General features: G+C 39.3%; 56 protein-coding genes and 1 pseudogene (2 of these 57 cut by a window edge). 3 read left to right on the top strand and 54 right to left on the bottom strand.

Annotated features, from left to right (window positions below):
- The 22 genes from hslU to smc form a co-directional block, all read right to left on the bottom strand.
- Positions 1 to 673 carry the 5' portion of an ATP-dependent protease ATPase subunit HslU gene (gene hslU / locus SAZ04_RS02025; protein ID WP_332690256.1) on the bottom strand. 719 nt of this gene lie to the left of the window's left edge, so only the first 673 of its 1,392 coding nucleotides appear in the window; it begins with the start codon at positions 671 to 673; its stop codon lies off the left edge, out of view.
- A 30-nt stretch (positions 674 to 703) separates the two neighbouring features.
- Positions 704 to 1,249 (bottom strand): ATP-dependent protease subunit HslV, encoded by a 546-nt coding sequence (gene hslV / locus SAZ04_RS02020; protein WP_332690253.1) that lies wholly within the window; start codon positions 1,247 to 1,249, stop codon positions 704 to 706.
- 23 nt (positions 1,250 to 1,272) lie between these two features.
- Positions 1,273 to 2,172 carry a tyrosine recombinase XerC gene (gene xerC, locus SAZ04_RS02015; RefSeq protein ID WP_332690250.1) on the bottom strand — a complete coding sequence of 300 codons (900 nt, stop codon included), beginning with the start codon at positions 2,170 to 2,172 and terminating at the stop codon, positions 1,273 to 1,275.
- 69 nt (positions 2,173 to 2,241) lie between these two features.
- Positions 2,242 to 3,549: an FADH(2)-oxidizing methylenetetrahydrofolate--tRNA-(uracil(54)-C(5))-methyltransferase TrmFO gene (trmFO, locus tag SAZ04_RS02010; RefSeq protein WP_332690247.1), complete on the bottom strand. Its 1,308-nt coding sequence runs from the start codon at positions 3,547 to 3,549 to the stop codon at positions 2,242 to 2,244.
- A gap of 204 nt (positions 3,550 to 3,753) precedes the next feature.
- Positions 3,754 to 5,829: a type I DNA topoisomerase gene (gene topA / locus SAZ04_RS02005; protein WP_332690244.1), complete on the bottom strand. Its 2,076-nt coding sequence runs from the start codon at positions 5,827 to 5,829 to the stop codon at positions 3,754 to 3,756.
- A gap of 145 nt (positions 5,830 to 5,974) precedes the next feature.
- Positions 5,975 to 6,847, bottom strand: coding sequence for a DNA-processing protein DprA (gene dprA, locus SAZ04_RS02000; protein ID WP_332690241.1), 873 nt, complete (start codon positions 6,845 to 6,847; stop codon positions 5,975 to 5,977).
- Positions 6,848 to 6,915: 68 nt separating this feature from the next.
- Entirely contained in the window at positions 6,916 to 7,830 is a 915-nt protein-coding gene (gene sucD, locus SAZ04_RS01995; protein ID WP_332690238.1) for a succinate--CoA ligase subunit alpha, read from the bottom strand.
- 18 nt (positions 7,831 to 7,848) lie between these two features.
- Entirely contained in the window at positions 7,849 to 9,009 is a 1,161-nt protein-coding gene (sucC, locus tag SAZ04_RS01990) for an ADP-forming succinate--CoA ligase subunit beta (RefSeq protein ID WP_332690235.1), read from the bottom strand.
- A gap of 259 nt (positions 9,010 to 9,268) precedes the next feature.
- A complete protein-coding gene (locus SAZ04_RS01985; RefSeq protein WP_332690232.1) occupies positions 9,269 to 9,463 on the bottom strand; it encodes a hypothetical protein in 195 nt (64 codons plus the stop codon).
- A gap of 90 nt (positions 9,464 to 9,553) precedes the next feature.
- On the bottom strand, positions 9,554 to 10,324 hold the full coding sequence (gene rnhB / locus SAZ04_RS01980) for a ribonuclease HII (protein WP_332690637.1): 771 nt from the start codon (positions 10,322 to 10,324) through the stop codon (positions 9,554 to 9,556).
- A 102-nt stretch (positions 10,325 to 10,426) separates the two neighbouring features.
- Positions 10,427 to 11,275, bottom strand: coding sequence for a ribosome biogenesis GTPase YlqF (gene ylqF / locus SAZ04_RS01975; RefSeq protein WP_332690229.1), 849 nt, complete (start codon positions 11,273 to 11,275; stop codon positions 10,427 to 10,429).
- A 15-nt stretch (positions 11,276 to 11,290) separates the two neighbouring features.
- On the bottom strand, positions 11,291 to 11,824 hold the full coding sequence (gene lepB / locus SAZ04_RS01970; RefSeq protein ID WP_332690226.1) for a signal peptidase I: 534 nt from the start codon (positions 11,822 to 11,824) through the stop codon (positions 11,291 to 11,293).
- Positions 11,825 to 12,031: 207 nt separating this feature from the next.
- Positions 12,032 to 12,376, bottom strand: a complete 345-nt coding sequence (gene rplS / locus SAZ04_RS01965) for a 50S ribosomal protein L19 (RefSeq protein ID WP_034629686.1) — start codon at positions 12,374 to 12,376, stop codon at positions 12,032 to 12,034.
- Positions 12,377 to 12,499: 123 nt separating this feature from the next.
- Positions 12,500 to 13,234: a tRNA (guanosine(37)-N1)-methyltransferase TrmD gene (trmD, locus tag SAZ04_RS01960; RefSeq protein WP_332690223.1), complete on the bottom strand. Its 735-nt coding sequence runs from the start codon at positions 13,232 to 13,234 to the stop codon at positions 12,500 to 12,502.
- Positions 13,231 to 13,752, bottom strand: a complete 522-nt coding sequence (rimM, locus tag SAZ04_RS01955) for a ribosome maturation factor RimM (protein WP_332690220.1) — start codon at positions 13,750 to 13,752, stop codon at positions 13,231 to 13,233. The genes trmD and rimM overlap by 4 nt, the downstream gene beginning before the upstream one ends.
- Positions 13,745 to 14,161 carry a YlqD family protein gene (locus tag SAZ04_RS01950; protein WP_332690217.1) on the bottom strand — a complete coding sequence of 139 codons (417 nt, stop codon included), beginning with the start codon at positions 14,159 to 14,161 and terminating at the stop codon, positions 13,745 to 13,747. Before SAZ04_RS01950 ends, rimM begins: the two co-directional genes overlap by 8 nt.
- A 182-nt stretch (positions 14,162 to 14,343) precedes the next feature.
- On the bottom strand, positions 14,344 to 14,568 hold the full coding sequence (locus SAZ04_RS01945) for a KH domain-containing protein (RefSeq protein ID WP_332690214.1): 225 nt from the start codon (positions 14,566 to 14,568) through the stop codon (positions 14,344 to 14,346).
- 235 nt (positions 14,569 to 14,803) lie between these two features.
- Positions 14,804 to 15,076 (bottom strand): 30S ribosomal protein S16, encoded by a 273-nt coding sequence (rpsP, locus tag SAZ04_RS01940; protein ID WP_332690211.1) that lies wholly within the window; start codon positions 15,074 to 15,076, stop codon positions 14,804 to 14,806.
- An 89-nt stretch (positions 15,077 to 15,165) separates the two neighbouring features.
- Positions 15,166 to 16,524: a signal recognition particle protein gene (gene ffh, locus SAZ04_RS01935; RefSeq protein ID WP_332690208.1), complete on the bottom strand. Its 1,359-nt coding sequence runs from the start codon at positions 16,522 to 16,524 to the stop codon at positions 15,166 to 15,168.
- A gap of 11 nt (positions 16,525 to 16,535) precedes the next feature.
- A complete protein-coding gene (locus SAZ04_RS01930) occupies positions 16,536 to 16,844 on the bottom strand; it encodes a putative DNA-binding protein (protein WP_431308944.1) in 309 nt (102 codons plus the stop codon).
- 142 nt (positions 16,845 to 16,986) lie between these two features.
- Positions 16,987 to 17,979 (bottom strand): signal recognition particle-docking protein FtsY, encoded by a 993-nt coding sequence (ftsY, locus tag SAZ04_RS01925; RefSeq protein WP_332690202.1) that lies wholly within the window; start codon positions 17,977 to 17,979, stop codon positions 16,987 to 16,989.
- A gap of 9 nt (positions 17,980 to 17,988) precedes the next feature.
- Entirely contained in the window at positions 17,989 to 21,555 is a 3,567-nt protein-coding gene (smc, locus tag SAZ04_RS01920; RefSeq protein ID WP_332690199.1) for a chromosome segregation protein SMC, read from the bottom strand.
- A 131-nt stretch (positions 21,556 to 21,686) separates the two neighbouring features.
- Between smc and SAZ04_RS01915 the strand changes: the two genes are divergently transcribed.
- The gene (locus SAZ04_RS01915) at positions 21,687 to 21,908 is read left to right on the top strand and encodes a DUF1128 domain-containing protein (protein WP_332690196.1); all 222 of its coding nucleotides are present in this window, start codon (positions 21,687 to 21,689) and stop codon (positions 21,906 to 21,908) included.
- 46 nt (positions 21,909 to 21,954) lie between these two features.
- Here SAZ04_RS01915 and rnc read toward each other — a convergent pair whose 3' ends face one another.
- The 11 genes and pseudogenes from rnc to SAZ04_RS01860 all read right to left on the bottom strand — a co-directional run bounded on the left by rnc (position 21,955) and on the right by SAZ04_RS01860 (position 32,095).
- Complete coding sequence (gene rnc / locus SAZ04_RS01910; RefSeq protein WP_332690193.1) at positions 21,955 to 22,752, bottom strand: ribonuclease III; 798 nt, start codon at positions 22,750 to 22,752, stop codon at positions 21,955 to 21,957.
- A 112-nt stretch (positions 22,753 to 22,864) separates the two neighbouring features.
- Positions 22,865 to 23,098: an acyl carrier protein gene (gene acpP, locus SAZ04_RS01905; protein WP_332690190.1), complete on the bottom strand. Its 234-nt coding sequence runs from the start codon at positions 23,096 to 23,098 to the stop codon at positions 22,865 to 22,867.
- 161 nt (positions 23,099 to 23,259) lie between these two features.
- Positions 23,260 to 24,000 (bottom strand): 3-oxoacyl-[acyl-carrier-protein] reductase, encoded by a 741-nt coding sequence (gene fabG, locus SAZ04_RS01900; protein WP_332690187.1) that lies wholly within the window; start codon positions 23,998 to 24,000, stop codon positions 23,260 to 23,262.
- A complete protein-coding gene (gene fabD, locus SAZ04_RS01895; protein WP_332690634.1) occupies positions 24,000 to 24,950 on the bottom strand; it encodes an ACP S-malonyltransferase in 951 nt (316 codons plus the stop codon). Before fabD ends, fabG begins: the two co-directional genes overlap by 1 nt.
- 12 nt (positions 24,951 to 24,962) lie before the next feature.
- A complete protein-coding gene (gene plsX, locus SAZ04_RS01890; RefSeq protein ID WP_332690183.1) occupies positions 24,963 to 25,958 on the bottom strand; it encodes a phosphate acyltransferase PlsX in 996 nt (331 codons plus the stop codon).
- Positions 25,955 to 26,536: a transcription factor FapR gene (gene fapR / locus SAZ04_RS01885; protein ID WP_332690180.1), complete on the bottom strand. Its 582-nt coding sequence runs from the start codon at positions 26,534 to 26,536 to the stop codon at positions 25,955 to 25,957. Before fapR ends, plsX begins: the two co-directional genes overlap by 4 nt.
- Positions 26,537 to 26,653: 117 nt before the next feature.
- The gene (gene recG / locus SAZ04_RS01880; RefSeq protein ID WP_332690177.1) at positions 26,654 to 28,702 is read right to left on the bottom strand and encodes an ATP-dependent DNA helicase RecG; all 2,049 of its coding nucleotides are present in this window, start codon (positions 28,700 to 28,702) and stop codon (positions 26,654 to 26,656) included.
- Positions 28,699 to 28,830 (bottom strand): annotated as a pseudogene (locus SAZ04_RS01875) (L-serine ammonia-lyase, iron-sulfur-dependent, subunit alpha); the annotation flags it as partial. The pseudogene SAZ04_RS01875 and the gene recG, both read right to left, overlap by 4 nt.
- 311 nt (positions 28,831 to 29,141) lie before the next feature.
- Positions 29,142 to 29,996: a DegV family protein gene (locus tag SAZ04_RS01870; RefSeq protein WP_332690174.1), complete on the bottom strand. Its 855-nt coding sequence runs from the start codon at positions 29,994 to 29,996 to the stop codon at positions 29,142 to 29,144.
- A gap of 23 nt (positions 29,997 to 30,019) precedes the next feature.
- Complete coding sequence (locus tag SAZ04_RS01865; protein WP_332690631.1) at positions 30,020 to 31,675, bottom strand: DAK2 domain-containing protein; 1,656 nt, start codon at positions 31,673 to 31,675, stop codon at positions 30,020 to 30,022.
- Positions 31,676 to 31,735: 60 nt separating this feature from the next.
- Positions 31,736 to 32,095 (bottom strand): Asp23/Gls24 family envelope stress response protein, encoded by a 360-nt coding sequence (locus tag SAZ04_RS01860; protein ID WP_332690171.1) that lies wholly within the window; start codon positions 32,093 to 32,095, stop codon positions 31,736 to 31,738.
- Between the two features lie 219 nt (positions 32,096 to 32,314).
- Here SAZ04_RS01860 and rpmB point away from each other — a divergent pair, with 219 nt between their 5' ends.
- Positions 32,315 to 32,503 carry a 50S ribosomal protein L28 gene (gene rpmB, locus SAZ04_RS01855; RefSeq protein WP_250095351.1) on the top strand — a complete coding sequence of 63 codons (189 nt, stop codon included), beginning with the start codon at positions 32,315 to 32,317 and terminating at the stop codon, positions 32,501 to 32,503.
- Positions 32,504 to 32,566: 63 nt separating this feature from the next.
- Here rpmB and spoVM read toward each other — a convergent pair whose 3' ends face one another.
- From spoVM to SAZ04_RS01780, 15 genes are all read right to left on the bottom strand, one after another.
- Complete coding sequence (gene spoVM, locus SAZ04_RS01850) at positions 32,567 to 32,647, bottom strand: stage V sporulation protein SpoVM (RefSeq protein ID WP_332690628.1); 81 nt, start codon at positions 32,645 to 32,647, stop codon at positions 32,567 to 32,569.
- A gap of 488 nt (positions 32,648 to 33,135) precedes the next feature.
- A complete protein-coding gene (gene rpe / locus SAZ04_RS01845) occupies positions 33,136 to 33,792 on the bottom strand; it encodes a ribulose-phosphate 3-epimerase (protein WP_332690166.1) in 657 nt (218 codons plus the stop codon).
- Complete coding sequence (gene rsgA, locus SAZ04_RS01840; RefSeq protein WP_332690163.1) at positions 33,789 to 34,676, bottom strand: ribosome small subunit-dependent GTPase A; 888 nt, start codon at positions 34,674 to 34,676, stop codon at positions 33,789 to 33,791. Before rsgA ends, rpe begins: the two co-directional genes overlap by 4 nt.
- Positions 34,677 to 34,745: 69 nt before the next feature.
- Positions 34,746 to 36,755 carry a Stk1 family PASTA domain-containing Ser/Thr kinase gene (gene pknB, locus SAZ04_RS01835; protein ID WP_332690160.1) on the bottom strand — a complete coding sequence of 670 codons (2,010 nt, stop codon included), beginning with the start codon at positions 36,753 to 36,755 and terminating at the stop codon, positions 34,746 to 34,748.
- On the bottom strand, positions 36,752 to 37,507 hold the full coding sequence (locus SAZ04_RS01830) for a Stp1/IreP family PP2C-type Ser/Thr phosphatase (RefSeq protein ID WP_332690157.1): 756 nt from the start codon (positions 37,505 to 37,507) through the stop codon (positions 36,752 to 36,754). The genes pknB and SAZ04_RS01830 overlap by 4 nt, the downstream gene beginning before the upstream one ends.
- 9 nt (positions 37,508 to 37,516) lie before the next feature.
- Positions 37,517 to 38,605: a dual-specificity RNA methyltransferase RlmN gene (rlmN, locus tag SAZ04_RS01825; RefSeq protein WP_332690625.1), complete on the bottom strand. Its 1,089-nt coding sequence runs from the start codon at positions 38,603 to 38,605 to the stop codon at positions 37,517 to 37,519.
- 22 nt (positions 38,606 to 38,627) lie between these two features.
- Entirely contained in the window at positions 38,628 to 39,965 is a 1,338-nt protein-coding gene (rsmB, locus tag SAZ04_RS01820; RefSeq protein ID WP_332690154.1) for a 16S rRNA (cytosine(967)-C(5))-methyltransferase RsmB, read from the bottom strand.
- Position 39,966: 1 nt separating this feature from the next.
- Positions 39,967 to 40,908: a methionyl-tRNA formyltransferase gene (fmt, locus tag SAZ04_RS01815; RefSeq protein WP_332690151.1), complete on the bottom strand. Its 942-nt coding sequence runs from the start codon at positions 40,906 to 40,908 to the stop codon at positions 39,967 to 39,969.
- Positions 40,909 to 41,115: 207 nt separating this feature from the next.
- Positions 41,116 to 43,512, bottom strand: coding sequence for a primosomal protein N' (priA, locus tag SAZ04_RS01810; protein ID WP_332690149.1), 2,397 nt, complete (start codon positions 43,510 to 43,512; stop codon positions 41,116 to 41,118).
- Entirely contained in the window at positions 43,509 to 44,723 is a 1,215-nt protein-coding gene (gene coaBC, locus SAZ04_RS01805; RefSeq protein ID WP_332690147.1) for a bifunctional phosphopantothenoylcysteine decarboxylase/phosphopantothenate--cysteine ligase CoaBC, read from the bottom strand. The genes priA and coaBC overlap by 4 nt, the downstream gene beginning before the upstream one ends.
- Positions 44,724 to 44,952: 229 nt before the next feature.
- On the bottom strand, positions 44,953 to 45,174 hold the full coding sequence (gene rpoZ / locus SAZ04_RS01800) for a DNA-directed RNA polymerase subunit omega (protein ID WP_332690144.1): 222 nt from the start codon (positions 45,172 to 45,174) through the stop codon (positions 44,953 to 44,955).
- Positions 45,174 to 45,788, bottom strand: coding sequence for a guanylate kinase (gene gmk / locus SAZ04_RS01795; RefSeq protein ID WP_332690141.1), 615 nt, complete (start codon positions 45,786 to 45,788; stop codon positions 45,174 to 45,176). Before gmk ends, rpoZ begins: the two co-directional genes overlap by 1 nt.
- Before the next feature lie 55 nt (positions 45,789 to 45,843).
- Positions 45,844 to 46,104 carry an extracellular matrix/biofilm regulator RemA gene (gene remA, locus SAZ04_RS01790; RefSeq protein WP_332690138.1) on the bottom strand — a complete coding sequence of 87 codons (261 nt, stop codon included), beginning with the start codon at positions 46,102 to 46,104 and terminating at the stop codon, positions 45,844 to 45,846.
- Positions 46,105 to 46,199: 95 nt separating this feature from the next.
- On the bottom strand, positions 46,200 to 47,084 hold the full coding sequence (locus SAZ04_RS01785; RefSeq protein ID WP_332690135.1) for a YicC/YloC family endoribonuclease: 885 nt from the start codon (positions 47,082 to 47,084) through the stop codon (positions 46,200 to 46,202).
- A 146-nt stretch (positions 47,085 to 47,230) separates the two neighbouring features.
- On the bottom strand, positions 47,231 to 49,936 hold the full coding sequence (locus tag SAZ04_RS01780) for a calcium-translocating P-type ATPase, SERCA-type (RefSeq protein WP_332690132.1): 2,706 nt from the start codon (positions 49,934 to 49,936) through the stop codon (positions 47,231 to 47,233).
- 223 nt (positions 49,937 to 50,159) lie between these two features.
- Between SAZ04_RS01780 and SAZ04_RS01775 the strand changes: the two genes are divergently transcribed.
- Positions 50,160 to 51,869, top strand: a complete 1,710-nt coding sequence (locus SAZ04_RS01775) for an Rqc2 family fibronectin-binding protein (protein WP_332690129.1) — start codon at positions 50,160 to 50,162, stop codon at positions 51,867 to 51,869.
- A gap of 232 nt (positions 51,870 to 52,101) precedes the next feature.
- On the opposite strand, the gene SAZ04_RS01770 is transcribed toward SAZ04_RS01775, so the two are convergent.
- The 6 genes in view from SAZ04_RS01770 to carB are tightly spaced (at most 41 nt apart) and all read right to left on the bottom strand, a layout consistent with a single transcriptional unit that may run on beyond the window.
- Complete coding sequence (locus SAZ04_RS01770; RefSeq protein ID WP_332690126.1) at positions 52,102 to 52,752, bottom strand: class I SAM-dependent methyltransferase; 651 nt, start codon at positions 52,750 to 52,752, stop codon at positions 52,102 to 52,104.
- 41 nt (positions 52,753 to 52,793) lie between these two features.
- Positions 52,794 to 53,426: an orotate phosphoribosyltransferase gene (pyrE, locus tag SAZ04_RS01765; RefSeq protein WP_332690123.1), complete on the bottom strand. Its 633-nt coding sequence runs from the start codon at positions 53,424 to 53,426 to the stop codon at positions 52,794 to 52,796.
- Between the two features lie 2 nt (positions 53,427 to 53,428).
- On the bottom strand, positions 53,429 to 54,136 hold the full coding sequence (gene pyrF / locus SAZ04_RS01760; RefSeq protein ID WP_332690120.1) for an orotidine-5'-phosphate decarboxylase: 708 nt from the start codon (positions 54,134 to 54,136) through the stop codon (positions 53,429 to 53,431).
- On the bottom strand, positions 54,118 to 55,047 hold the full coding sequence (locus SAZ04_RS01755; RefSeq protein ID WP_332690117.1) for a dihydroorotate dehydrogenase: 930 nt from the start codon (positions 55,045 to 55,047) through the stop codon (positions 54,118 to 54,120). The genes pyrF and SAZ04_RS01755 overlap by 19 nt, the downstream gene beginning before the upstream one ends.
- Positions 55,044 to 55,823, bottom strand: coding sequence for a dihydroorotate dehydrogenase electron transfer subunit (locus tag SAZ04_RS01750; protein WP_332690112.1), 780 nt, complete (start codon positions 55,821 to 55,823; stop codon positions 55,044 to 55,046). Before SAZ04_RS01750 ends, SAZ04_RS01755 begins: the two co-directional genes overlap by 4 nt.
- An 18-nt stretch (positions 55,824 to 55,841) precedes the next feature.
- A protein-coding gene (carB, locus tag SAZ04_RS01745; RefSeq protein ID WP_332690109.1) for a carbamoyl-phosphate synthase large subunit crosses the window boundary here: on the bottom strand, positions 55,842 to 57,671 show its 3' portion. 1,362 nt of this gene lie beyond the right edge of the window; only the last 1,830 of its 3,192 coding nucleotides appear in the window; its start codon lies off the right edge, out of view; its stop codon occupies positions 55,842 to 55,844.

Below are 57,671 nucleotides of genomic sequence, written 5' to 3'. Positions count from 1 at the left end.
CGAGCATTTCTTGCATGTTCATTCCCATTTGCTCCATGCCCTGCCCTTGAAACATATCCATAAAGCTTTGTGATTGTTCATCGACTTCTATTGTAACTAAGTGTTCCTCAAGTTCTCCTAAAGCAAGTTTATGCGCCATTTGTCTACGTTTTTGAGCTATGTTTGTTTCTTCACTTGGCTCAGGCTCTACTTCTTGTGAAGCTTGCCCACCAAAAATCATCTCAAAGGGATTTTTATAAGATGATTGCTTTTTGGCTTGTGGTACGAGTAAATCAACGAGGCGACCATTCGCATTTTCCTCCGCTTGTGCACGAACTTGCTGCATTTTCTCTTCCTTGACAATTCTTACACTGGTTTCAACAAGATCTCTAATCATTGATTCAACATCACGACCAACATAACCAACCTCAGTAAATTTTGTTGCTTCTACTTTAACAAAAGGAGCTCCTACTAATTTTGCAAGCCTACGAGCAATCTCCGTTTTCCCAACGCCTGTAGGACCAATCATTAAAATATTTTTAGGGGTGATTTCGTCTTTCATTTTGTCATCAAGCAAAGACCGACGGTAACGGTTACGTAGAGCAATAGCTACGGATTTCTTTGCATCTTCTTGCCCTACAATAAATTGATTCAATTGTTCAACAATTTCACGAGGAGTTAAATTTGTTTTCACAGTGTCACTCTCCAATCTAGAATCGGTCAACTATTTAAGTTCTTCAACTACAATATTCAAATTAGTATACACACAAATTTCGCCAGCCGTTTCTAATGAAGCTTGGGCAATGTCTCTTGCCGTAAGTTCAGGCGCATGTTTCTTTAATGCACGCCCTGCTGATAGCGCATAGTTCCCACCAGAACCAATCGCCAAAATCCCATCATCAGGTTCTATCACTTCACCTGTACCAGACACAAGTAATAAATGCTCTTTATTCATTACGATCAACATCGCCTCAAGCCTTCTAAGAACCTTATCGCTTCTCCACTCTTTTGCAAGTTCAACTGCTGCACGTTGAAGATTGCCGTTATATTCTTCTAGCCTCGCCTCGAACTTTTCAAATAGCGTAAAAGCATCGGCTACAGATCCAGCAAAACCAGCAATGACTTTCCCTTGATAAATTGTACGAACTTTTTTTGCTGTATGTTTCATTACAACGGCATTCCCAAACGTTACTTGACCATCACCTGCCATGGCACATTCACCTTTATGTTGAACAGCAAAAATCGTTGTTGCATGAAAAGATTGATCCATATATATCCTCCTTACATCCTGTTTTATGCCCTAGGATGAGAATGTTTGTATACGTCGCGTAATCGATCTTTTGTTACATGTGTGTATATTTGAGTTGTTGAGAGATGCTCATGACCTAGAAGCTCTTGAACTACACGCAAATCCGCTCCATTATTTAACATATGTGTTGCAAAAGAATGTCTAATATCGTGGGGCCGTAAACGCTTATTATAAGAAACTTTTTCCATTCTTTTTTGCACAATCGTTCTAATACTGCGATCGGACAGTGTGCCTCCCCGGTAATTTAAGAACAATGAGGAGTTCGGCTGCTTTGCTTTGCCCATAAGTAAGTTTCTTCCCTCTTCACAATACTTCTGCAAAGCATCACTTGCAAATGCGCCGATAGGACTGTAGCGTTCTTTTCGACCTTTCCCAACAATTAATACGGTTCCAATTGAAAAATCAAGATCTTTTATATCAAGTTGGCTACATTCAGCTACACGCATACCAGTTGCGTATAACAGTTCCAAAATAGCACGGTCTCGCTGATCTAGTGGTCTAGAGCCCATTAATGAATCAAAAAGCTCTTTCATTTCCTCTTCATATAAAAAAGTTGGCAACCTCTCCCCACTTTTTGGGACGACAACTGTTGCAAACACATTTTCAACTACCCTTTGTTCTCTCATATGAAACATATAAAAACTTCGCAGCGCAGAAATTTTACGCGAGACCGTCTTTCTCGCATATTGCTTTTCAAACAGCAATGATAAATATTCTCGTACATGTTGAGTCGTAACATCAGAAAAACAAACAATACCGTTATTTTTCATAAACAACTCAAAACTTGCAATGTCACGAGCATAATTCGTTGTCGTATGTATAGAACTATTTTTTTCTAATCGCAAATATGTAAGAAATAAATCTAACCAGGACTGTTTCCCCATACCAAACACCCCTCATCACTCACAGAGCTACTAAATTCTATCATGATTTAGTAGCTCTGACAACGTTATTTACATTTTTTTCACAAAATTCTGAATTGTGCTTAGTGCACGATTAGCTAAGGTCTCATACCGTTCTTTTTTGTCACGGATTCGCTCTTCTAATGGCGGTAGCAATCCAAAGTTTGCATTCATCGGTTGAAAATTCTTAGAATTTGCTGTTGTAATGTAGGAAGACATACTTCCAATGACTGTCGTATCCGGGAATGTAATAAGCTCTTTTCCTTGTACATAGTTTGCTGCATTAATTCCCGCTACAAGACCTGCCGCAGCTGATTCAACATAGCCTTCTACACCTGTAATTTGACCTGCAAAGAACAAATTATCACGCTCTTTATATTGATACGTTGATTTAAGTAGGTTTGGTGAGTTGATAAATGTATTTCGATGCATAACACCATACCGAACGATTTCAGCATTTTCAAGGCCAGGGATTAATTGTAGTACTTCTTTTTGTGGTCCCCACTTTAAATGAGTTTGAAATCCAACAATATTGTAAAGTGTACCAGATGTATTGTCCTGTCTTAGTTGAACAACAGCAAACGGCCTTTTACCCGTTTTAGGATCTTCTAACCCAACCGGTTTCATCGGTCCAAACAACATTGTTTTCCGGCCACGCTTTGCCATTACTTCTATCGGCATACAGCCTTCGAAGAAAATTTCTTTTTCAAACTCTTTCAAAGGAACCGTTTCAGCGGCAACAAGCGCCTCATAAAAACGATCAAACTCTTCTTCTGTCATTGGGCAGTTTAAATAAGCCGCCTCTCCTTTATCATATCTTGACTTTAAATAAACTTTAGCCATATCAATTGATTCTGTTTCAATAATCGGAGCAGCAGCATCATAAAAGTATAAGTATTCTTCACCTGTTATTTCTCGTAACTCTTTTGACAGACTTTCTGAAGTCAAAGGACCTGTCGCAATAATCGTTGGTCCCTCAGGAATCGACGTGATCTCTTCATTGAATACGGTAACATTCGGGTGATTTCTGACACGATCTGTAACCGCACCTGCAAATTCATGCCGATCAACGGCTAACGCTCCGCCTGCTGGCACTGATGCATCATCAGCTGAGCGAATGATAACCGAGTCTAAATTACGCATTTCTTCTTTCAGAACACCTACAGCGTTTGTTAAAGCATTTCCTCTTAATGAATTACTACATACTAATTCAGCAAATTTATCGGTATGGTGAGCCGGTGTTTGTTTTACCGGACGCATTTCATATAAATGTACAGTAACGCCTCGCTTTGCAAGCTGCCAAGCAGCTTCACTGCCGGCAAGACCTGCCCCGATCACATTAACATGTTGCTCAGACAAAATAATCCCTCCATCTTACAGTAGAAATGAGGGTGACTCACGAGGATCTGCCCCCAACTAGTTAGCACAATATAGTAGAGTGAGTCACCATATATTGTGTACTAGGGTTCAGACCCTTTGATTTTGAGCCACCCTCTTTCTTTTTATTCAACTATATTATCATAATACATCAAGCAACTTCAAGATTTTCAATTTTAGTATAAGTTAATTAGAATCTTCCTTGTGGTCACATGCTGAGCACTCAACATGAACACCTTTTTTGGTTTTCTTCTCAACAAGCATTTTTTCACACTTCGGACAAGAGCGCGCAATCGGCTTATCCCAAGAGATAAATTCACATTCAGGATAGCTGTCACAACCATAAAAAATACGGCGTTTCTTACTTTTCCGTTCAACAATATTGCCTTCTTTACAAGTAGGGCATTTCACGCCGATATCTTTCACAATTGCCTTTGTATTACGACACTCCGGAAAGTTTGAGCAAGCCATAAACTTTCCATATCGGCCCATTTTATAAACCATTTCATGATTGCACTTTTCGCATTCTTCACCAGCTGGTTCGTCTTTTATTTCCACTTCTTTCATTTCTTCTTCTGCAACCGCTAATCGCTTTTCAAACCCATTATAGAACTCATCAATAATTCGAATCCATTCCTTTTGACCATCTTCTATTGAATCAAGGTCATTCTCCATCTTCGCTGTGAATTCAACATCAAGAATTTCAGGAAAGAATTCAACAATGAGTTCCAAGACGATTTGTCCTAATTCTGTTGGAATAAATCTCTTGTCCTCAAGAGCTACATACCCACGCCTTTGGATTGTATCTAAAGTCGGTGCATAAGTAGAAGGGCGACCTATCCCAAGCTCTTCCATTGTCTTCACAAGTCTCGCCTCTGTATACCTTGGAGGAGGCTGTGTGAAGTGTTGATTTGGTTCTATTTCTACCTTCTCAACCTTATGTCCTTCTTCCAAGTTCGGTAATAGGCGATCTTCTTCTTTTCTACCGTCATCATTTCCTTCTATATACACTTTCATAAATCCGGCAAATTTCACTTTTGATCCAGTCGATCTAAACTGCACACCATTTTGTTCAATGTCAACCGTCATCGTGTCCATTACAGCCGGAGCCATCTCACTTGCAACCAACCGCTCCCAAATAAGTTTGTAAAGCCTTAACTGATCCCTTGATAAAAAGCTCTTTACTGTTTTTGGATCTTTAAAGACAGAAGTTGGCCTAATAGCTTCATGCGCATCTTGTGACTTTTTATCTTTTTTAACAACACGTTTTTCTTTACGTGTATACTCATCACCAAATGTTTGTTCGATGTACTGCTTTGCTTCTTCCTGTGCTGTTTCAGAGATACGAGTTGAGTCTGTACGCATGTATGTAATCAAACCTACTGCACCTTCTTTTTTATCTAGCTCGATTCCCTCGTATAACTGCTGTGCAATCATCATTGTTTTCTTTGCTCTAAAGTTTAACTTACGAGCTGCTTCTTGCTGAAGTGATGAGGTCGTAAAAGGAGCAACAGGATTCCGTTTACGTTCTTTCTTTTTTACAGAAGTCACATGAAACTGATTGTTTGTTAGTTTTGAAAGAACATTTTTGACTTCGTCTTCAGATTTCAACTCCTGCTTTTTTCCTTCTATTCCATAGAATTTTGCATCAAATGACTCACCCTCAAGCGAGAATTGCGCAGGAATGCTCCAGTATTCTTCCGGTACAAAGCTCTGTATTTCTTTCTCACGTTCGATAATCATCTTCACAGCAACAGATTGGACTCGCCCAGCACTTAACCCTTTTTTTACTTTCTTCCATAATAATGGGCTGATATTGTATCCTACTAACCGGTCAAGAATTCTCCGCGCTTGCTGTGCATCAACTAAATCCATGTTTATCGGACGTGGCGTTTTGAAAGCGTCTTTAATTGCTTGCTTCGTAATTTCATTAAACACGACTCGACACTCTGAATTTTCATCAATATTAAGACTGTGAGCAAGATGCCAAGCAATTGCTTCACCTTCTCTATCGGGGTCAGCCGCGAGATAGATTTTTTTCACTTTTTTTGCAGCTGTTTTTAATTCTTTTAAAACGGGACCTTTTCCACGAATTGTAATGTACTTGGGCTCATAACTTTTCTCTACATCTACTCCCATTTGACTTTTTGGTAAGTCTCTAACATGTCCCATTGAAGCTTTTACAATAAATTTTTTCCCTAAATATTTTCCAATGGTCTTTGCTTTGGCGGGAGATTCAACGATTACTAAATAATCGGCCATGTAAGCAACTCCCTCTCTCGAAGATATTATTAAAATCTTCCCTATTATTAAACAGATTTTTACCATTTGTCAAACAGGAGTTGGATATGAAGGGAGTAAGAACGGTTTGTTTTTTGTCGAAATGTGTAAAAATATCATTTCACCCTTACTCTATTTCTTGTAAAATGTCCTCTTCATTTAATACTAACTTCGCTCCTTGTTGAATTAGGAAATTTGTCCCTTTCGATTGAGGTGAAAAGATTGATCCAGGAATTGCAAATACATCTCTTCCTTGCTCTAAAGCCTGATCTGCCGTTATTAACGAGCCGCTTCTTTCTTTAGCTTCAATAATAAGAACAGCTTTAGATAAACCACTGATAATTCGATTCCGAGCAGGAAAGTGCCACTTCTGTGGAGGCGTGTCTGGAGGGTATTCAGAAAGAAGAAGTTGTTTTTTCGACATTTGTGAAAATAAAGAAAAATTTTCTTTTGGATACAAATAAGAATGACCTGAACCTAGAACTGCTATTGTTTTACCCGATGATTTGATCGTTTGCCAATGAGCTAGCGAATCAATGCCTCTTGCAAAACCACTAACAATGGTCCAGTCGTGACGTGAGATAGCAGGAACGAGCTTCGAAACCGTTTGTATACCTGTAGAAGTTGGCGCACGTGTTCCAATAACAGCTAACCGTCTTTCTGATGCAATTACGGCTCGGTCTCCCATCCCATACATAACGAATGGAGGATCGTATATATCTTTTAACAAAAGCGGGTAGTCTGAATCTAGAATCGTCATTGTGAAAATGTTTTTTGAATAAAAATAAGATAAGATTTGTTCAGGAGAAGAGTTACGTAGGTATTTATAGATGCTCCGTGCCTTTATGAGAGGGATTTTGAATTCAGTTTGCAAATAATACTCCGAATCACGATAGATCTTCTTTAATTCAGGGTCATTGATGAGGATCGAACGTAACAGGTTTCTAGACATAACTGAACAGCTATGAACATGAATCAGCCGTTCTCTAAATGAAGGCATCGATTGACCAGCTCCTTTTTCAAGTAAGAAGAAAGCCCTTCACAATCGAGGACTTTCTCCTATTTACATTAGTTTGTTACTTTGTGTGTCGTACACTTTTCAAGTAAACCCTTCTCCTGTAAGACAGAGATTAGAGTCTCACCCATAACAGATGGAGTTTCAGCTACCTTAATACCGCAACTTTCAAGTGTTTTGATTTTTTCAGAAGCTGTACCTTTACCACCAGAAATGATCGCACCAGCATGACCCATGCGTTTTCCTGGAGGTGCTGTTTGACCACCAATAAATCCAACAACTGGTTTCGTCATGTTGACCTTTACCCATTCAGCAGCTTCTTCTTCAGCTGTTCCACCAATTTCACCAATCATAATTACCGCATACGTATCAGGATCTTCATTGAATAAGTTTAATACATCAATGAAATCAGTTCCATTTACAGGATCTCCACCGATACCAACAGCAGATGACTGTCCAATACCATTTGTTGATAATTGATGCACCGCTTCATACGTAAGAGTACCTGAACGAGATACAACTCCTACATGACCTTTTTTATGAATATATCCTGGCATAATCCCAATTTTACATTCTTCAGGTGTAATAACTCCTGGGCAGTTAGGTCCGATTAAACGGGTTTTCTTGCCTTCCATGTAACGTTTCACATTAACCATATCCATTACTGGAATTCCTTCTGTAATACATATAGCTAAATCAAGACCAGCATCTGTTGCTTCCATAATTGCATCTGCAGCAAATGCAGGTGGTACGTAAATAACGGATGCATTTGCACCTGTTGCTTTTACTGCTTCTTCAACCGTATTAAATACTGGAATTCCTTCTACTTCTGTGCCACCTTTACCAGGTGTTACACCACCAACAATATTCGTACCATACTCAACAGCTTGTTTTGTATGAAACAAGCCTGTAGCTCCTGTAATCCCTTGAACAATAACTTTTGTATCTTTGTTAATAAGGATACTCATTATAGACGTCCCGCCTTTCTATTTCACTAATGAAACGATTTTTTGTGCGCCATCAGCCATTGAATCTGCAGCTGTAATATTTAATCCTGAATCTTTAAGAATTTGCTTACCAAGATCAACATTCGTACCTTCTAAACGAACGACAAGAGGAATCTCAAGACCTACTTGTTTTGTAGCTTCTACCACACCTTCAGCAATAATGTCACACTTCATGATCCCACCGAAGATATTTACAAAAATTCCTTTAACACTTTCATCAGAAAGAATAATCTTGAACGCTTCTGTAACCTTTTCTGCAGTTGCACCGCCACCTACATCAAGGAAGTTAGCCGGATCACCACTATAATGTTTAATAATATCCATTGTAGCCATTGCAAGACCAGCACCATTTACCATGCAACCGATGTTTCCATCTAAAGAGATGTAACTTAAATCGTATTTTGATGCTTCGATTTCTTTTGCATCCTCTTCTTCAAGGTCACGATAAGCAAGAATCGCTTTTTGACGATAAAGGGCATTTGAATCAAAGTTCAATTTTGCATCTAATGCCATTACTTTCCCGTCACCTGTTGTAACTAGAGGGTTAATCTCAGCAATTGAGCAATCCTTTTCAACAAATACTTTATAAAGGCCTAACATGAATTTAACTGCTTGTCCTACTAATTCCTTAGGAATATTAATGTTAAATGCTAGACGGCGCGCTTGGAACCCTTGAAGACCGACTGCTGGGTCTATTATTTCCTTGAAAATTTTCTCAGGAGTTGCCTCTGCAACTTCTTCAATCTCTGTTCCACCTTCTTCAGAAGCCATCATAACGACACTTGCTGTGGCACGATCTAATACTAAACCAATGTAATATTCATTTTTGATGTCGCAACCTTCTTCAACAAGTAAGCGCTTTACTTCTTTGCCTTCTGGTCCAGTTTGATGAGTAACAAGTGTTTTCCCTAGAATCTCATCTGCATATGTACGAACTTCATCTAAACTTTTTGCAACCTTAACACCGCCAGCTTTTCCGCGGCCACCTGCATGGATTTGTGCTTTTACGACACTAACCTTAGAACCTAATTCTTTTGCTGCTTCTACTGCTTCATCTACTGAGAACGCTACTTTTCCGTTAGGAACAGCAACACCGTACTGACGAAGAAGCTCTTTTCCTTGATACTCGTGGATATTCATTCTCGCTCCAGCCTCCTATCAATTGCATGTAATTTCATGCCATCCAATACATTCGGTGTCGAATGGCTGATTCCTTCTTTATTCTACCATTGTTTTGTCAAAATGGGGAGGGGTAATTCCCTCTCCCTTCAAATTAATTGAAAAACTTCGACATTTTTTATTTATTCATGTTTGAATTTGATTTGTTGTTACACGATCCCCGATTATTCCTTAATATTCAGGACCATATATGATCGAGTTATAAAATTTTCTTTTTAACTTATTTGCTTTTCCTTTTCTTTTTTTTACCTTCCTCCGTTTCCTTATCTTTTTGATCGAAAAAGTATTTAATCAGATTGGCTTTTGCATCTGACTCTTGGATAGAAGGATGGAAACCAAATTCGTGTGCATACTCTTCCCTAAATTTTTTAAAAAGGGTCTTTGCTTCTTTTTCGACTACTTTATTATCTTTCATCTGCATCCCCTCCTTTACTATTTACATACCAACAAAAAAGCTGGCTCAAATAGTATGTCCGAGATTAGACATGCTACTTGTGCCAGCTTTTTATGTTACTAGTATACTGCCTTTAATTGGCTTAAAGGACCTCCGGTGTTCCCTTGTAATTCCTAATTTAGAAAGAGCTTCTAAGTGTTCTTTCGTTCCATAACCTACATGGTTGCTAAATCCATATCCTGGAAACCTTTTATCTACTTCATCCATATAGCGATCGCGTGTTACCTTAGCTAATATCGAACTTGCAGCAATCGAAATACTTTTTTGGTCACCTTTTATAATAGACGTTTGTTCAATCGATACATCAAGTGTAATGGCATCTAATAATAAATGGTCTAGATCACATTTCAAATCTTTTACAGCTCTAGACATTGCTAGTTTCGTAGATTCATAAATGTTTATCTCATCAATATGAAAAGCGTGAACCATTTGGATTGAATAAGCAACTGCTTCTTCTTTAATAACCTCATAAAAATCTTCTCGTCTATCCTTCGATAGTTTTTTTGAATCAGTGAGCCCAAGTAACTTAAATTCAGCAGGCAAAACAACAGCAGCTGCCACCACAGGACCAGCTAATGGACCTCTTCCCACCTCGTCTAATCCAGCAATATTTCTATTTCCCTTTTTACGAAGGTTGTTTTCGTATTCAGTCATTTGGGCATGCATTTCTTCTAATGCAATCTGTTTATTTTTCATCGTTTCATAACGTTTTAGTATTCTCTGTACACCTTTACGCTTATCATTTCGAAGCATATCTAGCATTTCTTGATTTGTATCATGACTGTGAAGCAACTTTTTCTCTAATTCCTTTATTGAAATCATCACTATCGTTCGACTCCTTACTTTGGCTCATGAGGGTTAACCTTTGGCGTTATCAAAACAAAAAACCGATCATAAAGCCAAATTGGCTCTATCACCGGCTAATTACTTTCCTGGTATTTCTAGAGAAATTCTCCCTAACATTCCTGAGCGCATCTCTCTTAAAATGATCTCTGCAGCCTTATCATAATCGACATAGCCACCACCTAGTAAACAGCCACGTTTTTTCCCAATCTCATCAAAAAGAGCTAATCCTTCTTCTGGTACATGAGTTAGTTTATAACGTTCTTGAACTAAAGTTGGATAATGATCTTTTAAATAATTAAGGATAAATAGCGCAATGTCCTGAAAATCTAATAATTCATCTTTAATTGCTCCTGTTGCAGCTAGGCGATAACCGATAATCTGATCCTCAAATTTAGGCCACAAAATACCCGGTGTATCAAGAAGCTCTAATTCCGTTCCTACCTTAATCCATTGCTGCTTCTTTGTTATACCAGGTCTATCACCAACCTGAGCCGTACGCTTAGACGCAAGCCGGTTGATCAACGTTGACTTCCCTACGTTTGGAATACCTAGTATCATTGCCCGAATGGCTCTTGGTTTCATTCCTTTAGATATCATTTTTTCAATGATTGGCTTAGCCAACTGCTTGCATGCACCGGGAATTTTTTCCGTCCCTTTCCCTGTTTGGGCATTGATAGAAAGAACAGTAGCTCCTTTATTTTCAAAGTACATCTTCCATTTTTCTGTAACAGCTCGATCAGCCAAATCTGCTTTATTTAGTAATATTAATCGCGGCTTATGCGCTACGATTTCATCGATCATTGGATTACGTGAAGCCAATGGAACTCGCGCATCAAGAAGTTCTATAACAACATCAATAAATTTGAGTTTTTCGGTCACTTCTCTTCTTGCTTTAGCCATATGACCTGGAAACCACTGAATGGTCAAAATACTCCTCCTCCCCTAATTAGCAATTCGAATGTTTGAAACGGGCCAGAATACAACATTAGCTTTCCCGATTACTTCATCGATATGAATCGTACCAATATCTCGACTATCTTTGCTTCGGCTTCGATTATCTCCTAAAACAAATAGTTCATTATCTGGGACTGTAATAACTGAAAAATCTCGTGTAAGTTGCCCCCCATTATACGATTGCTTTAATGCATCTAAGTATGGCTCATCTACTGCTTCGCCATTTACGTAAAGAATGTCGTTTTTAAATTCAACCGTATCTCCAGGCAAACCTATTACCCGTTTAATATAATCTTTCCCTGCTGGAGCATGGAAAACGATAATATCAAATCGTTCCGGTTCTCCTAAAGAATAACTAATTTTATTTACAATCATCCTGTCACTATTTTCAAGAGTTGGAATCATTGACTCCCCATCAACGATAACGGGGGCAAATAAAAAATGGCGGATAACAAATGCAAGGATAAGCGCAATAACGATTGCTTTCAGCCACTCCCATGATTCTTTCTTCTCCTTACTCATGTTAACTCCTCCAAATATGTAATTAATCACAAGCATTAGTTTACCACATTCTAGGATCGGTGTCGGCATATATATTTCTTCATTCTATGCGGAATTGCTTGGCTCACTCAATGTGCAAGGTGTTTTAACTAGAGAAATCAACTTCTTTTTAAACTATCTATCTCAAGAAAAAAAGAGCTTAGTCTCCTAAGCTCTTTTCCACGCTCTTTATCGAATTTCTTTAATACGAGCTTTTTTACCACGTAGACTACGTAGGTAGTAAAGTTTTGCACGACGTACTTTACCGCGACGCTTCACTTCGATCTTAGCGATCTTTGGTGAATGTAATGGGAATGTACGCTCAACTCCTACACCGTACGAAATCTTACGCGCTGTGAAAGTTTCGCTGATTCCAGTACCACGACGCTTAATAACTACGCCTTCGAATAACTGAATACGCTCACGAGTTCCCTCAACAACTTTAACGTGGATAACTAAAGTGTCACCAGGACGAAACGCTGGAAGATCACTACGTAGTTGCTCACTAGTAATTTCACGGATAATGTTGTTCATATAATTCCACTCCTTCCATACAGATGCTCATGTCAGCTATATACTACAGCGGAACATCGTAATAACAGGCCATAAGCCACAAAAACTATAATAGCATATCTGCCCGCCAATCACAAGGTTTAGTTATTCATTTCTAGCAAATTCTCTTAGCCATTTTTGCTCTTGTTCCGTTAAGTCTTTATCTTTAAGTAAATCAGGGCGCCTTTTCCATGTTCGTCTAAGAGATTCACGATGGCGCCACTCATCAATATTTTTATGATGACCTGATAATAACACGTCCGGTACTTTCATTCCACGAAAATCAGCTGGTCTTGTATAATGGGCATGTTCTAATAATCCTGTAGAGAAGGAATCTGTAATAGCTGATTGATCGTTTCCAAGCACCCCTGGTAGTAGTCTCGTTACACTATCAGCTATAACCATTGCTCCGAGTTCTCCACCTGTTAACACAAAATCACCTATTGAGATCTCATCGGTTACAAGAAATTCCCTGACACGTTCATCATACCCCTCATAGTGGCCGCATAGCAGAATTAAGTGGTCCTCCATCGCAAACTCTTCTGCCATCTGTTGCGTGTAGCGCTCTCCTTGAGGACAGAGCATAACAACTCGTGGCTTTGACTTGCTTCCTTGTTTTAAATCTTCAACCGCATCGAAAAACGGCTGAGCACGCAAAACCATTCCCGCTCCGCCGCCATATGGGTAATCATCTACTTTTCGATGTTTATTGTCTGCATAATCTCTGAAATCTACCACTTGATAGTCAACCGCTCCAGACTCCTGTGCATGTTTTAAAATTGAGGAACCAAATACGTTTGTAAACATATCGGGGAATAGTGATAATACATCAATTCTCATTCGGCTAACCCTTCTAATAAATGTACATGAATGACTTTATTCTCTAAATCAATATCTTTCACAACGTCTTCAATATATGGCAACAAGATATCTTTTCCGCCACCAATACGCTGTATAACCCAGACATCATTCGCCCCCGTTTCAAATATTTCTTTTACTTTACCAAGTTCCTCACCTGATTCAGTTAAAACAGTTGAGCCAATAATTTCATGATAATAAAACTCGTTTTCCTCTAACTCCTCAAGGTATTCTTCTGAAACATATAAAGTAGATCCTTTAAATTGTTCCACGTCATTTATTGAATGATAACCTTCAAACTCGAGCAGATCAAAGTTTTTGTGACGACGATGATGGCGAACGACAACAGAAATCTCCTTGTTTTCATTTTCATTTTTTATCATCAATTCCGTCCCTACTTGATAGCGGTCCTCAGCAAAGTCAGTTGATGAAATAACGCGAATTTCTCCTCTAACTCCGTGAGTGTTTACAATTTTTCCAACTTTAAACCATTCAGTCATCCTCATTCCTACCTTCTCGAATTTTTTGTATAATCCCGTTTTTTATTATAATCTCTGGCATACAGTCTAAGTCAGGCCACTTATCGCCTTCGTTTATATCAATGATGCTTTCTGCTGTACCTTCACGAATTTCTGTTCCAACTTTTAATTGATTGATCTGTTGTATTTTAAATGAAAGAGCTTGAATATTGTCTTCTCGCTTTTTGATGTCTTTATTATATCGTGCTCGTAATTGTTGCTGTTCATGCTTCGTTCCACGATCTCTAGTTGCTCTATGTAAATGAAAATTCAATTGGTCGATTTCACGCTTGTATTGTATTAATTCTTCTTCATACCGCTGGATGATCGATGCTTTCTTTTCCTTTGTTAACACTTGCTTTATGACGACATTTCGTATTAACTTCATCATGCACCCCTAGAATTAGAACTGATTTACACTTAAAAGAAGATATCATATTGAACGGGCCAATGGCTCCTCTCGCTACACTTCATTGCTTAGAGCTTGTTCAAAAAAGGGGAAAAGCGTCCCTTTTTGAACAAGCTCTATAATACAAAAAGGGAGAGGTTATCCCTCACCCTTTTCTTGCGTTACTAATCCACGATGTCTAATCGTACTTTTTGCGATGGTGTTGCGGCATAGACAACCGAACGTATCGCTTTAATAGTCCGACCTTGCTTACCTATGACCTTTCCCATATCGTCAGGGTGAACGGTTAATTGTAAAGTAAGGTTTTTCCCTTCTTCAACTGCCTCAACTTGAACTAAATCTGGTTGGTCAACAAGTGCTTTTACAATGTGTTCAACTAACGCTTTCATTGAATTCTCCTTTTATTCATCTTAAAAAAAGAGAGGCAATGGCTTCACTCACTGCAAGTATAATTGGAGTGATTTTCTCCTATTATACCTAACAGCGGTTTCGTTCATTGCTACGATTTAAAAGAAAAAGGTAAAGTTCAACCTTTTTCAAGTAGCATGGCTTCACTCACTGCGCGTCAGCTATGAGAAAACCACTCATAGCTGACTTAAACCCTTGCAGTGGCTCCGCTCATGCTTACTTTTGGTTCTTTGCGTTGTGTAACTTTTCCATTAACCCTTCTTTAGAGAAAAGGTTGCGAACTGTATCAGATGGCTTTGCACCTTTTAACATCCAGTCAAGAGCTTTCTCTTCAGCAATATCAACTTTTGCTGGTTGAGTTAGTGGGTTGTACGTTCCAATCTCCTCGATGAAACGACCATCACGCGGTGCGCGAGAATCTGCTACTACTACACGATAAAATGGGGCCTTATTAGAACCCATACGCTTTAAACGAATTTTTACTGCCATTCGTGGGACACCTCCAAAGTTATTTACACAAAATTTTATAATATCATCAATTTCCCTAGTTTTCAACTAGAAAAATGGATTTCCAAAAATTAAAATGGAAGTTTAAAACCTCCAAGACCTTTTCCTCGTTTCTTTCCTTTACCCGAGGTCATACCAGTCATTTGTTTCATCATCTTTTTCATATCTTCAAACTGCTTTAACAAACGATTGACATCTTGAATCGTCGTTCCACTTCCTTTAGCAATTCGGCGACGTCTGCTTGCATTCATCAGGTTAGGATCTTGCTTTTCTTTCTTCGTCATCGAGCGAACAATTGCTTCAACTTTGCTGATTTGCTTGTCATCCACCTGTAAATCTTTCATACCCTTTGCTTTGTTCATCCCAGGCATCATATTTAACAATTCATCAAGTGGCCCCATATTTCGAACTTGATCAAGTTGCTCTAAGAAATCATCAAACGTGAAATCCATCGTGCGCATTTTTTTCTCAAGTTCACGAGCTTTTTCTTCATCAACATTTGTTTGTGCTTTTTCGATAAGAGAAAGGACATCACCCATCCCAAGAATTCTAGAAGCCATACGATCTGGATGGAATGGTTCAAGCTGATCAATTTTTTCACCCATACCAGCAAACTTAATCGGTGTATTGGTAACGGCCTTAACCGAAATAGCTGCACCACCACGTGTATCTCCATCAAGCTTTGTCAAGACAACACCCGTTACATCTAGTTGTTCATTAAAACTTTCTGCAACGTTGACAGCATCTTGACCAGTCATTGCATCGACCACAAGTAAAATCTCATCAGGACTCACGATTTCCTTTACTTGTTTCAATTCACCCATTAACGTTTCATCGATATGCAAACGACCTGCTGTATCAATTAAAACATAATCAAGATGGTCTTCTTTTGCCTTTGCAATTGCTTGTTTGGCAATCTCAACTGGACTCACCTTATCACCTAGGGAGAAAACCGGCATACTTAATTGCTTTCCTAACGTCTCTAACTGCTTAATCGCAGCAGGCCGGTATATATCAGCAGCAACTAATAGTGGATTTCGATTATGTTTCTTTCGTAAATGGTTAGCTAGCTTTGCTGTAGTCGTTGTCTTACCCGCCCCTTGCAGACCGACCATCATGACGACAGTTGGTGACTTAGGTGCAACAGCGATCTTACTTTGTTCTCCGCCCATTAATGCTGTTAACTCTTCATTAACAATTTTAATGACTTGTTGTCCAGGCGTTAAGCTTTTCATAACTTCTTGTCCAAGTGCTTTATCTTTAACACTTGCAATAAATTGTTTGACAACTTTAAAATTAACATCCGCTTCAAGTAAAGCTAGTCGAACTTCACGCATCATTTCTTTAACGTCTTGTTCACTCACTTTTCCTTTTCCGCGAATTTTGGTTAACGTCCCTTGTAGTCGTTCCGCTAAACCTTCAAATGCCATGTTGTCGCCTCCTAGTCCAATTTCTCAAGAGAGTCAAGCAGTGACATAATCTCTTCAGGAGTCGCATTTACTTTGATTGCCGATTTCATCTGAGTTACGAGCTCCGAACGCTTCACAAACTTCGTAAGAAGCATTAACTTAACTTCGTAGTCTTCTAACATTACTTCCGTACGCTTTATGTTATCATAAACGGCTTGGCGACTAACTTCAAACTCCTCAGCAATCTCACCTAACGAGAAATCATCGAGATAATACAATGACATATACTTCCGCTGCTTCTGTGTTAGCAATGACTGATAGAAATCGAATAAATAATTCATCCTAATTGCCTTATCTAACACATAACCAACTCCTTGTTAAGTGATTTTCCTTTACGAGATTATATGTTACAATATCAACGTTTAAGTGTCAAGTTTTTTTCTTACCTTTATGTAAAAGCGCCTGACTCCAACCCCTGGTTTTCTATTCTTCCTCTATTTCAGCCTCTACCATTTCACGAAACAGACCGTACACAAATTGCTCAGCATCAAATACTTGAAGGTCATCAATTTGTTCTCCAAGTCCGACAAATTTAACAGGAATCTCGAGCTCATGACGAATCGCTAAAACAATCCCCCCCTTCGCTGTTCCATCAAGCTTTGTCAACACAATACCTGAAATACCAGTAGCCTGACCAAACGTTTTTGCTTGTGACATTGCATTTTGACCAGTTGTCGCATCAAGGACTAATAACACTTCATGTGGTGCACCAGGAACTTCACGTTCTATCACACGCTTAACCTTTTCTAATTCATTCATGAGATTTACTTTGTTTTGAAGACGCCCTGCTGTATCGCACAAGAGCACATCGATGTTTCGTGACTGCGCTGCTTGCAAAGCATCATACATGACTGCAGCTGGATCTGATCCCTCTTGTTGCTTAATCACATCTACTCCGACCCGTTCTCCCCACACTTCAAGTTGCTCAATTGCCCCGGCACGGAATGTATCACCAGCTGCCATCATAACCGATTTCCCTTCTTGTTTCAGGTGATGAGCAAGCTTCCCAATTGAAGTTGTCTTCCCAACGCCATTAACACCGACAACTAAAATGACTGTCATACCGCTTTCTTGGAGCTTCAATGTCGTGTCATCTCCTTCTTTTTCAAGAAGTTCTGCAAGCTTCTCTGAGATAACGGGTTGTATTTCTTTCGTATCTTTAATATTGCGCAAACGGACTTCGTCTTTTAGTCGATCAATCAATTCCATCACTGTTGTCACACCAACATCAGAACTTATTAATAGTTCTTCTAGTTCCTCGAAAAAATCTTCGTCTACTTTTCGATATTTATAAACTAATTCATTCATACGTCCAACAAAGGAGTCACGCGTTTTTTCTAACCCTTCTTTAAATTTATCTGTCACATCAGTCGTTTGATTCGTAATCTTCTCTTTTAACTTTTTAAAAAAACTCATACTTACCACCTAACTTTCTATTAGTTCATTTGTTTCTTCTAGTTTAACTGATACGAGCCGAGATACACCTGATTCTTGCATTGTTATACCATATAATACATCCGCTTCTTCCATCGTTCCTTTTCTGTGTGTGATGACAATAAATTGTGTTTGGCCACTGAAATCTTTTAAAAAATGAGCAAAGCGGCTAACATTTGCTTCATCAAGCGCAGCCTCCACCTCGTCAAGCACACAAAATGGAACTGGTCGGACTTTTAAAATGGCAAACAAGAGACCAATTGCAGTTAGAGAACGCTCTCCCCCGGATAACAGAGCTAAATTTTGCATCTTTTTGCCTGGAGGTTTTGCTAAAATCTCTACTCCTGTTTCAAGCAAGTTATTAGGATCTGTTAATACTAAATCTGCTTGACCACCACCGAATAAATCCCTAAAAACCGTTTGAAAGTGCGAACGAATTTGATCATAGGACTCATAAAATCGTTTCGTCATCTCTTCATCCATTTCAGAGATTACATCATGGAGAGTGTTTTTAGCAGTAAGAAGGTCTTTTTGTTGTTTGCTTAAAAACTCGAACCTTTCACTCACCCGTTCATATTCCTCAATCGCGCCTAAATTAACCGCCCCTAATTCTTCTATTGCCAGTTTGATTAGTTTCACTTTTGTTCTTGCTACATCAGGATCTATCGTAAGTTGATAAGTTTCTTTTGCAGCTTGAAACGAAAGCTCGTATTCTTCACGAAGATGCGTTAAGCGGTTATCTAATTCCACATCCATACGGTTCACTTTCACTTCAATTTTTCGGCATTCATCAGCCATACTAACGTGTTCTGCTTGCTGTTCTTTCAGAGTATGTTCAAGTTCAGCATAAGCTGAGTCTACTTCTTCTCGTTCTCGTTTCATCTTTGCAATCGTTTCACTTAACTCATCTTTTCGCTCGCGCGCGAATTGAATTCTTTCATCAAGACTGCTTTCTCCACTAGATCGATCAGACATCTCTCCTATTAACAATTCAAAATGATCCTTTATTTCACTCAACTCTTCTTCTAATTGCGCCTTCACTTGCGAAAGCCCGCTTGCTCTTGTTTCAACTGCTAGAAAGCGTTCTTTCGCAGTAGCAAGTTCAATTTTTTCTGTAACTAGTTCTTCTTTTAGGCTCTCCCTAGACATGAACTGTTCTTTTTGTTGTTGTTCAAGAAGCTTCACTTTCTCTTCTAGCTCTTGTGCTTGTTTAGATGCCGTTTCATACGATTTTTCTAATTCGATCAAACGATTCTTCAAACGATCGATTTCATCAGAATACCCTGATTTGTCACGGTCAAACCTTGAAAATTGATCGCGCATTCGCTCCGTTTCCCGTTCCATATCACGCACAGCAGCTTTTGCTTCTTGTACAAGATGGCGTGCTTCCTCGCCTTTTAATCGAAGCTCTTCAAGAGCACGCTCTTGTTCTGTCTGCTTCTCTTTCAGATGCTTGACTTCTTCTTCTAGTTTCTTTGTTACAGCATCAAGCTTTGTAAGTTTATCTTTTAAATCATCGAGCTCTCGTTTTCTGCCTAAAAGAGGGGTTTGTTTTTGTTTACTAGCCCCTCCTGTCATCGATCCACCCGGATTGACAACATCCCCTTCAAGTGTAACGATGCGGAAACGATGACCTGTAAGCTTAGCTAGTTCATTCGCTCCTTGAAGTGAATCAGCAATAATGACATTCCCTAATAAATTAGCAATGACAGTCTCATATGTTTTCTCATATGAGACTAACCGAGCAGCAACACCAACAAAAGCCGAATGCTTTTTTAGTTGCTCAAGCTGAAAGTCAGGAATGTTTTTCGGTTTCATGATGGGCAAGGGTAAAAATGTCGCTCGTCCTATACGGTTTTGTTTCAAAAATCCAATCGCGAATCTTGCATCTGCTTCTGTCTTTGTGACAATATACTGAGAGGCTCCACCTAAAGTGATTTCAAGTGCGGTTTCATACTCCTTTGGCACTTGAATAAGCTCTGCTACAGCCCCAATTACGCCGGTAAGCTTTCCATGTCTTTCTTTTAACACTTCTTTTACTCCGTGAAAAAAACCAGAAAAATCAGCTTGCATTTCTTCTAAAACATCTGCACGTGACTGTAACTTTTGTGCCATCTGATACGTTTCATACAATTGCGATTCTTTTTTATGATAACGATCTTTTTCTTGTTCGTAAACTCGTAATCGATTTCGATAATCATCCCCAATTTTTTCAAGTAATCGTTCATGCTTTGCAACATCCAGCTGTGCAGTTTCTAATTTAACAAATAACTCTTGACGATTCGAAAGTAACCCTTTGTTCTCAGTTAAAAGACGATCCTGATTAGATTCCTGCTTTTGCAACTGCTCATTTAAATAGCGACGTTCGTTTCGAATACTCGCTTGTTCATTTAACACTTCAATAAAATCAGATTTCAAATGATCAATTTCTTCCTCAACATCTGTTTCTGTTCGTTCAACTAATGACTGCTTTTTTCTAACAACCGCTTCTAGCTCCGTTAATTTCTTTCGTGCTTCTTCTAGAAACCCTTGTTCTAGTTGCCAGTCAGTGTGAACCTTGTGTAATTGAATTTCTTTATCATTCATTGATCGTTTGAGTTGTTCTTTGTTTTGTGAAGCATTTTTCTTGCGCTCTTTTAATACTTCACGCTTCCCTTCACTTTTCTCAAGCTCTTCACTAGCACGAAGTAACTCTTCTTGTAACTTCGTAAATTGACTCGATAAAAGACCCGTCTTCTCTCGTAAGGAACTTCTCAATCGCTCCATTTCCTCAAGCTTTTCTTGCCTCTTTTGATACGTTTCTAATAAGGTCTGTAACTTTTCCTTTTCCATTGTCCAAGTTTGATGCAAATCATCAATTTCATGAACTAGTAAAGCAATGTCGACTTCTTTTAATTCTTCTCGCTTATGTAAATAGTCTTTCGCTATAGAAGCTTGAATTTCAAGTGGCTCAACTTGCCCTTCTAATTCATGTAAAATATCTTCAACTCGGTACAAATTCTCTTGAGTTTCTCCTAGCCTTTTTTCAGCTTTCACTTTTCTTGTCTTGTACTTCAGAACCCCAGCAGCTTCCTCGAATATAACACGTCTATCTTCTGCTTTATTGCTTAAGATCTCTTCTACTTTCCCTTGTCCAATAATCGAGTACGCTTCTCTTCCTAAACCAGAATCAAGAAATAAGTCTACAATGTCCTTTAAGCGACACACCTGTTTATTGATGAGATATTCACTATCCCCTGAGCGATATACCCTCCGTGTCACGCTTACTTCACTATAATCTATCGATAAATGCTGATCCGCGTTATCGAGGATCAGACTAACTTCTGCATAATTTAATGGTTTTCGACTATCACTTCCAGCAAAAATGATATCTTCCATTTTCGAACCTCTAAGTGACTTTGCTGATTGTTCTCCTAAGACCCAGCGAATACTATCTGAAATATTACTTTTTCCACTTCCATTAGGTCCAACTACTGCTGTAACACCTGGAACAAAATCAATATTTATTTGCTCCGCAAAAGATTTGAACCCTACGACTTCTAGTCGTTTGAGGAACATATTCTTCCCCCCTTACCTTATTACCAATTAATCTATTTTACCACAGCCCCCTTGCAAATTATAGAAGGGCTAAGACAAATGGACAACTCTATGATACGATACGTATATCTATAATAAATAGGAGTGAAACCATGAATCTAGATGTAAATACACGTGATAATATTGAATTTATGTTGGATGAAATCAAAAACAAACTACAAATCGTTAATGCGGCTGCCCTTAATTCCAAAAGCTTTGATACCGATCAATATGAAGATCTCCGTGATATTTATGAAATGATTCAAAAGAAATCTTCATTTTCAGTCAGTGAATTAGATGCCATCGTAACGGAACTAGGCAAACTACGAAAGTAAAACCAAAGGGTCTGACCCCCTAATACAGGGGACAGACCCTTTTTCGTTATTTTAATTTATCTTGCTCACTTAACTTCATTAACGCTTGTTGGGCAGCATGTTGCTCTGCTTCTTTCTTTGATCTACCTGTACCAATCCCAAGAGGAGAATCATTCAACTGAACTTCAGAGACAAATTCTCGATTATGAGCAGGCCCACGTTCCTGTACGATGATGTATAGTATTTGTCCAAGGTTATCGCGTTGAATGAACTCTTGAAGCTGACTTTTAAAATCCATCATATGAGAAAAAGCACCATCATTTATTTTTGGATACATCGTATTATCCAAAAATGTAAATACGGAATCCAATCCTTGATCAAGATAAAGAGCACCAATAAACGCTTCGAAAACATCGGCTAATAATGCAGGTCTAGCACGCCCCCCCGTCATTTCTTCACCTTTTCCGAGTAATACAACCTCGCCAAACTTTAATTCTTCAGCAAACCTGGCTAGGGACGGTTCACAAACGATTGAGGCACGTAGTTTCGTCATATCACCTTCACTCATCGCCTTAAATTTCTTAAATAAAAACTGAGACACAGCAAGTTCTAACACAGCATCTCCTAAAAATTCTAAACGCTCATTATCTTGGAACGAATAAATTCGGTGCTCATTCACATAGGATGAATGGGTGAAAGCTTGGATTAGGAGCTTTCTGTTTTCAAAAGTCAACTCAGTTCGTTGCGTTAAATTATCAAATTTCTTTTTTTGTTCTTCAGTTAGAATCATTTTTCTATTTCCCCGTCTTCGATCATTCGCATGATGGGGCTTCGATTTTCGTTGGTATTTCGAAGATTGTGGCATAGTAACCTCCAACATCATAATTAGCGACCACTATGTAACATAGGATACATGGTGGTTTACATTCTTTTAAAAAGCAAGCCCCACATGAGTAATCACATGGGACTTCCTTTGACTACTGACGGCTGCTTATGTAATCAACTACATCAGCTACAGTTGAAATTTTCTCTGCTTCCTCATCAGAAATTTCTAGATCAAACTCATCTTCTAATTCCATAACAAGTTCAACAACATCTAAAGAGTCTGCCCCTAAATCATCTTTGAAAGAAGCTTCTAGCTTCACTTCCGCTTCTTCTACACCAAGACGATCAACGACAATTTTAGTCACACGTGATAATGTATCTGCCATGTTCCATTCACCTCCTCTCAAGTTAAACAGGTGCTTATTAGTGCAATAGAACGAAGGCTAGGAAAAGTTTACCGATGAACGCCCTTTCTGTCAACCTTATTTTCTGTATAGTATGTTCGTGATCTTTCAAAAGGTAAAAAACGACCTTTTGAAAAATCACTTTACATTACCATTCCACCGTCTACATGAAGGGTTTGTCCTGTCATATAATCAGCATCGGCACTTGCAAGGAAACGGATTACGTTTGCGATATTTTCAGGCTTCCCTAAAACCGCAAGGGGAATTTGCCCTAGCAATTGAGCTTTCATGTCTTCTGCTAGCTTATCTGTCATATCCGTTTCAATAAACCCCGGAGCAACGGCATTCACATGAATGTTTCGGTTTGCAAGTTCTCGTGCCATTGTTTTCGTGAGTCCAATCACACCCGCTTTAGCAGCCACGTAGTTTGCTTGACCTGCATTTCCTAATACTCCAACAACAGAAGCAACATTAATAATTCTACCATAGCGTTGTTTCATCATTTGACGAGTCACTGCTTTGCCGCAATTAAAGACGCCTTTTAAATTTGTATTGATAACAGCATCCCATTCGTCCTCTTTCATTCTCATAATTAAATTATCTTTTGTAATACCAGCATTATTGACAAGAATGTCGACACGCCCAAACGCATCTACAGTCTCTTTTACCATCGCTTGTACTTGTTCGCTATTTGAAACATCAGCTTGTATAGCAAGAGCGTCAACACCTAGTGCTTTAACCTCTGCAACAACTTGTTCAGCTCGTTCCTGACTTCCTGCATAGTTCACTACAACATTTGCTCCATTACGTCCCAGCTCGATCGCTGTTGCACGTCCAATTCCACGAGAGGCCCCCGTGACAATAGCAGTTTTCCCTTGTAACATTATTCTGCCACTCCTTCTAGTAGTTCTTTTACTTTCAACACACCTTCGCGATTACTCACTGCAACTGCTTTTGCTCGTCTTTCCACTTTTCGTACAAGGCCGGTTAAGACATTGCCTGATCCAACTTCTACAAATGTATCTACACCGTTCTGTAACAGCTCACGAATTGTATCCTCCCAAAGGACCGGTGAATACACTTGTTCAATAAGGTTTGTGCGAATTTGTGTAGCACCTTGAACTCCTTTAGCTGACACATTCGCAATGACCGGAACTGATGCATCAGTAATAGAGATTTGCTCAAGAACACTTTGTAACTTTTTTGCTGCAGGTTTCATTAAACTTGAGTGAAATGGTCCACTAACCTGCAAAGGGATAACCCTTTTTGCACCAGCTTCTTTTGCTTTCACACCAGCTAACTCCACACCCTTAGCCGAACCAGAAATAACAATTTGCCCTGGACAATTTAAATTGGCTAGTTCTGCTGGTTCGCTCGAATTACTTTTCACTTTGGAACAAACGTCATCAAGCGTTTGTCTATCTAAACCAAGAACCGCTGCCATCGCTCCTTCTCCAAATGGCACTGCCTCTTCCATAAATAACCCACGATTTCTTACAGCATAGACCGCATCCTCAAAAGACATCGCTCCTGCTGCAACAAGGGCACTATATTCCCCTAAACTATGACCAGCTACAAAATCAGGTTTTATTCCTTCTTCCTCAAACAATTGTAATACAGCTGTACTCATTGTCACTAGTGCTGGTTGAGTATGTTCTGTACGTCGTAATGTATCCTCAGGACCGTCAAGCATAATCTTAGACAGATCATACTTTAACGTTTCATCAGCTCGTTTAAAAATCACCTCGCAAGCCTGTTCCTGCTCTATCAATTCTCGTCCCATTCCAACTACTTGAGATCCCTGTCCTGGAAATAAAAATGCAACTTTTCCCATCATAATCCCCCTCTACTTTTCTTCTTCCACTTTGGCTACTTCATTTTTTATGATTGTTACAACTTGTTGCTCAACCATTTCTTTCGCTTGACGAATCGCATGAAATACAGCTGTAGCATCAGAAGATCCATGTGCTTTTATTACTGGTGCTTTAAGACCATAAAGACCTGCACCACCATATTCTGAATAACTCATCGTGTTTTTAATTTCTTTAAAACCTGATTTCAGAACACCGGCTGCCACTTTTTTGACAAATGAACTAGTTAATTCTTTCTTCAACAAAGTAAACAATGTTCCTGCTGTTCCTTCAGTCGTTTTTAAGACAATGTTCCCTGAGAAACCATCACAAACGACAACGTCCGCTACACCCGACAATAAATCGCGCGCTTCCACGTTTCCGATGAAATTTATGTCACTCGATTGAAGAAGTGGAAATGCAGCTTTTGTCAGTTCATTTCCTTTTCCAGCCTCAGTCCCAACATTTAACAGCCCAACACGAGGGTTCTCTACATTTCGCACCATTCCCATATACGTCTTACCAATAATAGCATACTGCTGAAGATGTTCAGGCTTTGCGTCCATGTTAGCCCCTACATCTAAAAGCAGAAACCCTTTCCCGTCAAGAGTCGGTAACATCGGAGACAACGCAGGACGGTCAATTCCTTTTATGCGTCCAACATATAATAAACCAGCCGTCATTAACGCCCCTGTATTCCCGGCAGAAATACATGCGTCAGCACGCCCTTCCTTCACTTCACGTACTGCTAATACCATAGAGGAATCCTTTTTTCTCCGAACGGCTGTTGTTGGTTGATCCGCATCATCAATTTTTTCCATTGTATGTAGAATCGTTAATTTTTTTTTATTCGTTAAATATTTTCGAATTTCGCTTTCATTCCCAACAAGCGTTATGTTCACATCAGGAAACGATTGAATCGCTTTTTGAGCAGCTTCGACTTGCGCTTTCGGTGCTTGGTCGCCTCCCATGGCATCAATAGAGATGTTCATTCAAGTTCTCTCCTTTTCGTCTCTCTTTCATTTGTTCGATACATAACGAATTCGCCCGAAAAGACCAACTCCTGCTCAACGTAGCTTTTGACATCCACAGTCGTTCGGCCTTTTTCTAAACCAACAACACGAGCTTTGGCAATAACTCTTTCTCTGGCTTGAACTTGCCTCGTGAAATGGATCGTCGCTTTCGCGGTTAACGCCATCTCATCGTTGATAATGGCAACAGCTAACGAGTTCGCCTGAGCAAATAGGTGGTGGCCACGAGCAATTCCACTACGCGTAAAAACATGTTCTTCTCGTACATCTAAAATGGAAATGGCACGTTCGTCGAGCTGGAGGTCAACTATTTCTCCAATAACTTCTTCAGGAGATAATGCCTTCAAATCATCTAGTTGTTTTTTCGCAACACCTTTTATACGTTCACGTAGTTCTGGTATTGAGAGTTCTAGCCGATCAAGACGAATTGTTTGAATACTGACAGAAAATCGCTCTGCAAGATCTTCATCCGTCATAAAGGGATTCTCTTCTAACGCCTCTTTTAAGAGTTCCTGTCGCTCCTTTTTTTTTCGCTTCATGGCTTGCACCGCCCACTTTACTAAAGTTCTATATTATACGTTTTAGTTGGACTCATCTTAAATTATATGACTAGGTACTAAGAGTAGTATATAATTGCTTATCTGTGATTTCAATAGTCAATCAATTTTTTCCCCATTCAAAACTCCCTGATCTTCAATATATCTTCGCAAACCTTTATAACACGGATCTGTCCAGAAACCGTCTGTATGAATTAACTTTACAGCATCTTGCCTCGCAACTTCTAGCGCCCGATAATCATGAACAACATCTGCCATTTTAAAGTCAGGAAGCCCACTTTGCTTAGCTCCAAAGAAGTCCCCAGGACCCCTTAGCTCTAAATCACGTTCGGACAGAACAAAACCATCGTTTGTTTCTGTCATGATTTTCATGCGTTCTTTTCCAACTTCGGATTTTGGATCAGCTAGTAAAATACAATACGATTGAGCCTCTCCCCGCCCAACTCTCCCTCTCAACTGGTGAAGTTGAGCTAATCCAAATCTCTCGGCATCATATATAACCATAATTGTCGCATTTGGTACATTCACTCCAACCTCGACAACCGTCGTTGATACAAGAATTTGCGTTTCATTTAAACTAAACGATTCCATAACTGCTTCTTTTTCTGAAGAATGAAGACGTCCGTGCATTAAACCGACTTTCCACTTCCCTTTATAGTGCTGATCAAGAATCATATGGACATCAATGGCATTTTGAACATCAATCTTTTCTGACTCTTCAATCAAAGGACAAATGACATAGGATTGTCTGCCTGCATGGAGCTCTTTCTCTATAAAGTCAAGCACACGTTCAAGCATGTCAGGCTTAGCCCAATACGTTTCAATTGTCTTTCTCCCTGCTGGCATTTCATCGATGATGGAAACATCCATATCGCCAAAAACAGAAATAGCTAACGTTCGAGGAATCGGAGTAGCCGTCATAAAGAGTACGTCAGGACTTTCACCTTTATCGCGCAAAACTCTCCGTTGTTCTACGCCAAAACGATGCTGTTCATCTGTAATTACCAAACCAAGTTTATGAAACTGTACATCATCCTGAATTAAGGCATGTGTTCCAACAACTAGCGATAACTCCCCGCTTCCTAACATAGAAAGTCGTTCTGCTCGCTTCTTTCCTTTCACAGAGCCAGATAATAATTCAACGGTTACCCCAAGTGGCTCCAAAAGCCCTTTTAATGACTGAACATGTTGTTCAGCAAGGATTTCTGTGGGGACCATTAATGCGGTTTGATATCCAGCTCGAATAACCGCATACATACAAATAGCAGCAACAATCGTTTTCCCTGATCCTACATCGCCTTGTAATAACCGATTCATTCGATAATTTGATTGAATATCCTTGATAATTTCATCGACAACTCTCTTTTGAGCTGCGGTCAATAGAAACGGAAGATGTCGGATAAAACCTTCTATTTCTTTTTCAGGTACTGCCAGAGCTCGTCCGTTCGTCCGATCTCTATTTGCTTTTCTAAAAGCTTGCATTTTCAACTGGAACAACAAAAATTCCTCATAAACCATACGTCGTCTTGCATGTTTCATTGACTCGGCATTTGGCGGAAAATGTAATCTAGATAGCGCTTCTTTTTTTGTTGGTAATTTGTACGATTGTAATAATTCTTTCGGAAGAATGTCAGGGATATCCGAACCATACTGATTCATCGCCTGGTAAATATACTTTCGGATCGCTTTTATAGTTAATTTACCAGACACTGAATAAATAGGAGCTATTGTTTGTTCTCTCTCTTCTCTCCCTTTTTTTAACTCACTTCCAGTAATCGTCATCCGGTGCTGATCCCACTTTCCGGTAATCGTCAATTCAGTTCCAACCGTAACTTGATTTTTTAAAAAGGCACGATTGAAGAATGTGACTGTCACAAGAATGTGATTGACCAATAAACGAAAGGACAGGCGATTTTTCTTTTTACCAAAATAACGAACAGACACTTCACTTTGAACCGTTCCAACCACAGTTACTCGTTCCTCGTGCAAAACATCATGTAAATCTTTTAGTTGATAATCTTCATAACGAAATGGAAAGTGTTCAAGTAAATCACCTACCGTAAAGATCCGTAATCCTTGTAGTAGCTTAGCTGTTTCATCCCCTATACCATTAACGTCTATCACAGGCCTTTTCATAGCATCATTCATACCTTATCAAGCGACACACCATAGATTTTTGCCACCAGCTCACGTACCTTCGGTGTCGCCGCTAACCCTCCTTGTGCCGTTTCTCTTAAAGCTTCTGGTATCGTTTCCCCAATTTTGTACATAACATCAGTTCCTACTTTAGCAAAAGAAAGAGCCTTTATATATGAACTGGATAATCCAATCATGACTGGAACAATAATGTCAAAGACTGTACGATACTTCATACGATCCCCCCGTTATTCCTACCTAATTATTTGAGAAAAACGACGTAGCCGTCTATTCTCCTTTCTGACCTTTTAAAAAAATAAGGGCGACTCTATGAATTAGCCCCCAACTAGCGAATACAATAGAGGAACAAGTAAAAGTGAAACACTTTTTTGTCTATTGCACACTAGAGGTCAGACAGCTTCTCTTGAGTCACCCTCATATTATCAATTTATCAAGCTTTTGTCATAGCTATTGAAACCGTACCCGGTCCTACATGCGCCCCAATGACAGCCCCGATTGATGTAATGACATCACTTTGAACATCAAACTCTTCTTTAAACTTAGCTATCATTTCCAGAGCTAGTGGTTCATTCACAGCATGAGAAATTCCTACATGAACAGGCCCTGATCCATACTTTTCTTTTAGTATTTCAATAATTCGGTTCATCGCCTTCTTTTGTCCTCGAACCTTTTCAAAAGGATATACTTCTCCCTCTTCCGTTAAAGACAAAATCGGTTTAATTTTCAGCATAGATCCAAAGACTGCAGAAGCTTTCCCAATACGACCATTTTTCTGGAGATATTCTAAAGTGTTTACCATAAAAAAGACATTTGTATCATGTAACAATTCATCTAACCTTGCTCTGCATTGCTCTATTGAATGACCGTCTTTTGCTAATTTCGCTATTTCTACAACGATGATTCCAACTGCATAGGATGCTCGTTTAGAGTCGACGACATGAATAGAGTCTTCTTCATCCATCGATTGCTTAGCAATCGATGCCGCTTGATACGTTCCACTCATTTTCGATGATAAGTGAATCGAAATGATCTTACTTTCGTTATCCTGTAGTAAAGAACGATACACTTCCTCAAACTGATACGGCGTAGGTTGAGAAGTAGAAGGAATAATATTTAATTCTTGTACTTTTTTATAAAATTGGTCAGCTACGAGCGTCACCCCATCTTCATATGATTCTTCATCAGAGAAGATAATATTTAACGGGACAACTGTAATCCCTAAATCTCTCACTAAGTCAGCGGGAATGTCAGCCGTACTATCTGCGACAATTTTTATATTGGGCACTTTACATTCCTCCTTTAATCACTTTACTCAACAGAGACAATATACGAGTAAAGTGGCTGGTTCCCTACGTGTACATCGACTTCTACATCTGGATGTTTTTCTTCTAAGTACGAAACAAGCATTTCTGTTTGATCATTAGAAGCATCCTCGCCTTGTAGAAGTGTAACTATTTCACTTTCATCATCTAACATCTTAGTAAGGAGATCTTTTGTAACTTCGAGAACATTGGCTCCTGAACTAACAATTTTCTTTTCAGAAATACCCATGAAATCATTTTTCTTAATATCTATCCCGTCAATATTTGTATCACGGACTGCAAATGTCACTTGACCTGATTTAACCGTAGTTAATGCATCTTTCATCATTCCAGCATTCACTTCTAATTCTTGCGTTGGGTTAAATGACAATAACGCAGCTAATCCTTGCGGAACTGTCTTCGATGGTACAACAACTGCCTTTTCACTCACAACTTCTGCAGCTTGCTCAGCAGCCATAATGATATTCCCGTTATTTGGCAAAATGATAACCTTTTCGGCATGAACTTCTTCAATAGCATTGACGATATCTTCCGTACTCGGGTTCATTGTTTGACCACCCTCAATGACGACACCAGCTCCTAAACTTTTAAAGAGTTTAGCAATCCCTTCTCCCATTGCGACCGTTACAATGCCAAATTCACTCTTATCCTTTTTCTTCACATTTGGCTTTACATGTGATTCTTGACCATACGCTTCTTTCGTTTCATCAAGAAGATGTGTATGTTGTTCACGCATGTTCTCAATTTTTATATTAATGAGCTCACCATACCTTTGAGCCTTCGTTAATACTTCCCCTGGTTGCTCAGCATGAATATGTACTTTTATTAAATCGTCGTCTGAAACAACAAGCAGAGAGTCCCCAATTTCACTTAATTCTTCTTTGAATTCCGTTTCTACAAACGGGTGCTTTTTTGTTTTTTCCTCATCAATCCTAACCATCACTTCTGTACAAAAGCCAAACTCGATATCCTCAGTTGCCATATAATTTTGCACATTGTGATGTTCAATCTTCACAAGATTATCCATTGAGAGTTCTTCTGACGTCGGGTTATCTGAGAGCTTTTCCCCTTTTAACACAGCAAGAAACCCTTCATAAATATAGACGAGACCTTGTCCACCAGAATCAACAACACCAACTTCTTTTAAAACAGGAAGTAAATCCGGTGTACGCTTTAAAGAGGCTCTCGCTTCCTTTAACGTTTCTTCCATTATATAAATAACATCATCATGTTTTTTAGCTAATGTTATTGAGTGTTTCGCTGCATCCTTCGCAACTGTAAGAATGGTTCCTTCAACTGGCTTCATCACTGCTTTATAAGCTGTTTCAACACCACGCTCAAAAGCTTGTGCTAAATCACTTGCTGTAATTTGCGCTTTTCCTTCTACTTGTTTCGAGAAACCCCTAAATAATTGCGAAAGGATAACACCAGAATTTCCTCTCGCGCCCATTAATAAGCCTTTTGCAAAAGAAGCTGCAACTTTACTCGCGTCATCTTGAATATTTTGTTTCACTTCTTTGACACCTGATGTAATAGATAAATTCATATTTGTTCCTGTATCACCATCTGGTACAGGAAACACATTTAACGCATCTACCACTTTTACGTGTCTCGATAAATTGGCCGCTCCCTCAATAAACATGTAAGAGAGCTTCTTACCTGCAATTTGTTTTGCCACGAACTTTTCCTCCTTACGAAGCGCTTACGGTGTGACGCGGACACCTTGAACAAAAATGTTCACGGAATCAACATCAAGCCCCAACATTTGTTCTAGTTGATATTTCACTTTTGTTTGTACGTTGTAAGCCACCTCAGAGATTTTCGTGCCATAGCTAACAATGATATACATATCAATATGAATTTGTTCTTCATCTTCACGAATGACGACTCCACGGCGGAAATTCTCTTTTCCTAGTAAATCGGTAAGTCCGTCTTTCAGTTGCTTTTGAGAAGCCATTCCAACGATTCCATAACAGTCAATAGCTGCCCCACCAGCAATTGTTGCAACAACATCCTTTGAAATATCTACAACACCTAGTTGCGTTTTCATTTCCATTGACATTCCCATTCCTCCCTCTCGAAGACAAACTTGGTCCATTAACGCCATTTTACTATACTATACCTTAATTTAAAAGCGTATTCGAATCTAAGCTTTTTTTGCAAGTGTCAAGCAAGATTACTTGATAAAGTTTCTAGGAAGCTATTGCATTATAGCAAGGGCTATGCTACTATATTCAAGTATGATTTCAAGGTCTGTATTGGGAATAAGGAGGTGCATATCATGGCACGTAAATGTTATATTACAGGTAGACAAGCTCGCACAGGAAACAAGCGCTCTCACGCACTAAATAAAACGAAGCGCCGTTGGGGTGCAAACGTTCAAAAGGTACGTATTTTAGTAGACGGAAAACCAAAACGTGTATACGTTTCTACTCGCGCACTTAAATCTGGTAAAGTAGAACGTGTGTAAGTTGCGAAACTAAATTTTTACAATTGTAACAAAAAAGCACCGTATACACGGTGCTTTTTTGTTTTACCCTTTTTTTAATGAGTTCAGTACTGCCCTGACAAACCCACCTAAAAACTTAGGTAGCTTGATCGTGTAGAATTTCATAGCTCCTCCTCCTCAACGTGAATAGCCACGGGGATAATGTTAAAGAAACTTGACTCACGACCATAGGACGTGAAGCGAAGTCGCCCCTATCCATCAAGCCATTTGTTCAGACAAGAATCATGATAAGGATAAAAATAATTGCTCCTTTTAAACTAATATATGCAGATACGACAAACTATTCCTATTTTTTATGTCGTACCCTTTTTATTTTGCGTGAGCAAATTATCCTTGTCTTCTATCATTATGCTTATGCCCTATACCCCAATATATGTCTGAAGATAAAGAATGTTCATTCACCCAATGAAAAATCTTGACGCGCACCGACGTATGGAAAATAGCGTTATTCATTGTTCCCCTTGGTAAATCAACTGTGGCAAATAATTTCCTTACAGATTCCTTAATTAAAATATATTTCAGACATAAAAAAGGTTGAAATAATATCAAATAACGCAAAAAAACAACACGTCTATTGACATGTTGTTTTCTTATTAATTTGAAGCGGAACCTCTTATTTCTGATATCGCACGAGTTCTACTTTCTTGCATATAAATAGCTGATCCCGCGACTAGGACATTGGCTCCAGCAGCTACACACTTTTGCGCAGTTTCAGCGTTCACTCCGCCATCAACCTCAATCTCAACATTTAAACCACGTTCTTGAATCATTTTTGCCACTTTCTCAATCTTTGTTAAAACAGATTCAATAAAACGTTGGCCTCCAAATCCAGGGTTAACTGTCATTAATAAAACTAAATCAATATCTTCTATAATCGGTTCGATTACATCTACAGGCGTTGCAGGATTTAAGACAACTCCAGGCTTTACTCCTTGTTCTTTAATAAGATGAATGGTTCGATGTAAATGAGGACATGCTTCTACGTGAACAGATATGATATCCGCCCCAGCTTTTGCAAATTGCGGAATATAAGCATCTGGGTTTTCAATCATCAAATGAACATCCAATGGTAAGTTCGTAATAGGTCGAATCGCTTCCACAACAAGCGGTCCAATCGTTATATTTGGGACAAAATGTCCGTCCATTACATCTACGTGGATATAATCCGCTCCTCCAACTTCTACATCTTTTATTTCTTCAGCCAGTTTAGCAAAATCAGCTGATAATATGGAAGGTGCAATTTTAATCATTTGTCATACCTCTTTTTTTGATTTTTTATCTCTTCTAAAAATTGCAAATAGTGCTTCATTCTTGATTCACTAATTTCCCCTTGTTCAAATGCAGCTTTCACTGCACATTTAGGCTCTGAAGTATGGGAACAACCTCTAAATTTACAGTTTGATGCTTGCTCGTTCATTTCAGGGAAACAAGCTGCTAAATCTTCAGCTGCTAAATCAACAAAATCTAGAGAACTAAAACCTGGTGTATCAGCAACTAGTCCACCGCCAATTTGTAACAATTCAACATGTCTAGTCGTGTGTTTCCCCCGACCTAAATGGGATGAAATTTCATTTGTTTCAATATTTAAATCTGGCTGTAAACTATTCAAAAGTGAAGATTTCCCTACACCTGATTGGCCAGCCACTACACTGACTTTCCGATGTAGGAATGGAACAATCTTATCAATACCATCACTTTGTAGCGTGGATGTCAATAATACCGTATATCCAATGTCTTCATACATTTTTCTGTATGATTCAATCTTTGTCAAGGCATGACTATCTAATAAATCAACTTTGCTTATAATGATTACTGGCGTCAGTCCGTTCGCTTCGATATGAACGAGAAATTTGTCAAGTAGTAACGGGCTAAAATCAGGTTCCAATGCAGAAAAGACTAATAGTGCTTGATCAACGTTAGCAATCGGTGGACGAATTAGTTCATTCTTCCGTTCGAATACATCGAGGATATAGCCATCTGTAACATTTTCTGCTTCAAATTCTACTTGATCGCCAACTAAAGGCTTAATTTGTCTTAAGCGAAAATTCCCTCTCCCTCGACATTGAATAATGCCTTCTTCCGATTGAACATAATAAAAACCACTTAATGCTTTTACAATCATTCCAGTTGCCATTTACAACCTCCTAAGGATATACAAATGACAAGAGCCCAAGCAAATGAAAGCCTCTTGTCAGCATGACATTTAATTCGGATACTCATACGGCTCTGTTTGTTTTTGCAGTTCATCATTAATATACAAATCAAATGAACCACTCTGTGAAGGGGTCACAGTCAATGGCACATAATACTCTTTAGTATTACTAATTGTTTCATCTACAAATACTTGATCTTCCCCATTGGTTGTTGCGTCCCGGTACACAATACGGATCTTAACCGTCTTTCCTTCCTCTATCTCTTGCTCAGACATACTAATCTCTTGTTTGACTTCCCATTGATAAGTAGGTTCTTCTTCCGGTTCCGGTTTTGGTTCCGATTCCGGCTTAGGTCCTTCTGAAACTGTCACTCTCACCATCTCTCCATAATCTAACACCGTATAAGGAACAGGAGTTTGACGAATGACTCTTCCAGACTCAATTGTATCAGAATGCTCATAATCATATTGACCATCTAACCCTACTTTGCTCAAGTAGCTTTTAACAGAAGACTCTTCTTGATTTACCAGATCCTGTAACCGGATCTGGTTTTCTACACTATACGTTAAAAAGACTGTAGTTTCATCAGCTACAACGGACGTTCCTTCTGTAGGAGTTTGAGATAATACGATTCCAGGAGGCTGCTCATCCGTTTCTTGTTCAGTCGTCTCGACCGTAAAGCCCATTCCTCTTAAACGAGACTCAACACTTTTAATGGGCAACCCCACTACATTTTCAAGTTCAATTTCTTCTTGTCCAAGGCTAACATATAACTTTATGGTTGACCTTTCTTTTACGATTGAACCAGGCATCTGACTTTGCCTGACGACATGGTCTTTTTGTATCGTATCATGTTCTATGTCTTCTCGCTCTACGGAGAGATTTTTGGCACGTAATTCCTCCTCAGCCTCTTCAAAAGATAGCTCTATCACATTAGGAACCTCGACTTCACCTACTTGGAAAATAGTAGGCAAGACAAGAAAGGCCGCAACAATCGCTCCGAGCGTTAGAATCGCTACAATAACTAATATCGTAAGCCATTTCTTTGCTTTCTTTTTTTTCTTTGGCTTCGACTCCACCTTTTTTTCGACAGTCTCTTTAGGTGGAATAGTAGACTCTTTAACAGGTGGAATTTCAACCGTCTTTTCTAAGTCTGAACGATCAACATCACGAAAAATCGGAATCGCTTTCGTTACTTCCTCATCACCATCTAATGCAACAAACGGTGCTTCATTTACTCGTTCAGGATTTAACGATGTTGCAACATCCTCTTCCATCTCTTGAATCGTTGGATAACGTTTCAGAGGATCTTTTTCCGTTGCTTTACGAATGATATTTTCAACGCTTTGCGGTAAAGAAGGTACTATTAATCTCGCTGATGGCACCTCACTCTGCAAATGCTTAATCGCAATCGAAACGGCCGTATCCCCAGAAAATGGCAGAACTCCTGTTACCATTTCATACAAAACAATACCAAGCGAATAAATATCAGACTTATAAGTGATATGTCCACCACGCGCTTGTTCAGGAGAGAGGTAATGTACAGAACCCATTACTGAATTCGTGTGTGTTATCGTAGCAGCTGAAATGGCACGAGCGATTCCAAAATCAGTTATCTTAACAATGCCATCATTCCCAATTAAAATATTATGTGGCTTAATATCTCGATGAATAATATGATTCGCATGAGAATGTTCCAGTGCTGCAAGCATTTGCTCCATATACTCAACGGACTCTTCAACAGGAATCGGGCCACGTGATTGTATCAATTCTTTTAACGTTTGGCCTTCAACGTATTCCATTACTATGTAGTACGTGTTACCTTCTTCACCCACATCATATATGTTGACAATATTCGGATGAGCAAGGCTTGTTGCAGACTGAGCTTCACGTCTAAATCGCTTAATAAACTGCTCATCATCTGAAAATTGTGGTTGCAGCACCTTTACAGCAACATAGCGGTCAAGAATGACGTCGAGCGCTTTGTAAACATTTGCCATTCCTCCGCCGCCAATTGTCTCAAGAATCTCATAGCGACCACTTATTCGTTGTCCAATCATTGCTTCATTCCCCTATCAGACCCACTAGTATAATGGATAAGGGCAACCGTTATATTATCTTCGCCACCGCGCTCGTTCGCTAGATTTATTAATTTTTCAGCTTTAGATGATAATTTATCCTCATCCTCAAGATGCGATTTTAATTCATCATTCGTTATCTTGTTCGTTAATCCATCTGAGCATAATAAAATCGATTGTTCTTCCTCTACTTGCAAAGTTGTCACATCAATCTTTATTTCACGCTCTGTCCCAAGTGCACGTAAAAGTACATTTCTTCTCGGATGATGTTCCGCTTCTTCTTGAGAAATCTGTCCGTTACGAACAAGTTCTTGAACAAGAGAATGATCGGATGTCTTTAAGTGAAACCCAAATTCATTGAACACATAAGCACGGCTATCACCTATATGAGCAATCGAGATAAATTCTTCTGTGCATAAGGCAACAACAAGTGTTGTCCCCATGCCGCGACACTCTTCATGTTCGTCGGCATGAGAATATAGTTGCTCATTTAATAATTCAAATTGACTCACAAGCCACTTTTCCGCCTCTACTACAGAAGAAATTTCTGGAACGTTCTCCCATGTACTTCGAAGAAAATCTGTCGTCATCGCGCTAGCTACATCACCAGCACGATGTCCCCCCATTCCATCAGCAACAACCGCCAGAATCCCTATATCGTTTTTGAAAACCCCACCACTGTCTTCATTATGAGCACGAACTTTTCCTACATCTGTTCGAAATGTAAACTCCATCTCCAAAAGTCACCTCGTCTCTTCTTTCCGCTCCTTTGCTCGAAGCTGTCCACAAGCTGCGTCAATATCATGTCCTTGTTCTCGTCTAATGGTCACGTTGATATTACGATTTTTCAATACTTCTTCAAACGCAAATATTTGATCTCTTGGCGTACGAACGTAATCACGCTCTAACACATAATTTACAGGAATTAAATTCACATGACATTTTAGATCTTTAATTAAATCAGCTAATTGTTCTGCATGTTCTTCTTGATCATTAACTCCACCAAATAAGCCGTATTCAAAAGTCACTCTTCTTCCTGTTTTCTCAATGTAATAGCGAATTGATTCCATCAGTTTTGGTAATGGCCATGCTCGGTTTACTGGCATAAGCTTACTTCTAATTTCCGTAGTTGGAGCATGTAGGGAAATCGCAAAGTTTATTTGCATTTTTTCATCTGCAAATTTATAGATTTTCGGAACAACACCACTTGTTGAAACCGTTATATGACGTGCTCCAATATTGAGCCCCTTATCATGATTAACCGTTTTTAAGAAAGGGACGAGTTCTTCGTAGTTGTCAAATGGCTCACCAATCCCCATCACAACAACAGAACTAACTCGCTCCTGCACCTCATCCATTGCCCGTTGTGATTCAAGTACTTGTGCAACAATTTCACCTGCTTCAAGGTTTCGTTTCAAGCCGCCAAGAGTAGATGCACAGAACGTACAGCCCAGTCTACAGCCAACTTGAGTTGTTACACATACACTATTACCATAGTCATGACGCATGACAACTGTCTCAATCGAGTAACCATCATGCAGCTCAAATAAAAATTTCACTGTACCATCAGAAGACACTTGCCTAGTGACAATTTTTAATGTCGTTAATACGAATGATTTCGACAACTTTCCGCGTAAATCCTTTGAAAGGTTTGACATTTGCTCAAATTCAGTAACTCGTTTTTGATAAAGCCATTCAAAAATTTGAGTCGCACGAAACGTTGGTTCACCTTGTTCTTTTAACCAGTCTTGTAATGCATCAAATTGCATAGAATAAATGGACTGAAGTTGCCCAGTATCCGGTATTTCCACTGTCGTTTTTAATTCTTCCATCATCGAACACCTTTTCTATCAGTTATTGTTTAATAAGACTTGCAATAAAGAAGCCATCAGTTTGAAAATCTTGCGGAAGTATTGTTATCATTCCCTCTCGATAACGACCTACTACTTTTTCAGGAAGTCTATCTCGTAACGTCTTGTCTAGTTGAAATTCTGGATGCTCAGCTAAGAAAGCGGCGACACTTTCTTCATTTTCATCTTTATCTACCGTACACGTACTATAAATAAGTGTACCTCCTGATTTCACAAATGGGGCAACTGAGTGCAAGATTTCTAGTTGAATTTTCTTTATTGCTTTAATGTCTTGTTCCCTTTTTGACCATTTGATATCAGGCTTTCTTCTAATCACACCAAAGCCACTACAAGGGGCATCAACTAATACACGATCAAATGGTTGTACGACTTTTTCATGTATTTTTCTTGCATCCATTGCTTCTGCCATAATACAAGTTAAACCAAGTCTGTTTGCTTGCTCATGTATGAGCTTCACTTTATGATCATGTAAATCAAAGGACAAAACGGTACCCGTATCGTCCATTTGTTCAGCAATGTGAGTTGATTTTCCTCCAGGGGCTGCACACGTATCCGCTACACGCATTCCTGGAGTTGCTCCGACAGCTCGCCCAACTAACATAGAACTTTCATCTTGAGCTGTTACATACCCTTGTTTATACGTGTTTGTTTGAAAGATATTTCCCTTTTCCACAACAATCGCATCCGGTGATAGCTCGCCTCGATTAACATCAAGTCCTTCTTCCCTTAATAGCTCTAACACTTCATCAACCGTTGCTTTTACTTGATTCACCCGAACGGTAACAGATGGTGGAGTAAGGCTAGATAAGCACATCGCCTTGGTCTCTTCAAAACCATATTGATGAATCCAACGTTCCAAGATCCACGCTGGAAAGCTCGTTTCAAGAGCTAACTTTTGCATTTTGTCTCCTACATCATCGATAGAAGGTAAGCCCTCGCGTAGTATTGACCTCAGGACACCATTTATCATCCCGCTAATTCCTTTATGACCTCTTTTTTTAGCTATTGTTACAGCCTCATGGACGACAGCACGTTCAGGTACTCGGTCTAAATAAACGAACTGATAAACAGAAAGTCTTAATAGCACTTTTACCCAATCCTGCAAGGAATCTACTCCTTTTTTCACAAAAGCTTGTAAGTAAAAATCTAGAGTACTCTTGCGCTGAATGGTCCCATAAACAATTTCTGTTAACAGCCCAACATCACGAGGATCCAAGTTTGCACGATTAACCGTTTGATTTAATAATAGATTGCTGTATGCTTGATTCTTTTCAATTTGAAGCAAAACGTCTAACGCTACTTCGCGAACTGGTTTACTCATTTCATTCTCCTAGCTTTACTCCAGTAGTTAAATGGGCTCCTGCACCTCGAATAAACGACCGCGCATCCATCTTCTTCTTACCTGAAGGTTGAAGTTCTGTTATCTTAATGGCTACTTGATCACCTGTAGATACGACAATTCCATCTTCTTCTATACGTTCAATTGTACCTGGCTCCATTGTTTTCATGGCATCTACTTTCTTTGCCCACCAAACTTTTAAAGGCTTTCCTTCGAGCGTTGTGTAGGCAACAGGCCACGGATGCATCCCACGAATTTGGTTGTACAAGTCCGCTCCCGAACGATTCCAATCAAGGAGCTCCATTTCACGGGAGATGTTGCGAGCAAAGGTTACTTTAGATTCATCCTGCTTTATCGGTTTCAAATTTCCATTTACTAACTTAGGAATCGTATCTAGTAATAAACCCGCACCTGCCATGCTCAATTTATCAAACATCGTTCCAACATGGTCTTCTTCTTCAATTGGCACACTCACATGAGAAAGCATATCACCTGCATCTAATTTTTCAACCATATACATAATCGTCACGCCCGCTTCTTTTTCTCCATCGATAATCGCCTGATGAATCGGAGCTCCTCCCCGGTACTTTGGTAAAAGAGAGGCATGTACGTTAATGCACCCAAGCTCCGGATAGTCTAGCAGCTCTTTTGGTAATATTTGTCCAAATGCCGCTGTCACAATTAGATCTGGCTTGTAAGAGAAAACTCTATCTAGTTCAAACTGCTCACGAATTTTTTTTGGTTGAAGCACATCTATTTGATGCTTTTGTGCCTCAACTTTAACTGGGGTTGGAGTTAAAATGCGTTTTCTTCCAACAGGACGATCAGGTTGAGTGACAACTGCTACAACGTCGTACCCTGCTGTCACCAAATTTCTTAAAACAGCAACAGAAAAATCTGGAGTCCCCATAAAAACAATTTTCATATAGCTAACCGCCTTTCACACATACGTTGCCTACTCACATAGTTTCACTTTTTATCATCTATCTAATACCCCATGAGGTCAATACGAATGCTGCATCATTATATGCTTAAAGATGTCAAACCCTGTTCATCCTATTTTCAATGGCTATGCCCATTGCTTCAAGGTTGTACAAAAAGGTCGACTTTTGACCTTTTTGTACAACCTCTATTAAGTAAATAAATAAGGGTGCAAATCTATCGAAACTTGCAAGTTCCCTTGATTGATTTCACGAATAAAATGTTGCCTGATTTCACGTAAAGTTTCAAGTAACCTCGGCTCGTTTCTGTATTTTATCATGCATTGATATCGATATCTATCTTTTATACGCGCAAGTGGTGAAGCTACCGGACCAAGAACAGTTGTTGATTCTAAAAGCTCTCTTTTCAGAAATGAAACCACTTTTTCAGATACCGTTATGACATTTGTCAATTCAGGATGAGAAATCGTAATTAACACCATAAACACGTATGGTGGATATAATCCCACTTTACGTTGATTCATCTCCATTTGAAAGAACTGCTCATAATCATGAGATTTCACAAGCTCGATGCTATAATGATCTGGCGTATATGATTGGATAATTACCTCACCTTCCAAATCATGTCGTCCCGCTCTTCCACTCACTTGTTCCATTAACTGAAATGTACGTTCAGCTGACCTAAAATCAGGAATATGAAGCATTGAATCAGCTGCAAGCACCCCCACTAGAGTAATTTTCGGAAAATCAAGGCCTTTGGCAATCATTTGAGTTCCAAGTAAAATATCAGCTTCTCCTCGACCGAACGCTGAAAGAAGCCTTTCATGTGATCCTTTACGTCTTGTTGTATCAATATCCATTCGAATGACTTTTGCTTCTGGCAACACTCTCGTTAGTTCTTCTTCTACCTTCTGCGTTCCTGAACCAAAAAATCGAATATGTTCACTCCCACAAGATTCACATTTGTTAGGCATTTTTTCTTCATGACCGCAATAATGACATTTCAAAGTGTGATGAGTTCGATGATAGGTTAGGGAAATATCACAATGTTCGCAAGTAGCTACATATCCGCAGTCTCGACACATAACAAACGTCGAATACCCTCTTCGGTTTAAAAAAAGAACCGTTTGCTCACCTTTTTCAATTCTATCTCTTAATTTTTCAAGCAAAGCATACGAGAACATCGACCTATTCCCATTGCGAAGTTCTTCACGCATATCTACAACTTGAACGGTTGGCATTGCCCGACTATGTACTCTTTCAGTTAGCGGAAGGAGCTTATACACACTCTTCTTTGCCCTAGCATATGACTCTAAAGAAGGAGTAGCACTCCCTAAAATAACAGGACATTGATGATGTTTCCCACGAAAAATAGCAACATCTCGAGCATGATACCTCGGGTTTTCTTCTTGTTTGTAGCTTGTCTCATGTTCTTCATCAATGATAATAATTCCTAAATTTGTAAAAGGAGCAAAAATGGCAGACCTTGCACCGACAACAACCTGCACTTCTTTTCTTAAGATTTTCCTCCACTCATCGTATTTCTCGCCCATTGAGAGACCTGAATGAAGAACAGCCACTTTTTTTCCGAAGCGCCCTTTAAATCGTTGCACCATTTGCGGGGTTAATGAAATTTCAGGGACGAGCACAATCGCTTCTAGCTCTTGTTGAAGTGCTTGGTCAATTGCTTGTAAATATACCTCCGTCTTCCCACTACCTGTTACACCATGAAGCAAAAATGTATGATGACTTTTTGTTTCAAGAGAATCAAGAATTGGTGTTATCACTTCTTGTTGCTGTTCTGTCAGTTTTAAAGGAGACGTCTGCTCATATTCTACACCAGCAAGAGGATCACGATATACCTCTTTTTCAAACTCCTGAACGAACCCTTTTTTCACTAACGTCGTAATCGTTTGCCTAGTCATTCCGGTTTCTTGAAGCAGCAGCTGTACAGAAATCGGTTGTCCAAGTGATTGTATGTAAGCTAGAAGCTCCCGTTGTTTCGCAGCTCTTGCAGGTATATCCTTGACTGTTGATTTTTCTGACACTTTCACATATCGCTCCGTTTTCTTTTTCCCTTTTTCTTCTATTTGATAACAGACCTCAAGCCTTTCTTCTTTAACAGCTTGTTGAATCTCCTTCAGACTCACGTTGTTATCTTTTAACAGGTCATTCCAGAGTGGGTTCTTGCCTCCTTGAAAGTATGGACGAATGGAAGGAGGTACTGTTTCGATATGAGCAAGTAAACGTAATTCTTTTTTTACTTTCGTACGAAGTGCAGCAGGAATCATAAGTTGATAAGCTGATAATTGAAAACAAAGAGTTTCTTCTGATAACCAAGCACCGAGTGAAAGTAACTCATCTGTTAATACTGGAACGACATCTAATAGATCATCAATTGGTTTTGTTTTATGAAAAGTAGACTCTTTTGCAACATCAACAACAAAGCCTTGAATCTTACGAGGCCCAAATGGAACAATGACTCGTAATCCTGGTTGGATGATTTCCTCCCATTCTTTCGGTATATCGTAATCAAATAAACGGTCTGTTTGCGAAGTAGGTACATCTACAATCACTTTTGCGATCATGAATTCTCATGCCTTTTTAAATAGGAAATAATGTCATCTATTATACATGTTGCAGCTTCATTTTTTGATAGAACAGGATATTCTTTTTTCTCGCCGTCCTTGGCAATTGTCATAATAATATTTGTATCCCCTTTGAAACCAGCACCCTCTTGCAAAATATTGTTCGCAACAATGAGATCAAGATTTTTAGAATGTAATTTGTTCAAAGCATACTTTTCTACGTGTTCAGATTCAGCCGCAAAACCAATAAGCAATTGCGTTGTTTTTTGTTCACCGATTGTTTTTAATATATCTATCGTTCTCTCCATTTCAACAGACCATGTTCCTGGTTGTTTTTTTCGCTTATGCAAAAACGTATCCTTTGGTCTGTAATCAGCTACTGCTGCTGATTTAATGACAATATCGGCGTTAACAAAATACTTCATCACGGCCTCATACATATCTTGTGCAGAGATTATGTGTACCACTTCTACCCCATCTGGTACTTGTAAATGCGTCGGACCGGAAATCAAGACGACCTCTGCCCCTTGTTCTTTTGCAGCTTGTGCTAGTGCATATCCCATTTTCCCTGAAGAATGATTTGTAAAATACCGTACTGGATCGATTCGTTCTTGTGTTGGTCCAGCAGTGATAATAACTTTTTTCCTTGCTAAAAGGTTCCTACTCTGAATAGAAAAATGCTTTTGTAAAATTTGAAGAAGATCTTCCGGTTCTGCCATTCTGCCTTTTCCTGTCCACCCGCATGCTAAATAGCCTTCTTCACCATCAATCACTTTGTAACCATCTTCTTTTAAAGAACTAATATTTCTTTGAACCGATGCACGATTATACATGTTAACATTCATCGCAGGCGCAAGATAGGTCGGAGCAGTTGTCGCAAGCATTGTTGTTGTAAGCATGTCGTCTGCTATGCCATTAGCGAGCTTTGCAAGAACATTTGCTGTTGCAGGCGCAACAAGGATCACATCGGCCCAATCAGCGATATCAATATGAGCAATTTTCGTTGGATCTGGCTCATTAAATGTATTATCATATACAGGGTTACGCGAAAGGGCTTGAAATGTAAGAGGGGTAACAAATTCCTTTGCTGATTCAGTCATGATGACTTTTACATTCGCCCCCGCCTGTACTAATTTGCTTACTAACGCAGCTGCTTTAAATGCAGCTATTCCCCCACTCACTGCAAGAATCACATTCTTTCCATTTACCATCTCGTCCACCTGCTCCCAGCTATAAATAATTTGTATGATTTATGTTCAACACAGACGCAATGAGCATAGCTGCTTCCTAGTTTTAAGCTATTGCATCTACTTTTTATACTGTGTCATCCTCATAGAAAAAAAGACTGACTCAAAAGATTCAGACCCCCTGCAACAATCTCTACGAACACAATGTGCCTACTGGGGTCTAAAACTTACGTGTTGAGTCAGCCTCTAGCTCTTATTCCTCATCTTCTAATGGGGTAATTCGTGTAAACTGCAAATGATCATCAATAATTTCTTCAAGTGCAATCCCTACCGGCTTATAAGATACAGGACGATGCACCATAGGTCCACGGGATAAATCTTCCTTAATCTCACGTGCTCGTTTAGCTGAAACCGTCACAAGCGTGTACTTTGAATCTAGTTTTGTTAAAAGCGAGTCAATAGAAGGATATAGCATTAGTTGACCTCCACAAGTTGTTTATATTTTTCAATTAAGCGTTCACGTTTGCAATGTTCTGCTGTTACAATTGACTTTATTCGTTCAACAGCTAAATGAACTTGATCGTTTTCTACGACATAGTCATATTTTTTCATCATTTCAATTTCTTCACGAGCTACTGTCATTCGTTTATTAATAATATCTTCTGTTTCCGTCCCACGTCCAACAATACGACTTCTCAGCTCTGCTAAACTCGGCGGCATTAAGAAAATAAACACACCTTCAGGAAAGCGTTCCTTAACTTTTAATGCACCTTGAACTTCAATTTCCAGAATGATATCTTGACCACTGTCAATCGTTTCTCTCACATACTCAATCGGCGTACCATAGTAGTTCCCAACATACTCTGCCCATTCTAATAATTGATCTTGTTCAATCATATTTTCAAATTGCTCTCTCGTTTTAAAAAAATAATTGACTCCATCCTGCTCCCCTTCTCTAGGAGACCTGGTCGTGGCAGATACTGAATATTGTACGGACGTATCCTCCTGACGTAATGCTGTGCAAACCGTCCCCTTCCCAACACCTGCGGGACCTGATAATACAAGTAATAGACCTTTCTCTTTCTTCATGGAAACCTCCTACATACATCTTACATTCAACTTATGTATTCTAACATATTCCTGATTAGTCTTCACCTGTATCATCTTTAGTAGTCAAACGCTGAGCTACTGTTTCAGGCTGAACAGCACTTAATATTACGTGATCACTATCAGCAATAATAACAGCACGAGTTCTACGACCATATGTTGCATCAATTAACATATTGCGATCTCTTGCGTCTTGAATAATTCGTTTAATTGGTGCTGACTCTGGACTGACGATGGAAATAATTCGATTCGCTGATACAATATTCCCAAACCCGATGTTTATTAGTTTTATGTTCATTTCTACTTACCCCACTTCAGGAGAGTCGCAACACTCTCAACATTGTTATCCAAACTAATCTAACTATATACGAAAATTCGTTCGAATTCTAGCTCCTATTCAACATTTTGTACTTGTTCTTTTAATTTTTCAAGGTATCCTTTCATCTCTACAACCTGTTGCCTTATCGATGTATCAGGAGCTTTAGAGCCAATCGTATTCACTTCTCGATTCATCTCTTGTACAAGAAAATCAAGACGCCTTCCTATGGCTTCGCCTTTTACCAGCATGTATTTCATGTATTGATTGCAATGAGCACGTAAGCGTACAAGCTCCTCACTAACATCCATTTTCTCTGTGAAAATGGCGATTTCAGTAAGAAGCCTTGATTCATCAATTTCTATTTCCTCATTTAAAAAAGAACGAATTCTTTGGTCAAGCTTTTCACGGTAACGTCCAATTAATGAAGGAAGCAACTTTTCAATTTCATCGCAGCAATGTTGCAATTTATCTAACCAGCCCATCATATCCTGTTGTAAGTAAGCCCCCTCATTCTCCCTCATTCTATTAAATGACAAAAGAGCATCGGTAAGGCCTTTTAAGATTGACCTTTCTTCCTGTTGCCAACTTTCATTGCTAATTTCTTCAACCTGAGCGATCGTTGTGTCCATTAAAAGAGCACTAATCTCAAGCTTCGTTTCTTGACCAAGCTTTTCGTTTATTACTTTTGAAGCTGACACATACTGATCAAGCAGCTCTTCATCTAAAGTGAGAACACGTTTCTTATTTGTTTTCTCTTCTACATGCACAGAAACGTCTATTTTTCCGCGTAGAACATGCTCCTTGATTTGTTTACGTATTTTATCTTCCAATGCTAGCAATTCATATGGTAATTTGATTTGACTATCAAGAAATCGGTGATTTACAGCTTTTATCTCAATTGAAATTTCTCCACACTCACTATCAATTTGAATAGAACCATACCCTGTCATACTTTTCATTGTTATCACATCCAACTATCATTTTACAAAAAAAAACCATATGCAACAAGTAAGTAGAATTAAACAAAGAGGTTGACCCTAAAAGCGTCGACTAGACAGTAGGTAAAGTCTGTCTGGAGCTTCATCCTGAGTCAACCAATCCAATCTTATTTCTTTTTTAGCAGTTGGAAACCTCCAAGAACAACCGTTGGAATAGAAGCCATTGCCAGCACAAGTAACCATTCACGCCCATTTAACGCGACCGTATGGAATACCGTTTGCAATGGTGGATAATAAATAACAGCGAGCATTAATAATGTTGAAATGAATACAGCTCCAACTAAATAGCGATTTTCAAACGGATTACGATGGTACACGGAATACTCACTTCGACAATCAAAAACGTGAATGAGTTGGGCCATAACAAGTGTAACAAAGGCAACTGTTTGTGCCCTCGTTAAATCGTTCGGATCAGCTTGTAATGTCACCCAGAAAGCAACAAGTGTAACAACCCCAATCATAAAACCGCGACTTACAATTTTCCATGTCAAACCGCGAGCAAATACACCTTCGTTCGGACTTCTTGGTGCTCGTTTCATCACATCCCCTTCAGCCTGATCCATTCCAAGAGCCATTGCTGGCAACCCGTCTGTCACAAGATTAATCCAAAGTATTTGAATAGCGACTAATGGCAACGGCATCCCGAGCATCATCGCAAACAACATCACGAGAATTTCACCGACATTAGACGCCATCATATAACGGATAAATTTACGAATATTCTCGTAAATATTTCGTCCTTCTTTAATAGCCGCTTTAATGGTCGCAAAATTATCATCACTTAAGATAAGAGAAGAGGCCTCTTTTGCAACGTCTGTACCCGTAATTCCCATTGCAATCCCTATATTTGCTGCTTTGATAGCTGGTGCATCATTCACTCCATCACCAGTCATTGCTACGATATGCCCTTTAGCTTGTAGCGCTTTAACGATCTTTAACTTATGTTCCGGGGAAACTCGTGCATACACATCAACATCATCCACGACTTCCTCAAGCTCAGCAACACTCATTTTTGAGAGAGTTTGCCCGTCTAACACCTTCCCCTTTTTTGATAAAATTCCTAACTGACTTGCAATCGCTGCTGCTGTTATCTTATGATCACCCGTAATCATAACCGTTTTAATACCAGCTTGCCTACATTCATCAATAGAATCCTTTACCTCGGGTCTAGGCGGGTCGATCATCCCTTGCAAACCAATAAGCGTTAACCCACGTTCTGCTTCAAAAGGTTGCTTACATACTTCTTTTTCAGGAAGCGGTCTATACGCTATTGCAATCGTTCGTAAGGCATTCCCTGCCAAGTGATCAATAATTCCTTCAACCTCTGTACGTCTTCTTGAAGTGAGAGCTTCTTCATTGGTTCCATAGACAAGTTTGTTACAGCGTCCTAGCACAACATCAGGAGCACCCTTTGTTATCACATAGGACCTACCTTTTTGATCTTTCACAATAACAGACATCATTTTTCTTGCTGAGTCAAAAGGAAACTCTAGTACTCTTGAAAAATGCTTTTCAAGTCCTGTTTTTGTATACCCAGCTTTCATTGAAGCGACAACTAGTGCTCCCTCAGTAGGATCACCGTCAATTACGTACTCTGTCACTTGTTTTCGTAACATGCCTTGTTTCCCTGTTTTTTCTACTAAATTAGCATTATTACAAAGCCATCCATAGCTTAGTAGTTGCTGTAATTTACGATCTCTGCTAGGGTTAATCTTTTTTCCATTTTGTGTAAATGTTCCTGCAGGTTCATATCCTCCTCCGGTTATTCCCCAAAATTGGCCACCACTCCAGGCATGGGTAACGGTCATCTTGTTTTGCGTTAATGTTCCTGTTTTATCCGAACAAATGACAGAAGCGCACCCTAGTGTTTCTACTGCTGGGAGTTTCCTAACGATCGCTTTACGTTTAATCATTCGCTGAACGCCAAGTGCTAGAGCAACCGTTACAATTGCAGGAAGTCCCTCAGGAATAGCCGCAACTGCAAGTGACACACCTGCTAAAATCATCGTATACACATCATGACCTTGTAACACACCAATTATGACAACAAGGGCAGTTAATACTAATGCGACAGCAATTAATATTTTTCCTAACTGTTCAAGACGACGTTGCAGCGGTGTCACAAGAGTTATCGTTGATTGCAAGAGATGAGCAATCTTGCCCATTTCCGTCTTCATTCCTGTCCCGACGACTACACCAATTCCACTTCCTTGTGTCACAAGTGTTCCCATAAATGCCATATTAGACTGGTCACCTAGTTCTATGTGTTCTCCATTTAGCAAATGTTGCTGTTTTTGTACAGGAACGGATTCTCCTGTTAAAGAAGACTCTTCAATACGTAATCCATTTGTTTCAAGAAGACGCAGGTCTGCTCCAATCCGATCCCCACTAGAAATTTTCACAATATCACCAGGAACGACTTGTACAGACAAAACCTTTTTCCATGCACCTTGCCTTAGTACTTGCATTTGCGGAGCTGATAGTTCTTTTAGCGCATCAAGTGACTTTTCTGCTTTTCGTTCTTGTACAAAACCAAGAATTCCATTTAAAAGAACAATAATCATAATGGTAATAGCATCAATATACTCCCCAAGCATACCGGAGATAAAAGTAGCCGCTAATAAGACAAGAACCATAAAGTCTTTAAATTGGCCAAGAAAGACAAATAATGCAGATGGTCTTTTTCCTTCCTCTAACTTATTTTCCCCGTACTTCTTTAATCTTTTTTCTGCTTCTTTTTCTGTTAACCCCTTTTCTATATTTGTCCCAACGGATAAGGTTACTTCCTGTTCCTCTAACTTGTACCAATTCATCTCGAGTCACCCCACATGATAGTCTCTTTTCGCATTTCTTAACCGATTTTAGAGAAGGCTTATCCAATCGTTTATACAAGCCATCATATTCAGTGAAGATGGAAAACATGCTATACTCATAAGAGCAATCCTCCAAAAAAAATGTAAGAGCCTAGATAACATGTAGATTTGGAGGTATCACCATATAAGGAAGTCTGGAGCGAAGGAAAGGGATGATATAGCCATGTCATTTGATGGATTTATGACAAGGGCGATGACACACGAGCTTGAAACGTTGTTAACGTCAGGAAGAATATCTAAGATTTATCAACCATATAAAACGGAACTTATTTTTACCATTCGTGCAAAAGGAAAAAATCATCAATTATTATTGTCAGCTAACGCTAGCTTTGCAAGGATACACATAACCAAGGAAAAATACGATAACCCTTCTGTCCCACCAATGTTTTGTATGTTACTACGTAAGCACTTAGAAGGAAGCCTCATTGAGCGTATTGAACAACTTGATATGGAACGTGTCATCATCTTCCATATTAAAAATAAAGATGAACTCGGTGATGAAACGTTTAAACAACTGTATGTCGAAATTATGGGTCGTCATAGTAATATAAGCTTGGTCGATAAAAAATCGGGATTAATCTTAGATAGCATAAAGCACATCAGCCCTGCTCAAAGTAGCTATCGTACAGTGATGCCAGGTCAACCTTATAAACTCCCTCCTGAACAGCATAAAGCAAATCCTTTTGAGCTGAACCGGGACGAGTTACTGAAACGAATTGACTTTAATGCTGGGAAGATTGACAGGCAGTTAGTTGAGCAAGTTGCTGGACTGTCTCCTCAATTAGCTAAGGAAATTGTCTTTCAGGCAGGAACCGTTGTAAACCGAACAACCTTACCCACTGCTTATTTAGACATGATCAAAACACTAAAAGAACATGTCTATAATCCCGAAATGATTACAACAGATGGGAAAGAGGCATTTTCTATTCTCCATTTAGAGCATTTGAAAGGCGAGAGGAAAACCTTTGAATCAGTAAGTAATTTAATTGATCGCTTCTACTATGGAAAAGCTGAACGAGATCGCGTAAAACAACAAGCGCATGACTTAGAACGCTTCCTGCGAAACGAATGGCAAAAGAACAAAAAGAAAATAAAGAAATTAGAACAAACATTGAATCAAGCTGAACGTGCCAAGGAATTTCAAAAGCTTGGTGAGCTTTTAACAGCTAATTTACATATGGTAAAGCGTGGTGACAAACAGATAGAAGTAATGGATTATTATGATGAAGAAGGTGGCATGATTCTTATTAAGCTTGATCCACAGAAATCACCTTCAGTTAATGCACAAGCGTATTACAAGAAATATAACAAAGCAAAGAACTCCGTAGCAGTTGTATTAGAACAAATTGAAAAAGCGAAAGAAGAGGTCATCTATTTTGACCAACTTATTCAACAAATGGAAAGTGCAGCTCCTAGAGATATAGAGGAAATACGTGAGGAACTTATTGAAGAAGGCTACATTCGTAGACGTCTTAAGCAGCAAAAGAAAAAGAAAGAAACAAAGCCACAACTTGATCAGTATCTCTCAAGTAGCGGAGTCGAATTTTATGTTGGCAAAAACAATAAACAAAATGATTATGTGACAAATAAATTTGCCAGACAAGACGAAATTTGGCTACATACAAAAGATATTCCAGGTTCTCATGTTGTCATAAGAAGTATAGAACCAGATGAACAAACATTGCTTGAAGCAGCTACTGTGGCAGCCTTTTTTAGCAAAGCAAAACAATCTAGCTCTGTGCCTGTTGATTACACAAAAATTCGCCATGTCAAAAAACCGAATGGTTCCAAACCTGGATATGTCATTTACGATAATCAGACAACGATATACGTTACACCCGATGAAGACCTTGTCCGTTCACTTAGAAAATAGCCTCGGAGCCGTTCTCGCTTCATCGCGAGTCTTTTAAAGGTCGGTTTCACCTTTAGCAGTGCCCTCGAGAAAGCCGAGGTGGTTCCTCGGCTTTCTCACCTTAAAATCTCCATTAATACTAGAATATTGAGCTTTTGTTTATAATTTCCTTCGTCAATAATAACATCACCTTCTATTTCACTTAATACAAAAAAACAGACCACTCTTTTATGAGAATCGTCTGCTTAAAAACTTACTTTACTGCTATTGTAATCGTTGCTAATCCATCCAATACAGATGTATGTTGAACCTTCTGCATATTCAGCTCAGTCAATAATTCGTGTAACTCTGCGTCTGAGTAACGATGCCTTTTCGTTGAAACATTCGACCACGCTAGCAAAGATTCACGCTCAAATCCGGTAAATTGATGTTGTTCTGCATACTGAGCAGCCGATTCCGCACACATTTCTGGTGATGGATTTAACATCGCAATCACTCCACCGTGTTTCACCACTCGAACCATCTCACCTAGACCCCTCTTTGGTTCTGGAAGGAGAAACATGACACAAGTTGACAAAGCCACATCAACTTTGTTGTTCTCTAAAGGCAGTCTATAAGCATCTCCAATTAGTAGCGAGCTCTTGGCAGGACCTCGCTCCAATAACTCACGACTTTTCTCCACCATTTCCTTTGATAAGTCTATCCCGATAAGTTCGCTCGCTTGTGAAACGCCACGCTCAAGCAACCTCCCTGTTCCACAACCGATATCTAAAATAGTTTTATTACTCCAAATACCGGAAAGAACTTTTAGCTGATCATGAATAGATGAGAGCCATTTCGTTTGTGTCATAGCATCGAAAAAATCTACGAGATCATCAAAGTCTGTACCATTCATTTTCCTCATGCCTATGCCCCCTCCCGCCCGTAAAACACCTAAATGAGAGATTAAACTTGTTCTATCATCCAATCTTGTGATGTTGGATCTTTCCGCCATTCATTCAAACGTTGTACTTGATCAGCTGTAATCGTCCCTTTCCCTTTAGCCACTTCAAGTAATGTTGAATATGATGTTAACACATAAGTTGGGATGTTAGCCTCTTTGAGTGCGTCATACGCCTTTTGAAATTCGTATGTAAATATTGCTACAATCGCCACTACCTCTGCACCATTTGAACGTAATGCCTCTGCAGCTTGAATGACACTACCACCGGTTGAAATTAAATCTTCAACAAGGACTACTTTTTGTCCTTTTTCAATTTTGCCTTCAATTTGATTTTGTTTGCCGTGACCTTTTGCACTTCCTCTTACATAAATCATTGGCAATTCTAATTTATCAGCTAACAATGCTGCATGTGGAATACCTGCCGTAGCTGTACCAGCAATCACATCAACTTCGATTTTTTCTAAAAGTTCTACAAATCCCACGATAATATCTTTACGAACTTTTGGGTAAGAAAGTGTTAAACGGTTATCACAGTAAATTGGTGACTTCATCCCTGACGTCCACGTAAATGGATCATTTGGACGCAAATGAACAGCACCAATATCTAATAAATGCTTAGCAATTTGCTCTTTCATAACTAGCCCTCCCAGTCTTGTTTCATTTCTTGATATACTTTGAGTGGATGTTCTGCAGTTGTGATGCTTCTTCCAACGACAATTCCCCAGCTTCCTAGTTCTCTTGCTTCTTCTGGAGTCACAACACGCTTTTGATCACCAACTACATCTTCTTTACGACGAATCCCAGGACAAACTGTATAAAACGATGTCCCACAAGAATCTTGAATAAGAGGAACTTCTTTTGCCGAACAAACGACCCCATCAACTCCACTTTCTTGCGCAAATGAAGCATACGTTCTCACTACTTCATTGAGTTGTTGATTGATAAGCAATTCACTTTGCATCGTTTCTTCATCCGTACTCGTTAACTGAGTTACCGCAATTAAGATAGGTCTTTTCCCCCCCGCCTTCGTACCTTGCTCTAACCCATCACGAGCTGCACTCATCATTTTCTTCCCGCCAGCTGCATGAACATTAACAATATCTATATCTAAACTAGCAAGCTCTCGCATCGTTCTTTGTACTGTATTTGGAATATCATGTAATTTCAAGTCAAGAAATATTTGATGTCCGCTTTCTTTTAATTCATGAATCACTTGTCTGCCTTCACGATAAAATAACTCCATCCCAACCTTTACAAAAAGAGATTCTCCATTAAATTGATCTAGAAGGGCTCTACGTTTTGCTACATCATCTAAGTCTAAGGCAATTATGAGTGGACGTTGCATTGCTTCCAACTCCCTCCAATAAGATCTTGCACATGGTCAACTTCTAATTCATCAAGCAGTGCCGGAAGTTCCTCTATAATTGTTGGACATACAAACGGATCAGTAAAATTCGCTGTTCCTACCGCAATTGCACTAGCACCTGCAAGCATAAATTCAACAACATCTTCTGCTGTATAAATTCCGCCCATCCCGATAATCGGAATATCAACAGCTTGACTGACTTGATGGATCATTCGAATGGCTACAGGTTTAATGGCTGGACCTGATAAACCGCCGTAGCCATTTGATAAGATAGGCTTTCTTCGCTTTAAATCAATTCGCATTCCAAGCAGCGTATTAATCATCGAAAGACCATCAGCACCTGCCTTTTCAACAGCACGAGCAATTTCAACGATATCAGCAACATTGGGTGATAGCTTTACATAAACGGGTACGTCTGAGACATTTTTCACTTCTTTTGTCAATTCAGCTGCAACATGTGGAATGGTTCCAAACGCGATACCACCTTGCTTTACATTAGGGCAAGAAATGTTTAATTCAATTGCATGAACATTTTCTGCTTTTGAAAGCTTTGCTGTTGTTTCAATATAATCAGCAATTTCCGTACCTGCTACATTTGCCACTATCGGTACATCATATTGATGTAACCAAGGCAATTCATTCGTTAGCACACCTTCAAGCCCCGGATTTTGTAAACCGATTGCGTTGAGCATTCCTGCAGATGTTTCTGCAACACGAGGAGTTGGGTTACCAAAGCGTGGTTGATCTGTTGTTGCTTTGATGGCAATTGCACCCAATATCCCAAGATCATAATACTTTGCATATTCTTTCCCAAATCCAAAACACCCTGATGCAGGCATGATTGGATTTCTCATGGAAAGACCCGGTAATTCTACTTGTAACCTGTTCATAGTACAACCTCCCCAACCGGAAAGACTGGACCATCAGTACAGACTTTGCGGTAACTCGTTCCTGACTCGTCGCCGACAACATGACAAACACAAGCAAAGCATGCTCCAACTCCACATCCCATTCGTTCTTCAAGCGAGATAAACAAACGTCTATCCCCATAAATGGTTGATAATGCCGCAAGCATTGGTGTTGGTCCACATGAATACATCGTATCAAACGAAAGGTTTTTCTCATTAATGACATCCGTTACATAACCAATTGAACCATATGTTCCATCTGCCGTTACAACATACGTATCACCAAGCTCTGAAAACTCTTGTTCGTAAAAGACATTTTCTTTGCTTTGGAACCCTAATACGTGAATTACATTGACTCCTCGTTCTTTTAATTGCTTTGATAAGTAATAGAGAGGAGGGACCCCTATTCCACCTCCGACAAGGAGAGCCGTCTCTCCTTTATCGGTAGCCTCTAATGGAAAACCATTCCCTAGTGGCCCGAGTACATCAATGGTATCTCCTTCACGTTTGTATGAGAGACGCGACGTCCCCTTTCCTTCAACACGATAAAGCATCGTTACTGATTCATTTTCTAAATCTACATCACAAATGCTTATCGGTCTTCTAAGCAAAAGATCGTCGCTTGTATCAACTCGCAAATGAAGAAATTGGCCAGGTTCGGTCATTTGTTTAACAAGGCTTCCCGAACATGTTACCTCCATAATGTTTGTTGCTATCTCTTTCTGAGTTGTAATTTTCAATAAGTCTTTTTTTATCATGGTCCCTCCACCTCTCTGTTACATTTGCATTTGTGGCATACTTTCAGAAGAAAACGTAATTGACTCAAGTACTCGTAAAAGAGCCTCGCCTGTATCAATCGACGTTAAACAAACCACTCCATTTTCAACCGCTTCGCGTCGAATACGGAATCCATCACGTGCCGGTTGCTTTCCTCTTGTTAACGTATTGATAACAAATTGAGCTTGTCCTTGTTGGATTACGTCTAAAAGATTTGGTTTTTCTTCGCCAATTTTATTCACAACTGTAACAGGGATATTCGCTTCTTTAATAAAGCTTGCTGTACCTGCTGTTGCTAGAATATCAAAACCGATTTGATGGAATCGTTCCACTAGGCTCAGCGCTTCTTCTTTGTCTTTATCAGCAACAGTAAACAGGACAGAACCGTGCGTCGGAATACTCATTCCTGATGCAATTAACCCTTTGAAAAGGGCTTTCTCTAAAGTGGTATCACGCCCCATAACTTCACCAGTTGATTTCATTTCAGGTCCTAATGTGATATCAACTCGACGGAGCTTTGCAAAAGAGAAAACAGGCACCTTTACTGATACTTCTTGTGCTTCAGGCTGATATCCCGTTTCATATCCTAGCTCCGGCAATTTCTGTCCAAGCATAACTTTTGTTGCAATGTTAGCCATTGGAACCCCAGTTATTTTACTTAAAAATGGTACGGTACGACTCGAACGAGGATTTACTTCAAGAACATATACCTCATCTTTATGCCAAACGAATTGAATGTTCAATAGACCAATGATATTTAACCCTCGAGCAATCGCAATCGTACGATCAATCACTTTTTGTTTTAAATCTTCAGGTACTGTTTGAGGAGGATAGACAGCGATCGAGTCACCCGAGTGAACACCTGCACGCTCGATATGTTCCATCATTCCAGGAATAAAGACATTTTCACCATCCGAAATCGCATCTACTTCAAGTTCTTTTCCAATTAAGTAACGGTCAACCAGTACTGGATGCTTTGGATTCACATTTACGGCATTCGTCATATAATTCAAAAGCTCTTCTTCTTTGTACACAATCTCCATAGCACGTCCACCAAGTACATAGGAAGGACGAACAAGCACTGGATAACCAATTTCATTGGCAATTATTATCGCACCTTCAACAGACGTAGCTGTGCGACCAAGAGGTTGCGGAATATCAAGTGACAGAAGTGTTTGTTCAAACTTATCACGATCTTCTGCACGGTCCATGCTCTCAAGCGACGTACCAATAATAGGAACTCCTCTAGCTTCAAGTTCATCAGCTAGATTAATCGCTGTTTGTCCACCGAATTGAACGATGACTCCTTCTGGTTGCTCTTGCTCATATACATGCATAACATCTTCAACCGTTAGCGGCTCAAAATACAGCTTGTCTGACGTGCTAAAATCTGTTGAAACAGTCTCAGGGTTATTATTGATGATAATTGCTTCATAGCCTGCTTCTTTTATCGCCCAAACGGTATGAACCGTTGCATAGTCAAATTCAATTCCTTGTCCGATTCGAATAGGACCTGAGCCTAGTACCAAAATGCTTTTCTTCTCTGTTTGAATTGCTTCATTTTCATCTTCATATGTCCCGTAAAAATACGGTGTTTTTGATTCAAATTCAGCTGCACATGTATCAACCATTTTGTAAACAGGACGGATATTCTGCTCTTTACGAAGATTGTAAATTTCACGCTCTTCTTTATTCCATAGTCTTGCAATGGCAATATCAGAAAATCCACGTTCTTTTGCTTTTTGTAATAACTCAAGATTATCTATCGATGCCGTTAATTCTTTTTCAAGTGCAACGATTCTTGCTATCTTTTGCATAAAGAAACGATC

The organism is Halalkalibacter lacteus, from assembly GCF_036663595.1.
Lineage (GTDB): Bacteria > Bacillota > Bacilli > Bacillales > Bacillaceae_D > Halalkalibacter > Halalkalibacter lacteus.
Note: the sequence above shows the minus strand (reverse complement) of the source record. Positions and strands in the feature narration are given on the sequence as shown.

What these genes read in the sequence shown, in the direction of transcription:
- topA (WP_332690244.1), bottom strand. Translation starts at nt 5,829, where the DNA reads ATGGCCGATTATTTAGTAATCGTTGAATCTCCCGCCAAAGCAAAGACC.
- fabD (WP_332690634.1), bottom strand. Translation starts at nt 24,950, where the DNA reads ATGGGAAAAGTTGCATTTTTATTTCCAGGACAGGGATCTCAAGTAGTT.
- pyrF (WP_332690120.1), bottom strand. Translation starts at nt 54,136, where the DNA reads ATGCAACGTCCACTCATAATTGCCTTAGACTTAGATGATGTAGCAAAA.
- SAZ04_RS01775 (WP_332690129.1), top strand. Translation starts at nt 50,160, where the DNA reads ATGTCATTTGATGGATTTATGACAAGGGCGATGACACACGAGCTTGAA.
- trmD (WP_332690223.1), bottom strand. Translation starts at nt 13,234, where the DNA reads ATGAGAATTGATGTATTATCACTATTCCCCGATATGTTTACAAACGTA.
- SAZ04_RS01770 (WP_332690126.1), bottom strand. Translation starts at nt 52,752, where the DNA reads ATGAGGAAAATGAATGGTACAGACTTTGATGATCTCGTAGATTTTTTC.
- recG (WP_332690177.1), bottom strand. Translation starts at nt 28,702, where the DNA reads ATGAATGATGCTATGAAAAGGCCTGTGATAGACGTTAATGGTATAGGG.
- pyrE (WP_332690123.1), bottom strand. Translation starts at nt 53,426, where the DNA reads ATGAAAGAGCAAATTGCTAAGCATTTATTAGATATTGGTGCTGTTCAT.
- SAZ04_RS01750 (WP_332690112.1), bottom strand. Translation starts at nt 55,823, where the DNA reads ATGATAAAAAAAGACTTATTGAAAATTACAACTCAGAAAGAGATAGCA.
- SAZ04_RS01830 (WP_332690157.1), bottom strand. Translation starts at nt 37,507, where the DNA reads ATGGAGTTTACATTTCGAACAGATGTAGGAAAAGTTCGTGCTCATAAT.
- fmt (WP_332690151.1), bottom strand. Translation starts at nt 40,908, where the DNA reads ATGAAAATTGTTTTTATGGGGACTCCAGATTTTTCTGTTGCTGTTTTA.
- hslV (WP_332690253.1), bottom strand. Translation starts at nt 1,249, where the DNA reads ATGGATCAATCTTTTCATGCAACAACGATTTTTGCTGTTCAACATAAA.
- fapR (WP_332690180.1), bottom strand. Translation starts at nt 26,536, where the DNA reads ATGAAGCGAAAAAAAAAGGAGCGACAGGAACTCTTAAAAGAGGCGTTA.
- priA (WP_332690149.1), bottom strand. Translation starts at nt 43,512, where the DNA reads ATGATCGCAAAAGTGATTGTAGATGTACCTACTTCGCAAACAGACCGT.
- SAZ04_RS01930 (WP_431308944.1), bottom strand. Translation starts at nt 16,844, where the DNA reads ATGAATTATTTATTCGATTTCTATCAGTCATTGCTAACACAGAAGCAG.
- smc (WP_332690199.1), bottom strand. Translation starts at nt 21,555, where the DNA reads ATGTTCCTCAAACGACTAGAAGTCGTAGGGTTCAAATCTTTTGCGGAG.
- rnhB (WP_332690637.1), bottom strand. Translation starts at nt 10,324, where the DNA reads ATGATTTCAATAAAGGAATTAGAGAAAAAGTTGCTTCACAGTCATGAT.
- lepB (WP_332690226.1), bottom strand. Translation starts at nt 11,824, where the DNA reads ATGAGTAAGGAGAAGAAAGAATCATGGGAGTGGCTGAAAGCAATCGTT.
- rnc (WP_332690193.1), bottom strand. Translation starts at nt 22,752, where the DNA reads ATGCCACAATCTTCGAAATACCAACGAAAATCGAAGCCCCATCATGCG.
- SAZ04_RS01865 (WP_332690631.1), bottom strand. Translation starts at nt 31,675, where the DNA reads ATGTTTATTGAGGGAGCGGCCAATTTATCGAGACACGTAAAAGTGGTA.
- rsmB (WP_332690154.1), bottom strand. Translation starts at nt 39,965, where the DNA reads ATGAGTAAACCAGTTCGCGAAGTAGCGTTAGACGTTTTGCTTCAAATT.
- rpmB (WP_250095351.1), top strand. Translation starts at nt 32,315, where the DNA reads ATGGCACGTAAATGTTATATTACAGGTAGACAAGCTCGCACAGGAAAC.
- rlmN (WP_332690625.1), bottom strand. Translation starts at nt 38,605, where the DNA reads ATGGAAGAATTAAAAACGACAGTGGAAATACCGGATACTGGGCAACTT.
- rpe (WP_332690166.1), bottom strand. Translation starts at nt 33,792, where the DNA reads ATGATTAAAATTGCACCTTCCATATTATCAGCTGATTTTGCTAAACTG.
- pknB (WP_332690160.1), bottom strand. Translation starts at nt 36,755, where the DNA reads ATGATTGGACAACGAATAAGTGGTCGCTATGAGATTCTTGAGACAATT.
- plsX (WP_332690183.1), bottom strand. Translation starts at nt 25,958, where the DNA reads ATGAACATCTCTATTGATGCCATGGGAGGCGACCAAGCACCGAAAGCG.
- gmk (WP_332690141.1), bottom strand. Translation starts at nt 45,788, where the DNA reads ATGAAGAAAGAGAAAGGTCTATTACTTGTATTATCAGGTCCCGCAGGT.
- rimM (WP_332690220.1), bottom strand. Translation starts at nt 13,752, where the DNA reads ATGACTGAATGGTTTAAAGTTGGAAAAATTGTAAACACTCACGGAGTT.
- dprA (WP_332690241.1), bottom strand. Translation starts at nt 6,847, where the DNA reads ATGCCTTCATTTAGAGAACGGCTGATTCATGTTCATAGCTGTTCAGTT.
- rplS (WP_034629686.1), bottom strand. Translation starts at nt 12,376, where the DNA reads ATGAACAACATTATCCGTGAAATTACTAGTGAGCAACTACGTAGTGAT.
- SAZ04_RS01950 (WP_332690217.1), bottom strand. Translation starts at nt 14,161, where the DNA reads ATGATGAAGTTAATACGAAATGTCGTCATAAAGCAAGTGTTAACAAAG.
- sucC (WP_332690235.1), bottom strand. Translation starts at nt 9,009, where the DNA reads ATGAATATCCACGAGTATCAAGGAAAAGAGCTTCTTCGTCAGTACGGT.
- sucD (WP_332690238.1), bottom strand. Translation starts at nt 7,830, where the DNA reads ATGAGTATCCTTATTAACAAAGATACAAAAGTTATTGTTCAAGGGATT.
- SAZ04_RS01860 (WP_332690171.1), bottom strand. Translation starts at nt 32,095, where the DNA reads ATGTCAATGGAAATGAAAACGCAACTAGGTGTTGTAGATATTTCAAAG.
- SAZ04_RS01780 (WP_332690132.1), bottom strand. Translation starts at nt 49,936, where the DNA reads ATGAATTGGTACAAGTTAGAGGAACAGGAAGTAACCTTATCCGTTGGG.
- SAZ04_RS01755 (WP_332690117.1), bottom strand. Translation starts at nt 55,047, where the DNA reads ATGAACAGGTTACAAGTAGAATTACCGGGTCTTTCCATGAGAAATCCA.
- remA (WP_332690138.1), bottom strand. Translation starts at nt 46,104, where the DNA reads ATGAACATAAAACTAATAAACATCGGGTTTGGGAATATTGTATCAGCG.
- coaBC (WP_332690147.1), bottom strand. Translation starts at nt 44,723, where the DNA reads ATGGTAAATGGAAAGAATGTGATTCTTGCAGTGAGTGGGGGAATAGCT.
- xerC (WP_332690250.1), bottom strand. Translation starts at nt 2,172, where the DNA reads ATGGGGAAACAGTCCTGGTTAGATTTATTTCTTACATATTTGCGATTA.
- fabG (WP_332690187.1), bottom strand. Translation starts at nt 24,000, where the DNA reads ATGTTACAAGGGAAAACTGCTATTGTCACGGGGGCCTCTCGTGGAATT.
- ftsY (WP_332690202.1), bottom strand. Translation starts at nt 17,979, where the DNA reads ATGAGTTTTTTTAAAAAGTTAAAAGAGAAGATTACGAATCAAACGACT.
- acpP (WP_332690190.1), bottom strand. Translation starts at nt 23,098, where the DNA reads ATGGCAGATACATTATCACGTGTGACTAAAATTGTCGTTGATCGTCTT.
- rsgA (WP_332690163.1), bottom strand. Translation starts at nt 34,676, where the DNA reads ATGGCAACTGGAATGATTGTAAAAGCATTAAGTGGTTTTTATTATGTT.
- ffh (WP_332690208.1), bottom strand. Translation starts at nt 16,524, where the DNA reads ATGGCATTTGAAGGTTTAGCGGAACGACTACAAGGGACGTTAACCAAA.
- SAZ04_RS01915 (WP_332690196.1), top strand. Translation starts at nt 21,687, where the DNA reads ATGAATCTAGATGTAAATACACGTGATAATATTGAATTTATGTTGGAT.
- SAZ04_RS01945 (WP_332690214.1), bottom strand. Translation starts at nt 14,568, where the DNA reads ATGAAAGCGTTAGTTGAACACATTGTAAAAGCACTTGTTGACCAACCA.
- rpoZ (WP_332690144.1), bottom strand. Translation starts at nt 45,174, where the DNA reads ATGCTATATCCTTCTATTGACTCGCTTTTAACAAAACTAGATTCAAAG.
- SAZ04_RS01785 (WP_332690135.1), bottom strand. Translation starts at nt 47,084, where the DNA reads ATGAAAAGTATGACAGGGTATGGTTCTATTCAAATTGATAGTGAGTGT.
- SAZ04_RS01985 (WP_332690232.1), bottom strand. Translation starts at nt 9,463, where the DNA reads ATGAAAGATAATAAAGTAGTCGAAAAAGAAGCAAAGACCCTTTTTAAA.
- rpsP (WP_332690211.1), bottom strand. Translation starts at nt 15,076, where the DNA reads ATGGCAGTAAAAATTCGTTTAAAGCGTATGGGTTCTAATAAGGCCCCA.
- spoVM (WP_332690628.1), bottom strand. Translation starts at nt 32,647, where the DNA reads ATGAAATTCTACACGATCAAGCTACCTAAGTTTTTAGGTGGGTTTGTC.